This is a genomic window from Streptomyces sp. NPDC048643, from assembly GCF_040650615.1.
In the GTDB taxonomy this organism is placed as follows: Bacteria; Actinomycetota; Actinomycetes; order Streptomycetales; family Streptomycetaceae; genus Streptomyces.
In genome coordinates this window covers 1-56,740 of sequence record NZ_JBEZHO010000048.1, presented here as the reverse complement: position 1 = coordinate 56,740, position 56,740 = coordinate 1, and the positions used below count along the sequence as shown (strand labels likewise).

General features: G+C 71.4%; 50 protein-coding genes and 1 pseudogene (1 of these 51 cut by a window edge). 24 read left to right on the top strand and 27 right to left on the bottom strand.

Annotated features, from left to right (window positions below):
* The 4 genes from AB0C62_RS33455 to AB0C62_RS33440 form a co-directional block, all read left to right on the top strand.
* Positions 1–212, top strand: partial view of a hypothetical protein gene (locus AB0C62_RS33455; RefSeq protein WP_362979653.1) — the 3' portion only. The gene continues 670 nt to the left of window position 1, outside the view; only the last 212 of its 882 coding nucleotides appear in the window; the start codon falls outside the window, past its left edge; the stop codon is at positions 210–212.
* A gap of 130 nt (positions 213–342) precedes the next feature.
* Positions 343–594, top strand: coding sequence for a hypothetical protein (locus AB0C62_RS33450; protein ID WP_362979651.1), 252 nt, complete (start codon positions 343–345; stop codon positions 592–594).
* A gap of 11 nt (positions 595–605) precedes the next feature.
* Positions 606–1,784, top strand: a complete 1,179-nt coding sequence (locus AB0C62_RS33445) for an SPFH domain-containing protein (RefSeq protein WP_362979649.1) — start codon at positions 606–608, stop codon at positions 1,782–1,784.
* A gap of 324 nt (positions 1,785–2,108) precedes the next feature.
* Complete coding sequence (locus tag AB0C62_RS33440) at positions 2,109–3,575, top strand: FAD-binding protein (protein ID WP_362979647.1); 1,467 nt, start codon at positions 2,109–2,111, stop codon at positions 3,573–3,575.
* Positions 3,576–3,603: 28 nt separating this feature from the next.
* On the opposite strand, the gene AB0C62_RS33435 is transcribed toward AB0C62_RS33440, so the two are convergent.
* From AB0C62_RS33435 to AB0C62_RS33425, 3 genes are all read right to left on the bottom strand, one after another.
* Positions 3,604–4,551, bottom strand: a complete 948-nt coding sequence (locus AB0C62_RS33435) for a TauD/TfdA family dioxygenase (protein WP_362979645.1) — start codon at positions 4,549–4,551, stop codon at positions 3,604–3,606.
* A 321-nt stretch (positions 4,552–4,872) separates the two neighbouring features.
* Positions 4,873–5,340, bottom strand: coding sequence for a peroxiredoxin (locus AB0C62_RS33430; protein ID WP_358820677.1), 468 nt, complete (start codon positions 5,338–5,340; stop codon positions 4,873–4,875).
* Positions 5,337–5,717: a hypothetical protein gene (locus tag AB0C62_RS33425; RefSeq protein WP_081222665.1), complete on the bottom strand. Its 381-nt coding sequence runs from the start codon at positions 5,715–5,717 to the stop codon at positions 5,337–5,339. Before AB0C62_RS33425 ends, AB0C62_RS33430 begins: the two co-directional genes overlap by 4 nt.
* 275 nt (positions 5,718–5,992) lie before the next feature.
* Here AB0C62_RS33425 and AB0C62_RS33420 point away from each other — a divergent pair, with 275 nt between their 5' ends.
* A complete protein-coding gene (locus AB0C62_RS33420) occupies positions 5,993–6,166 on the top strand; it encodes a CsbD family protein (protein ID WP_362979642.1) in 174 nt (57 codons plus the stop codon).
* Between the two features lie 133 nt (positions 6,167–6,299).
* Positions 6,300–6,704: an ATP-binding protein gene (locus AB0C62_RS33415; protein ID WP_362979640.1), complete on the top strand. Its 405-nt coding sequence runs from the start codon at positions 6,300–6,302 to the stop codon at positions 6,702–6,704.
* 51 nt (positions 6,705–6,755) lie between these two features.
* Here AB0C62_RS33415 and AB0C62_RS33410 read toward each other — a convergent pair whose 3' ends face one another.
* From AB0C62_RS33410 to AB0C62_RS33395, 4 genes are all read right to left on the bottom strand, one after another.
* Complete coding sequence (locus AB0C62_RS33410) at positions 6,756–7,109, bottom strand: hypothetical protein (protein WP_362979638.1); 354 nt, start codon at positions 7,107–7,109, stop codon at positions 6,756–6,758.
* Between the two features lie 169 nt (positions 7,110–7,278).
* A complete protein-coding gene (locus AB0C62_RS33405; RefSeq protein ID WP_362979636.1) occupies positions 7,279–7,584 on the bottom strand; it encodes a hypothetical protein in 306 nt (101 codons plus the stop codon).
* Between the two features lie 109 nt (positions 7,585–7,693).
* Positions 7,694–8,128: an ATP-binding protein gene (locus AB0C62_RS33400; protein ID WP_362979634.1), complete on the bottom strand. Its 435-nt coding sequence runs from the start codon at positions 8,126–8,128 to the stop codon at positions 7,694–7,696.
* 114 nt (positions 8,129–8,242) lie between these two features.
* Positions 8,243–8,503, bottom strand: a complete 261-nt coding sequence (locus AB0C62_RS33395) for a WhiB family transcriptional regulator (protein ID WP_081222660.1) — start codon at positions 8,501–8,503, stop codon at positions 8,243–8,245.
* Between the two features lie 250 nt (positions 8,504–8,753).
* On the opposite strand from AB0C62_RS33395, the gene AB0C62_RS33390 reads away from it, so the two are divergent.
* Complete coding sequence (locus AB0C62_RS33390) at positions 8,754–9,473, top strand: GAF and ANTAR domain-containing protein (protein ID WP_362979632.1); 720 nt, start codon at positions 8,754–8,756, stop codon at positions 9,471–9,473.
* A 96-nt stretch (positions 9,474–9,569) separates the two neighbouring features.
* Here the strand turns inward: AB0C62_RS33390 and AB0C62_RS33385 are convergent, their stop codons facing one another.
* Positions 9,570–10,784 (bottom strand): phospholipase D-like domain-containing protein, encoded by a 1,215-nt coding sequence (locus AB0C62_RS33385; RefSeq protein ID WP_362979630.1) that lies wholly within the window; start codon positions 10,782–10,784, stop codon positions 9,570–9,572.
* Positions 10,785–11,232: 448 nt separating this feature from the next.
* On the opposite strand from AB0C62_RS33385, the gene AB0C62_RS33380 reads away from it, so the two are divergent.
* Positions 11,233–11,643 carry an ATP-binding protein gene (locus AB0C62_RS33380; protein WP_362979628.1) on the top strand — a complete coding sequence of 137 codons (411 nt, stop codon included), beginning with the start codon at positions 11,233–11,235 and terminating at the stop codon, positions 11,641–11,643.
* A 180-nt stretch (positions 11,644–11,823) separates the two neighbouring features.
* Positions 11,824–12,318 (top strand): MarR family transcriptional regulator, encoded by a 495-nt coding sequence (locus AB0C62_RS33375; protein ID WP_362979626.1) that lies wholly within the window; start codon positions 11,824–11,826, stop codon positions 12,316–12,318.
* Positions 12,319–12,365: 47 nt separating this feature from the next.
* On the opposite strand, the gene AB0C62_RS33370 is transcribed toward AB0C62_RS33375, so the two are convergent.
* The 6 genes from AB0C62_RS33370 to AB0C62_RS33345 form a co-directional block, all read right to left on the bottom strand.
* Positions 12,366–14,123, bottom strand: a complete 1,758-nt coding sequence (locus AB0C62_RS33370; RefSeq protein WP_362979624.1) for a SpoIIE family protein phosphatase — start codon at positions 14,121–14,123, stop codon at positions 12,366–12,368.
* Positions 14,123–15,193 (bottom strand): ATP-binding SpoIIE family protein phosphatase, encoded by a 1,071-nt coding sequence (locus tag AB0C62_RS33365; protein ID WP_362979622.1) that lies wholly within the window; start codon positions 15,191–15,193, stop codon positions 14,123–14,125. Before AB0C62_RS33365 ends, AB0C62_RS33370 begins: the two co-directional genes overlap by 1 nt.
* Positions 15,190–15,585: an anti-sigma regulatory factor gene (locus AB0C62_RS33360; protein WP_362979683.1), complete on the bottom strand. Its 396-nt coding sequence runs from the start codon at positions 15,583–15,585 to the stop codon at positions 15,190–15,192. Before AB0C62_RS33360 ends, AB0C62_RS33365 begins: the two co-directional genes overlap by 4 nt.
* 47 nt (positions 15,586–15,632) lie before the next feature.
* A complete protein-coding gene (locus AB0C62_RS33355; RefSeq protein ID WP_362979620.1) occupies positions 15,633–16,052 on the bottom strand; it encodes an STAS domain-containing protein in 420 nt (139 codons plus the stop codon).
* Positions 16,049–16,936, bottom strand: a complete 888-nt coding sequence (locus AB0C62_RS33350) for an STAS domain-containing protein (RefSeq protein ID WP_362979681.1) — start codon at positions 16,934–16,936, stop codon at positions 16,049–16,051. The genes AB0C62_RS33355 and AB0C62_RS33350 overlap by 4 nt, the downstream gene beginning before the upstream one ends.
* A gap of 186 nt (positions 16,937–17,122) precedes the next feature.
* The gene (locus AB0C62_RS33345; RefSeq protein ID WP_362979618.1) at positions 17,123–18,295 is read right to left on the bottom strand and encodes a PP2C family protein-serine/threonine phosphatase; all 1,173 of its coding nucleotides are present in this window, start codon (positions 18,293–18,295) and stop codon (positions 17,123–17,125) included.
* Between the two features lie 228 nt (positions 18,296–18,523).
* On the opposite strand from AB0C62_RS33345, the gene AB0C62_RS33340 reads away from it, so the two are divergent.
* Positions 18,524–18,955, top strand: a complete 432-nt coding sequence (locus AB0C62_RS33340) for a MarR family transcriptional regulator (RefSeq protein ID WP_362979617.1) — start codon at positions 18,524–18,526, stop codon at positions 18,953–18,955.
* Between the two features lie 267 nt (positions 18,956–19,222).
* Here the strand turns inward: AB0C62_RS33340 and AB0C62_RS33335 are convergent, their stop codons facing one another.
* Positions 19,223–19,600 carry an STAS domain-containing protein gene (locus tag AB0C62_RS33335; protein WP_362979615.1) on the bottom strand — a complete coding sequence of 126 codons (378 nt, stop codon included), beginning with the start codon at positions 19,598–19,600 and terminating at the stop codon, positions 19,223–19,225.
* Between the two features lie 269 nt (positions 19,601–19,869).
* On the opposite strand from AB0C62_RS33335, the gene AB0C62_RS33330 reads away from it, so the two are divergent.
* The 4 genes from AB0C62_RS33330 (at position 19,870) to AB0C62_RS33315 (ending at position 23,847) form a co-directional block, all read left to right on the top strand.
* Complete coding sequence (locus AB0C62_RS33330; protein WP_362979613.1) at positions 19,870–20,331, top strand: helix-turn-helix domain-containing protein; 462 nt, start codon at positions 19,870–19,872, stop codon at positions 20,329–20,331.
* Entirely contained in the window at positions 20,328–21,284 is a 957-nt protein-coding gene (locus AB0C62_RS33325; protein ID WP_362979611.1) for an ATP-binding cassette domain-containing protein, read from the top strand. The genes AB0C62_RS33330 and AB0C62_RS33325 overlap by 4 nt, the downstream gene beginning before the upstream one ends.
* Complete coding sequence (locus tag AB0C62_RS33320; protein WP_362979609.1) at positions 21,244–22,104, top strand: ABC transporter permease; 861 nt, start codon at positions 21,244–21,246, stop codon at positions 22,102–22,104. Before AB0C62_RS33325 ends, AB0C62_RS33320 begins: the two co-directional genes overlap by 41 nt.
* Positions 22,105–22,218: 114 nt before the next feature.
* Entirely contained in the window at positions 22,219–23,847 is a 1,629-nt protein-coding gene (locus AB0C62_RS33315; protein ID WP_362979607.1) for an MFS transporter, read from the top strand.
* 99 nt (positions 23,848–23,946) lie between these two features.
* Here the strand turns inward: AB0C62_RS33315 and AB0C62_RS33310 are convergent, their stop codons facing one another.
* Complete coding sequence (locus AB0C62_RS33310; protein WP_362979605.1) at positions 23,947–26,679, bottom strand: SpoIIE family protein phosphatase; 2,733 nt, start codon at positions 26,677–26,679, stop codon at positions 23,947–23,949.
* Between the two features lie 187 nt (positions 26,680–26,866).
* Here AB0C62_RS33310 and AB0C62_RS33305 point away from each other — a divergent pair, with 187 nt between their 5' ends.
* On the top strand, positions 26,867–27,103 hold the full coding sequence (locus AB0C62_RS33305; protein ID WP_362979603.1) for a DUF6296 family protein: 237 nt from the start codon (positions 26,867–26,869) through the stop codon (positions 27,101–27,103).
* On the opposite strand, the gene AB0C62_RS33300 is transcribed toward AB0C62_RS33305, so the two are convergent.
* From AB0C62_RS33300 to AB0C62_RS33290, 3 genes are all read right to left on the bottom strand, one after another.
* Entirely contained in the window at positions 27,075–27,617 is a 543-nt protein-coding gene (locus AB0C62_RS33300) for a GNAT family N-acetyltransferase (protein ID WP_362979601.1), read from the bottom strand. The genes AB0C62_RS33305 and AB0C62_RS33300 overlap by 29 nt on opposite strands.
* A 108-nt stretch (positions 27,618–27,725) precedes the next feature.
* The gene (locus tag AB0C62_RS33295) at positions 27,726–28,457 is read right to left on the bottom strand and encodes an AAA family ATPase (protein WP_362979599.1); all 732 of its coding nucleotides are present in this window, start codon (positions 28,455–28,457) and stop codon (positions 27,726–27,728) included.
* Between the two features lie 10 nt (positions 28,458–28,467).
* Positions 28,468–30,747 (bottom strand): MMPL family transporter, encoded by a 2,280-nt coding sequence (locus AB0C62_RS33290; RefSeq protein WP_362979597.1) that lies wholly within the window; start codon positions 30,745–30,747, stop codon positions 28,468–28,470.
* Between the two features lie 346 nt (positions 30,748–31,093).
* On the opposite strand from AB0C62_RS33290, the gene AB0C62_RS33285 reads away from it, so the two are divergent.
* Positions 31,094–33,487: a M4 family metallopeptidase gene (locus tag AB0C62_RS33285; RefSeq protein WP_362979595.1), complete on the top strand. Its 2,394-nt coding sequence runs from the start codon at positions 31,094–31,096 to the stop codon at positions 33,485–33,487.
* Between the two features lie 87 nt (positions 33,488–33,574).
* On the opposite strand, the gene AB0C62_RS33280 is transcribed toward AB0C62_RS33285, so the two are convergent.
* Complete coding sequence (locus AB0C62_RS33280) at positions 33,575–34,195, bottom strand: L-threonylcarbamoyladenylate synthase (RefSeq protein ID WP_362979593.1); 621 nt, start codon at positions 34,193–34,195, stop codon at positions 33,575–33,577.
* Between the two features lie 159 nt (positions 34,196–34,354).
* Here AB0C62_RS33280 and AB0C62_RS33275 point away from each other — a divergent pair, with 159 nt between their 5' ends.
* Together AB0C62_RS33275 and AB0C62_RS33270 are read left to right on the top strand one after the other, a co-directional pair.
* Positions 34,355–35,428: a dihydrodipicolinate reductase gene (locus AB0C62_RS33275; protein WP_362979591.1), complete on the top strand. Its 1,074-nt coding sequence runs from the start codon at positions 34,355–34,357 to the stop codon at positions 35,426–35,428.
* Positions 35,429–35,440: 12 nt separating this feature from the next.
* Complete coding sequence (locus AB0C62_RS33270; RefSeq protein ID WP_362979679.1) at positions 35,441–35,920, top strand: carboxymuconolactone decarboxylase family protein; 480 nt, start codon at positions 35,441–35,443, stop codon at positions 35,918–35,920.
* Positions 35,921–36,008: 88 nt separating this feature from the next.
* Here the strand turns inward: AB0C62_RS33270 and AB0C62_RS33265 are convergent, their stop codons facing one another.
* The gene (locus AB0C62_RS33265) at positions 36,009–37,649 is read right to left on the bottom strand and encodes a GMC oxidoreductase (protein ID WP_362979589.1); all 1,641 of its coding nucleotides are present in this window, start codon (positions 37,647–37,649) and stop codon (positions 36,009–36,011) included.
* A gap of 252 nt (positions 37,650–37,901) precedes the next feature.
* On the opposite strand from AB0C62_RS33265, the gene kstD reads away from it, so the two are divergent.
* Positions 37,902–39,710 carry a 3-oxosteroid 1-dehydrogenase gene (kstD, locus tag AB0C62_RS33260; protein ID WP_362979587.1) on the top strand — a complete coding sequence of 603 codons (1,809 nt, stop codon included), beginning with the start codon at positions 37,902–37,904 and terminating at the stop codon, positions 39,708–39,710.
* A gap of 35 nt (positions 39,711–39,745) precedes the next feature.
* Here the strand turns inward: kstD and AB0C62_RS33255 are convergent, their stop codons facing one another.
* Positions 39,746–40,852: a PP2C family protein-serine/threonine phosphatase gene (locus tag AB0C62_RS33255; protein WP_362979585.1), complete on the bottom strand. Its 1,107-nt coding sequence runs from the start codon at positions 40,850–40,852 to the stop codon at positions 39,746–39,748.
* A gap of 355 nt (positions 40,853–41,207) precedes the next feature.
* Here AB0C62_RS33255 and AB0C62_RS33250 point away from each other — a divergent pair, with 355 nt between their 5' ends.
* From AB0C62_RS33250 to AB0C62_RS33240, 3 genes are all read left to right on the top strand, one after another.
* Entirely contained in the window at positions 41,208–41,945 is a 738-nt protein-coding gene (locus AB0C62_RS33250) for an anti-sigma factor (protein WP_362979583.1), read from the top strand.
* Positions 41,946–42,074: 129 nt separating this feature from the next.
* The gene (locus AB0C62_RS33245; RefSeq protein ID WP_362979581.1) at positions 42,075–43,730 is read left to right on the top strand and encodes a sulfite oxidase; all 1,656 of its coding nucleotides are present in this window, start codon (positions 42,075–42,077) and stop codon (positions 43,728–43,730) included.
* A gap of 475 nt (positions 43,731–44,205) precedes the next feature.
* Positions 44,206–45,063: a DMT family transporter gene (locus tag AB0C62_RS33240; RefSeq protein WP_362979677.1), complete on the top strand. Its 858-nt coding sequence runs from the start codon at positions 44,206–44,208 to the stop codon at positions 45,061–45,063.
* A 90-nt stretch (positions 45,064–45,153) separates the two neighbouring features.
* Here AB0C62_RS33240 and AB0C62_RS33235 read toward each other — a convergent pair whose 3' ends face one another.
* From AB0C62_RS33235 to AB0C62_RS33220, 4 genes are all read right to left on the bottom strand, one after another.
* Entirely contained in the window at positions 45,154–45,579 is a 426-nt protein-coding gene (locus AB0C62_RS33235) for an SsgA family sporulation/cell division regulator (RefSeq protein ID WP_362979579.1), read from the bottom strand.
* Positions 45,580–45,831: 252 nt separating this feature from the next.
* Positions 45,832–48,258, bottom strand: a complete 2,427-nt coding sequence (locus AB0C62_RS33230) for a SpoIIE family protein phosphatase (RefSeq protein WP_362979675.1) — start codon at positions 48,256–48,258, stop codon at positions 45,832–45,834.
* A gap of 162 nt (positions 48,259–48,420) precedes the next feature.
* Entirely contained in the window at positions 48,421–52,692 is a 4,272-nt protein-coding gene (locus tag AB0C62_RS33225; protein WP_362979577.1) for a HAMP domain-containing protein, read from the bottom strand.
* 357 nt (positions 52,693–53,049) lie between these two features.
* The gene (locus tag AB0C62_RS33220) at positions 53,050–53,931 is read right to left on the bottom strand and encodes an RNA polymerase sigma factor SigF (RefSeq protein WP_362979575.1); all 882 of its coding nucleotides are present in this window, start codon (positions 53,929–53,931) and stop codon (positions 53,050–53,052) included.
* A gap of 425 nt (positions 53,932–54,356) precedes the next feature.
* On the opposite strand from AB0C62_RS33220, the gene AB0C62_RS33215 reads away from it, so the two are divergent.
* A complete protein-coding gene (locus AB0C62_RS33215) occupies positions 54,357–55,292 on the top strand; it encodes a sensor histidine kinase (RefSeq protein WP_362979673.1) in 936 nt (311 codons plus the stop codon).
* A 121-nt stretch (positions 55,293–55,413) separates the two neighbouring features.
* Here the strand turns inward: AB0C62_RS33215 and AB0C62_RS33210 are convergent, their stop codons facing one another.
* Positions 55,414–55,971, bottom strand: coding sequence for a DNA starvation/stationary phase protection protein (locus AB0C62_RS33210; RefSeq protein WP_362979573.1), 558 nt, complete (start codon positions 55,969–55,971; stop codon positions 55,414–55,416).
* 311 nt (positions 55,972–56,282) lie between these two features.
* On the opposite strand from AB0C62_RS33210, the pseudogene AB0C62_RS33205 reads away from it, so the two are divergent.
* Positions 56,283–56,474: pseudogene (locus AB0C62_RS33205) on the top strand (DUF5133 domain-containing protein); the annotation flags it as partial.
* Positions 56,475–56,740 lie beyond the last annotated feature (266 nt).

Here is a 56,740-nt window from a genome sequence, read left to right as displayed (position 1 = left end):
TCGACCTCACCGCCGAGCCGAACGGCACGGCGGACGTCTCCGGGCATGTCACCGCCCTGCGTCAACTGCCGCTGCGCAGCTCCTGCTCGGGCACCTTCGAGGCCGAGGGCATCGACTACGACCGGCGGACCGGCACCCTGCGCGTGGTCGTCGTGTCACCGGGCTTCTGTGTTCTGACCGACAGCAAGACCTACCGCTTCACCCGGAGTTGAGCCCACACTTCGATGACGGAGCGGGCGCGTACCCCCTCGGACGGCCTCCGGGGCGAAGGGGGGCGTACGCGCCCGAACGGGGTAGGTCTATCGTCAGAGGCAGATTCAGAGTGATGGGGGGTGGCCGGCTGTGGTGGAGGACGAAGCCGTGATCGGCTGCACGGGGGAACTGCTCATCGGCACACGTGGATCCGCCGGTCCCGGCGAGATCCTGGTGCGAGTGAGAGGCGGATCCGAGACCTTCCTCGCCTGGTCTCGGGAGCCCCTTCCGATCGGGGCGACCGTGCTTGTGATCGAGTCCCGTGGATGCCGCGAGGTCGGCGTCATCCGGTGGACGGATCCGCTGGACGCGCTCGACGGCGACGCCGTCGGCGCAGGCTGAGGAGGAGAAGTATGTTCGGTTACCGCGTTCCCGCCCCCGATGAGGCGATGTTGATCTCGGGTGGCAGGCGGGGACTGGGGGGCGCGCCGTTCCGCGTGGTGACGGGGCACGGCAAGTTCGTGTTGCCGGTCTTCCGCAAGACCCGCTTCCTGACCCTGTCGATGTGCGAGGCCGAGGTCACCGAGACCTGTGTGACCAGGCAGGGCATCTCGCTGCACGTCCGTGCCGTGATCGCGTTCAAGGTCGGCAACGACACCGAGAGCATCATCAACGCCGGGCAGCGCTTCCTGTCGGACCAGGACCAGATGTCGATCCTGACGGGCCGCATCTTCGCGGGCCATCTGCGGTCCATCATCGGCTCGATGACGGTCGAGGAGATCGTCACCGAGCGGCAGAAGCTCGCCGCCGAGGTCCTGGACACCTCGAAGCTGGAGATGGCGAAGATCGGCCTGATCGTCGACTCGCTCCAGATCCAGTCCATCGACGACGGTGACACCGGCTACATCGACGCGATGTCCGCGCCGCACAAGGCCGCCATCCAGCGCCAGGCCCAGATCGCCCAGGCGCAGGCCACGCAGGCCTCCGTCGAGGCGGAGCAGGTCGCGGCGCGCAACCAGGCCGAGTACGCCCGGCAGACCGCGATCGTCCGGGCGGAGTACTCGGCGGAGGTGGACCGCGCGCAGGCGCAGGCCGCCCAGGCCGGCCCGCTCGCCCAGGCCCACGCCCAGCAGGAGGTGCTCGCGGCGCAGACCGAACTGGCCGAACGCGCCGCCCAGTTGCGCCAGCAGCAGCTGGTCGCCGAGATCGTCCGGCCGGCCGAGGCCGAGGCCGAGCGGATCAAGGTGCTCGCCATCGCCGACGCCGAGCGGATGAAGATCCAGGCCGAGGCGGCCGCCTCGCACGACCGGGTCGCGCTCGACCGGATGCTGATCGACCAGCTCCCCCTCATCGTGAAGGAGGCGGCGGGCGGCCTCGCCGGAGCGAACGTCAACGTCCTCAACGGCGCCGACGGCCTCGGCGAGATAGCGGCCGGCCTGGTCGCGCAGGGCCTGACGATCCTCGACTCGGTCCGCCAGAACCTGAGCGGCCAGAACGGCCAGAGTGCCGAGCAGCCGAGCGGCCGGCTCGAACTCCCGGGCTCCTCCCGCCCGGAGAAGGGCGCCGGCGCGGAGGGCGGTTCGTCCTCCTGACCTGAGGTCCGCGTTCCGCCACGGCGGCCACCGCCGTGTCACGGCCCTCCGAGCGTTGCCCGGACGACCGCGACTCCCGCTTCGACGGGGACGGTCGTGATCGGCGCGTCGGACGTGATCCGCGGGCCCACCGCCTGACATCGGCCGCCGTCCCTCCCGGGGCGGCGGCCGCGTAGTTCCCCGCCCGGTACGCGCGCACCCCACGCACCTCGCCGTACCCGGCAGCCCAAGGACCTCGATCGAAACAACAGGCTCCTGAGTCGCCCAAGTCCCTTACACTCTGCGCAAGTTGATCGTCAGACGCGGCCGCCCCAGGAGGAGCGCATGCCCCGGAAACCCTCGCGACGTACCGCACTGCAGGGCCTCGCCGCCACCGGCGCCGCCGTCATCGGGTTCGATCCCTTCACCCGGAGCTGGGCGGCCACCGACACCGGCCGGCCGCTCGCCCGCCTGCCCCGGCTCGACGGGAGCGTGCGCACCGACGACGCGTCCCTCACCTCCGCCTCCGACGACTTCGGCCACATCGTCCACCGGCGCCCGCGCGCGGTGCTCCGGCCGGGCTCGGTCCGTGACATCGTCGCGATGGTCCGCTTCTGCAACCAGCACAAGCTGTCCGTCGCCCCGCGCGGCCAGGGTCACGCCACGCAGGGCCAGGCCCAGGTAGACGGTGGTCTGGTCATCGAGACGAGCCCGCTCGCGGCCATCGGCCCGGTCGGGCGCGGCAGCAGGACCGTGACCGTCGGCGCGGGCGCCAAGTGGAGCGACGTCGTCAAGGCCACGCTCGCCCACGGGCTGACCCCGCCCACTTTCACCGACTACCTCGAACTGTCCGTCGGCGGAACCCTGTCGGTCGGCGGCGTCGGCGGCCAGACCCACCAGCAGGGCGCCCAGGTCGACAACGTGCGCGAACTCCAGGTCGTCACCGGCGCCGGAGACCTCGTCCGCTGCTCACCCACCGAACACCGGGACCTGTTCCTCGCGGTGCTCGGCGGACTCGGCCAGTGCGCGATCATCGTCGGCGCCACGCTGCGCCTGGTGCCCGCACCCGGAGCCGTACGCCACTACCTCCTCCCGTACACGGACCTGCGCACCTTCCTCGACGACCAGCGGCTGTTGGTCCAGGAGGGCCGGTTCGACTACGTCGAGGGCCAGGTGACGCCCGACGCCGACGGCGCCTTCAACGGCTACCTCATCGAGGCCGTCGCCTACGGGCCGCCCGTCGGACCCGCCCCCGACGACGCTGCGCTGCTGCGCGGACTGCGCCACGACCCGGCGGGGGTCCAGACGAGCGACCTCGCCTACTACGACTTCCTCGACCGGCTCGCGGCGAGCGTCGCCGCGCTCAAGGAAGCCGGCCTCTGGGCGTTCGCCCACCCCTGGCTGAACCTGTGGCTGCCGGGCCGCTCGGCCACCACGCTCACCGCGTCGCTGCTGGAGGACCTCACCCCGGCCGACCTCGGACCCGGCGTCGTCCTGCTGTACCCGGTGCTGCGGAAGAGCCTGCACACCCCGCTGCTGCGCACGCCCGACGACCCGGTGCCCTATCTGCTGGCCGTGCTGCGCACCACCCCGCCGGACGACACCGCGACGGTCGACCGGCTCCTCGCCGCGAACCGCGCCGCGTACGAGACGGTCCACGCGGCCGGCGGCACCCACTACCCGGTCGGTTCCGTCCCCTTCGGCGCGGCGGACTGGCGCGAGCACTTCGGCCCCGAATGGCGCCGGCTCGCCACGGCCCGCCACACCTACGACCCGCGCGGAGTCCTGGTCCCCGGACAGGGCATCTTCTGACGCTCGGCCGTCGCAGCCCGGCCCGGGCTCACCAGCGCCCGGGCTCGCTGCCCACGATCGGCGCCGACGGCTTCCCGTCGACCCCCTCCGGAACGTCACCGGCCAGCATCACCCGGTGCATGACCCGGGGGTGGTCGACGTGCGCGGTGTCGCTCGGCGCCAGATGGATGGTCGCCCGGTTGTCCCAGAAGGCCACACTCCCCGGCTCCCACCGGAAGCGCACCGTGTACTCGGGCCGGACCGCCTGCTCCAGCAGCATGTCCAGGATCGCCAGGCTCTCCGGCCGGGACACGTCGAGGATCTGCTCGACGTAGTAGCCGTTCACGAACAGGACCCGCTCACCCGTCTCCGGGTGCACCCGCACCAGCGGATGCTCGGTGGCGACCTGCCGGTCGAGCAGATGACGGGCGTACGCGTCCTCGCCGGGGCGCGTCTGGTACCCGACGCCCAGCCGGTGCTCGGCGCGCAGCCCGTCCACGAAGGCACGGACGGGAGCGGAGAGGCCCGCGTAGGCGACGGCCAGGTTCGACCAGGTCGTGTCACCGCCGTACGGGGGCACGGTCTCGGCCCGCAGGATCGTCGCGGCCGGCGGGTCGACCCGGGCGCCGTGGTCGCAGTGCCAGCCGCGCAGCAGGGAGTGGCGGCGCCGGCGCAGCCACTCCTCGTGGTCCATGCCGTACCGGCCGCCCAGTTCGAGGCGGTCGGCCGTCGTCTCGACCTCCGGGAAGTCCTTCGGCGAGGCGCTGCCGCGGGAGCGGAGGCGGACCGGCTCGCCGAAGCGGCGGGCGAAGGCGACATGGGTGGTGTGGTCGAGCCGCTGGCCGCGGAAGAACACCACCTTCCAGCGCAGCACGGCCGCCCGGATCGTGGCGACCACCTCGTCCGGCAACTCCTCCGCCAGGTCGACTCCCGTGATCTCGGCGCCGATGTGTCCCGCCGCCGGCTTCACTTCGAGACGTGTGACCTGGTCCGTCATGGTGGCTCCGTTGATCGTCCTGTCCGTGTCGGGTCCAGCATGACCGCTGGGCCGGACACCCGACAGGGCGCCTCGTACGGAAGGCGCTCGGCGCACACGGGAGGCGCGCCGCACACACGGGGTGTGCGCCGCGTCGCGCAGCCGACCCGTCGCACTCCCTGGTGGCGGAGCGTGCCGGGTGTCGAGAATGAGGCGCAGTGAACGGGCCCCACCCTCCATCCGCATAGGGGCGGGGTCCGTTCACACGTCACGTCATGTCACAACACGCCAGGCACGGAACGGCCGTACGGCGGCTCGCCGACCGGCGCCGCGGACCCCCGCTCAGCCCTTGTGGTCGCGCAGTGCGGCGAGAGCGCGGTCGGCGTGGGCGCTCATGCGCAGTTCGCTGCGGACCACCTCCAGGACGGTGCGGTCCTGAGCGATGACGAAGGTGACCCGCTTCGTCGGGGCCAGCGAGAAGCCGCGCTTCACCCCGAACCGCTCCCGTACGGTGCCGTCGACGTCGGACAGCAACGGGAAACCGAGCGTGTGGCGGTCGGTGAACTCCTTCTGCCGGTCCACCGCGTCACCGCTGATGCCGACCGGCCTGGCGCCCGCGCCGGTGAACTCGGTGGCCAGGTCGCGGAAATGGCAGGCCTCGGCGGTGCAGCCGCTGGTGAGGGCGGCCGGGTAGAAGAACAGCACCACGGGGCCCTCGCCCAGCAGTTCGGACAGGCTCCGGCTCGTGCCGGTCTCGTCCGGCAGCGTGAAGTCCTCGACGGTGTCGCCCACGTTCACCCGTGTCGTCATGACCGTCCCTCCCCGGCACGCGCGACGCCGCGTGCCCACATCACCAGCGGCACCTGGAGCGGGAGTCGCGCGAGGGCGGCCGCCTTGAGCGGCGCCGGGCGGTTCCGCCAGTCCACGGCCATCTGGACGTTCGCGGGAAACACCCCGACGAAGAAGGCGGCGGTGGCCAGGGCCGCGACCCGGCGGGTGCGGGGCAGCGCCACCCCGGCCGCGAGGGCGAACTCGACGACTCCGCTCGCCCGCGTCCAGGTCCGCGCGGCTCCCGGCAGAACGCGCGGGACGGTGGCGTCGAACTGCCGTGGTACGGCGAAGTGGGCGACGCCCGCGGAGGCCAAGAGGCCTGCGAGCAACAAGGGTGAGCGTTCGGACCGTGGCACGGTTCCTCCTCAGGGGGCCTGTCGCGCGATATTACTGGAGGGTAAGTGCCCGTGGTGCGCACGGGAAGCGTCGATTGCGTGCCACATGGCCACCGGTGGCCGCTCGGTGCCACCGCTCAGGGTGCCGTGGGGAGTGGAGCCGGGCCCGCTGCGGCGACGCTATTCGGCCCGTCGCGCGAAGTCCGCGGAATGCGGGGTCTCCGGGTTTGGGCGATCGATTCACGGTCAGCCGTAGTAATGAATGGCATTGTCGAGCAGTGAGGACGTGAACTGCGATGGCCGAGAACGACAAGACCCGAGCCATGATCGAAAAGGCGAAGGGCAAGGCCAAGGAGACCGTCGGACGTGCGGTCGGCAATGAGCGCATGGCGGCCGAGGGCAAGATCGAACAGTCCAAGGGCGATGCCCGGCAGGCCAAGGAAAAGGCCAAGGACGCATTTCGGCACTGATGGTGGCCCATTCGCCAGGGCCCGTCGTGTGTATTCCGCGACGGGCCCTGTGACATTCCGGGCAGGAGAGGCGGAGCGAACAATGTGCGGGGAGTACCAGAGGTCGTCCACCGGCACGGTGGCCGTGGCGCGTATGACCTCGACGGGGCCCGAAAGCCCGGCCGACGCGCGGCAGGAGGTCAGGCGCGCCCTCGCGGCGCGGTCCGGGAGTCACTCGTGGGCCGATGAGGACGCCGTCGGTGACGCGCTGCTCGTCGCCTCGGAACTGGTCAGCAACGCGATGCTGCACGGCGGCGGTGTCACGCGGTTCGAGGTGACGCCGACCGAGCGGGAGGTACGGCTGTCGGTGAGCGACCGCAGCGATCAACGCCCCGCGTCCGCCGGACGGTTCGACGACACGGGACGTCTGCGGGTGGGCGGGCACGGTTGGATGATCGTCTGCACCCTCGCCAGCGACGTCGCCATCGCGCCTCTGCGGACGGGAGGCAAGCGGATCACCGCCGTGGTGCCGCTCTCACCGTCCGCCGCGAGGGTCTGAACTCGCGCACACCGCAGGAGTGTCGGCCGTGTCGGCCTCCGTGTCGACGGCTCAGGCCGTCAGGGCGTGGGAGGACGCGGAGGACCTCCGCGACGCGCTCGTGTCCATGGCCGAGGAACGGGCCGCGGCCTGGACCTGGTACGTGGTCTTCGCGGGGTCGACCAGCGCGTCCCCCAGCACGATCCGGCCCGCCGCGTGCAGCGCGTCGCACTCGCCCGTGGGCAGGGCGACATAGCAGCCCCCGCGCCCCGTGGTGGGATCGAGGGGCATCCAATAGCCGTACCGGCGACGGCCGTTCGCGTGCACGGTGAGGCGGACGGCGAAACGCCGCTGGGTTATCAGACGCAGCACTTCGGCCCCGCCGGCGCTGAGCGGGGTGTGGGTCCGGGGGAGCGGCCGCAGCATGGTCACCATCCTCCGATCGGGCCTCGCGGCGCGGTACGGGGCTGCGGGGTGAGCGTCATGAACATGCGGCCTTTCGACGGACGGGTCGGATCACGCATCGCCCGGGGCGGTGACGTTCTCGCTGCTCGGCATTGTTCCGCAGCGCACTGACAACGCGGGCGGAGCGGTTTCAGCGGCGTCGCACGGACGCCTGCGCACGGTTGGCCCGCGCGGTGAGCTGCCCCTGCACGAAGGGGTCCGTGGCGGGGTCGTACGAGCCGGCGTGGTCGGCGAGCGTGTCGGTGATCCGCTCCCACTCGTCCAGTTCCGCCCGCGTCCCGACCGACTGCCGCCCGTCGGCCGCACCGTCCTCGGCCGCCCGCTCGGCCTCTTCGAAGGCCGCCTTCGCCTGGTGGTGATTCATCCCGGTGGCGGCGTCGCGGACCCGCTCCCAGGCGGCGTGCTCCTGTCCGGACGGCTCGTGTTCCGTGCTCAATGCGTCACCTTGATCGTGTGGGGGAACCGGTTCCTTCATCGGACCCGTGTGCCCTGTTCGAAGGAAAGGACACCTGGGAGTCCGCCGGCGGTTCCCTCCACGGCCTTTCTCACCAGGGCAGGAAGGCGTGGATGTCCTTGCCGTCCGACCGCACGATCACGCTGACCTGGTCGCACAGGGCGTTGACGAGATGCCACCCGATGCCGCCCCCACCCTCCGAGGGGCGGAAGCGGCGCGGGGCGGGCCGGGTGGTGCTGCCGTCGCGCACGGTCACGTGCACACCGTCGAAGGTGGGACGCATGAGCAGCTCGAAGGGGCCGGGAGCGTACTGGATCGTGTTGGCGGCCAGCTCGGTGACCACCAGCAGGATGTCGTCCCAGTGCTCCTCCGCGGAGGGTGGCGTCGTCCGGGCCAGGGCGCGCAGATAGCCGTCCGCGGCCAGCCGCGCGTCGGTCACGTTGCGCAGCTCTCCACCGAACGCGCTGGTGAGCGTCCCGAACTCCTCGTATGACGGTTTCTTGTTTCCGCTCGGATCGATTTCCATCGCGCCCTTCGTTCGGATCTCGTCGGCGGTACGTCTTGCGCTCTGTCGCGACCAGGCCACCTGGATCCGTACCCGGTCCTGCTTTGAGGACCCGGCCTCTCCCCGCTGTTCCGGCTAGGCCGAGGCGTCCTGTGTACGGCGGCGGGCCCGGCGGCGGGCCAGCGAACGACGCTCGGTCTCGCTCGTACCGCCCCAGACACCTACGCTCTGGCCCGATTCCAGCGCCCAGTCCAGGCACGCCTCGCGAACCGGGCAGCCTTCGCACACGGCCTTCGCCTCCTGGATCTGCAGCACGGCAGGACCGGTGTTGCCGATCGGGAAGAACAGGTCGGGGTCGACGCTGCGGCAAGCCGCGGAATCACGCCAGTTGTCCATTACGGGCCTCCTGTGAGCGAAGCGGATGCGTTCTGCGGTGTTCGGTCCTCTCTCGGGTCACCAGTGATCGCCCCTGTGAAACGGGCCGGGCGTGCAAAGATCCCGTGGATACCGAAAAAGGCCGCCCCGGCGCCGGGCCGGTCCGGGGGAAAACCGCGGGCGGCCCCGTCCCCTCGCACCCGATCGGCGCGGGGGGCGCGCCGGGGTGGCAAGATGGAACCCCGGGTGAACGGCGGTTGCGATTCGACGAATGAGCAGGTGGCCCATGGTGCAGGAGTCCGGCGACGTCTGGGAGAAGTTTGCCCTCGCCCTGGCGGACATGGCACGTGACCTGCTCGCACAGGACTCCGTCAAGGACACCCTGGACCGGATCGTGGAGCACGCGAGCGTGCTGATCAACGGCTGCGACGAGGCCGGCATCCTCACCGTGCGCCGCGGCGAGGTCAGCGCGCTGGCCGCCACCAGCGACGTCGTCCGCGTGGCGGACCGGATCCAGCAGGACCTGCGGGAGGGTCCGTGCTTCGACGCGGTCACCGAGCGGCAGCAGCTGTACGCCATCGAGGACCTGCGGCGACCCCACGAGAAGTGGTCCCGCTTCGCCCCCGAGCTGAGGAAGCTCGGCATGGGCAGCATGATGGGCTTCCTGCTGTTCACCGAGGACGACGAACTCGGCGCCCTCAACGTGTACTCGCACCGGCCGAACATGTTCGACGAGACGGCCCAGCGCGCCGGCTGGATCCTCGCCTCGCACGCGGCGGTGGCCCTCTCGGCCGCCCGGACGCACCAGCAGCTCGCGCACGCCCTGGAGACCCGTCACGAGATCGGTGAGGCGATGGGCATCCTCATGGAGCGCCACGGCCTCAGCGAGGACAACGCCTTCAACGTCCTGAAGAAGGCGTCCCAGGACCACAACATCAAGCTGCGGGAGATCGCCCGCAAGGTCTGCGAGACCGGCGAGCGTCCCAGCTGACACCGACGGCCCGGCAGCACTGCCGGGCCGTACGGCTGCGACGACCCCGTGGGCGCCCCTTTCCCCGGGGCGACGTGGCTCCACGACGGAGAACGGCTAGAGGAAGCGGCGCAAGGGGGCGACCGCCAGCTCCTTGGCCCGCTGGAGCGGCGACCGGCGCCGCCAGCGGCGCGGCTCGATGGCCACGGCCTGCTCCCGGTCCTCGTCGAAGTCCCCGTCGAGGGCCGCGGTGAACGTCTCGTCCAGCACCGCGAGCATGACCTCCTCGTCGTGCTCCATCGACCGGCGGTTGAAGTTGGTGGAACCGATCAGGGACGCCACCCCGTCCACGGTCATGATCTTGGTGTGCAGCATCGTCGGCTGGTACTGGCGGATCTCCACACCGGCGGCGAGCAGCGCGTCGTAGTAGTGCTGGCCGGCGAGCTGGCAGGCCCGCTGGTCGGTGTGCGGACCCGGCAGCAGGATCTCCACCCGCACCCCGCGGCGCGCGGTCGCGCACAGCAGGTCCACGAAGTACTGGTCGGGCGCGAAGTAGGCCGTCGACAGACGGAACCGCTCCTCGGCGGAGTCGAGCACCACGCGGATGAGGGTCTGCATGTCCTGCCAGCCGAAACTGGCGGACCCGCGCACCACCTGGACCGTCGCGGTGCCCGGCTGGGCCTGCTCGGTGAACCGGTCACGGTCGTCGAACAGCTCGTCGTGGCACTCCGCCCAGTTCTGAGCGAACGCCGCGGCGATGCCGTCCACCGCCGGTCCCCGCACCTGGACGTGCGTGTCCCGCCACTCGGACGGCCCGCGCGCGTCCCCGCACCACTCCTCGGCGATGCCCACGCCCCCGGTGAACGCGACCTGCTCGTCGATCACCAGGGCCTTGCGATGACAGCGGTGGTTCTGCTTGAGGGGCGAGAGCCACAGCGGCTTGCGGAACCACGCCACCTGCACACCGGCGGAGGTCATGGACTCCAGCAGGTCCCCCTCGATCCGCTTCGCCCCGAAGCCGTCCAGCAGCAGCCGTACGCGCAGGCCCGAGCGGGCCCGGTCGGCCAGGGCGGACGCGAAGTCGCGGGCTATCTGCCCGCGCCAGTACACGAAGGTCATCATGTCGATGGTGTGCTCGGCGGACCGCACCGCGTCGAGCATCGCGGCGAAGATCCGGTCGCCGTTGCGCAGCGGCAGGAGCTCGTTCCCCTCGGTCGCGGCGATGCCGATGAGCCGCTCCAGTCGTCTTCGGAGCCGCTGCTTGCGCCGCCCCGCCTCCGCCGGATCCACCGGCCCGTTCCCCTCGACGCGTGCCGTGATGGTCTGGGACATCCACCGTCTCCTGTTGTCGTGCCGTGTGCCGCCTCCTCACCCCGGGCGGTGTGAAGAGGTGTGGGGGAGTGGTGACCCTGTCCGGGACCTGCCCGTACGGGCCACCACCCCTCCCGCTCGACCGTGTCGGTCTTCGGGGTCGCCCGGCCCCTTCGCCCGCCACGGGAGCGACGTCGCGGGACGCCCGTGAGCGTTCGCGACGCGAGCACAGGTGCCCCCGAAACGCCGTGCCACTCCTCGGGCACCCCCGGTGTCCGGTCCGCCACGCCCCGTTCCGACAGTCCGACGCAGTGCTACCTGTGATCGCGTTGTGAAGGTGCGTGAAATCGTGACATGGCCTCGGAGGGTTCGGGAACAAGGGGGACAGCCCGCCCCACACGCCGGTCCGAAACGGAGTGGCGCCGCGTCCTCGGCGTTCGGACGGGAAGCACGGCAAGGGAGGTGAAGGATGACCACCGTAGAACAGCCCTCCGACGTCTGTTCCGCGTCCGGTGCGAGCCTGGAGCGAAGCCCGGAGGCGGCTGTGCACGCCAGGGGGATGGCCCGCGCGTTTCTGGGCAGTCTGCCCCGGCAGGTGCCGCGCGAGGCAGCCGAGGCCGTCAGCCTCGTGGTCTCGGAACTGGTGACGAACGTGGTGCGCCACGCGCGCGGCCGGCGCTGCAGCGTGGATCTGCGGGACATGGGGCACGGCGTCGGGATCTCCGTCTCCGACGACGACCCCGAGCCGCCGCGCCAACGCCGGCTCGACCTGACCGGAAAGGGCGGCTTCGGCTGGCCGCTGGTGCGCCGCCTCTGCTCCGAACTGACCGTTCTCTCCCGCCCGGACGGCAAGACCGTGCACGCCGTCGTGCAATTCTGACGACTCCGAGGAACGAGCATCATCCGCGATCCAGCTCCGACCGCCGACCGCGACCGAGTACCCTCTCCCCGCGGCAGGGCTCCCCACCCATGGGGTGATCGACCCCGTGCCTACCGGACGGGCGCCCGTCCGCGCGGCGGACCGGCCGCGCGCGGGTCCGCGGGGAGCGCGTGATGACCCGTGGCGGATGACGGGGACCTGAACCGCGCCGCGGCGCCCGGCAGCCGTCCCGAGGCGGTCGCCGGACGGACGGCCGACGCCGTCGAGGAACTGGTGGAACTGTGGATCTCGACCGGTCAGACGGTCGTCCCCCGCCTCTCCGCCCACCAGCTGAAGGCGCTCAGGACCGTGGGGCAGCGGCCCGAACTCACCCTCACCGGCCTGGCCGAACGCGTCGGCATCGCGCTTCCCGCCGCCAGCCGCCTCTGCGACCGGCTGGAGGCCGCGGGCCTGCTGCGACGCGTTCCGCATCCCGGTAACCGGCGCGCCCTGCACCTGCTGCTCACCCCGCTGGGCACCGGGGTCCTTCGGGAGATCGCCGAGCGGCGGGCCCAGATCCTCGCGGCCGTCCTCGCGGGCATGACGCCGCTCCAGCGGAGGTCGTTCGAGGAGGGGCTGCGGGCCTTCCAGGGCGCGCGCCGCCCCTCCTCCGCCGAGTTCCCGCCCGGCGCGTAGGGCGCGCGAACGCGCCGCGCGCCCCGGTGCTCGGCCGTGGCGGCGCCTCAGCTCAGGGCGGTCGTCCGCCCGGGATCGGGAAGCGCCCCGGTGTCACCGACGTGGCACAGCAGCAGACAGACGTCGTCGTCCCGCTGCGAGTCACGGAGCATCGGGTCCAGGATCCGGTCGGCGGCGCCCCCCAGATCGAGGTCCAGGTCCGCCGCGCGCTGCGCGCCGAGCGCCTCGGCCAGCCGCCGGATGCCCGGGTCGATGCCCTCGGCCCGCCGCTCCACCAGACCGTCGGTGTAGAGCGCGAGGGTGGAGCCCGGCGGGAGTTCGGCCGTGTGGTCGCGGATCTCCTGATGCAGCGGAATGCCGAGCATGGCGCCGGGTTTGGCGTCCAGGACGCGCACGCCCCCGCCCGGGGTGCGCAGCACGGGTGGCGGGTGCCCCGCGGCGGCCCAGGTGACCGTGGACTCGTCCGGGTGGAAGCGGGCGATGGCCGCCGTGGCGTACAGGTCGGGCTGGAGATGGTGCAGGAACACGTGCAACCGGGTGAGGAGCTGGCCGGGCGTGCCGCCGTCCACCGCGTACGCCCGCAGGGCGGTGCGCAGTTGGCTCATCATGACGGCGGCCCGCAGCCCGTGGCCCGTCACGTCGCCCATGACGGCGACCAGGCCCCCGTCCGGCTGCTTGAACGCGTCGTACCAGTCGCCGCCGATGTTCAGCCCGTACGTGGCCGGGAGGTAGCGGGCGGCCAGGCTGAGCCCCGGCGTCGTGGGCAGGTCGGTGAGCAGCGCGCGCTGCAGGGTCTCGGCGATGTCACGGTTGTGCTCGAACCGCTGGGCGTGGTCGATGGCGATGCCGGCCCTGCGGGCGAATTCGATGAGCATGACGGCGTCGTCCGGGCCCCACGGATCCTCGGGCGGTGTCAGCGTCACCACTCCCAGCGGGGCGTGCCGGGTCGGCAGCGGGATGCACAGCAGCGGCTGGTCGGGGTGGAGCGCCGAGGGCGGCAGGTTGTCGACCCCGGGCAGACCGCCCGCGTGATCGGCGGCGTACTGCGGGCGGCCGGTGCGGGCCGCGGCCACGGCGGCGGCCGGGTGGGGGGACCGCCTGCGGGTGTCGTCGTCGGCGAAGAGCCATACCTCGACGCTCCGGGCGTAGGCCGGGACGAGCAGCTGCGGCAGCCTGCTGAGGATCTCCTCGTGGTTGAGCGAGGCCGTCAGGACCGCGCTGGCGTCGGCGAGGAACGTCAGCCGCCGCCGGGCGCTCTCGGCCTCCGTGCGGGCCTTGCGCTCGGCGGCGAACAGCTCACGCTGTACCCGCCCGGCCGCGTCGAGTTCCGCGTGCAGCGCGAGGACACCCTGGTTGGTCTGGTGCAGTTCCTCCCGGTGGAAGGAGACCAGCTGCTCCTGCTCGCCGAGTCGGTCCAGGACGCGGGAGGTGTCCTCGTCCGCGCTGAGCAGGGCGTCGGCGAACGCCTTGCGGTCGCGCGGCACCCGAGCCGCTCCCTCGCCGCGCCCCGGCTCCTCGACGGCGACGCTCGCCTGCCAACTCGGCTTGCCGGCCGACCCGTTGGACTCCGCGCCGAGGGCGACGGTGATCCTGCCGGGACCGCCGGCCTCCGGGGGCGGCGTGCTGTGCAGGGTCATGACCCAGCTGCCGCCCTTGACCAGGGACTGCCGCAGCCGGGCGCTGAGGGCGGTGACCAGACGGGTGCGCTCCACCGTGGACACGCCGTGCGCCGCGACGAGCCGGGCGGCGGCGATACGGGCACGCGCGGCGTCGTCGACCGTGGTGATCTGCCAGGTGTCGGTCATCAGCGGCGATCCTGCGGGGTGGGGGTCAGCACGGCCACGGTGGTGTCGTCCCGCACCGGACGGGCGGCACTGCTGGAATCCCGCACGATCACCGCGGCGGTGACCGCGGGGTCCCAGGCGGTCGGGGGAGCGACGGCCGGCGGAGCCCAGCGGCTGGGCAGACCGTCGCTGTGCAGTACGAGGAGGCTGTCGGGCGTCCACGGCACCCGGCACTGCGGCAGCCGCGCGAGCCGGTGCGCGCCCACTGTCCCCGGGTGCGACGGCAGCGGCCGCCAGGTGTCCCCGGACAGCAGCCGGGCGCCGATGTTGCCGATCCCCGCGAAGTCGAGGTGGTCGGAGACCAGGTCGAGCCGGGCCACCGCGATCGCCGCACCCCGGGTGTCGCGCAGCGCCGTGTGCAGCTGCCCGAGCAGCTCCGCGGGAGGCAGGTGCGCGAACAGGTGCAGTTGTTCCACGGCCGCCCCGGACGCCTTCGCCGCTGCCTCGCCGTGCCCGAGCCCGTCCGAGAGGAGCAGCGTGACGTGCTCCCCGGCCCGGACGCAGGCCCAGGCGTCGCCCGAGTGCTCGGCGGCCGCCAGCGGGATGTTGATCCCCCCGGCGCGCACCGCGGCACCGGTGTCGGGGGCGCGGTGTCCGGGCCGGTCCCCGTGTGCGGCGTGGACCCGCGCCAGGGCGACGGTCCCCTTCCCGGGCACGGAGTGCACCTCGAAGTGGTCGGCGATACGGCGGCAGGTGCCGAGCCCCGCGCCGAGCGAGGCCGTCGTCGAGAAACCGTCGTGCGACGCGGAGGCGAGGTCGGCGATGCCCGGCCCGTGGTCGATCGCGGCGATCTGGAGGGCCGGCCCGCGGCCGGTTCCGGGAAGCGCGAGGTCGGCGTCCACGATGTCGATCAGTATCTGTCCGCCGCCCCCGTGCTTGAGCAGGTTGGTCGCCAGCTCCGTCGCGACGAGCGCGGCGACGGCCGTGCGGTCCCGGCTGAGCCCGGTGTGGTCGGCGACCGCCTCGGCGGCCACCCGGACGTCCCGGACCCGGGTCGAGTCGTGGACGGGTACGTCCCAGACACGCGTCATCGGCTCTCCCGGCGGGGCGGCGGGGGACCGGCGGTCCAGCAGATCACGGTCACCGTGGTGCCCTCGCCCGGACGGCTGTCGATGGAGAACTCGTGCACCAGCCGGCGTGCTCCGCCCAGGCCGAGGCCGAGGCCGCCGCCCGAGGTGTAGCCGTCGGCGAGAGCACGCTCGATGTCGGTGATGCCGGGCCCCTGGTCGGCGAAGGTCAGGCGCAGCCCCCGCGCCGCCCCGGTCCGCAGGACGGTGGACTCGACCTGGCCGCCTCCGCCGTGCACCAGCGTGTTGCGGGCGAGTTCACTGGCGGCGGTGACGAGTTTGGTCTGGTCCACGAGTCCGAAACCGAGTTCTGCGGCCGCCTGGCGCACGTGCTGGCGCACCCACGCGAGATCCATGTCGGTACGGATCGGCAGGCAGGCGGTGACGCGCCCGGAAGTCTCCGTCACGGGCGCTCCTGGCGTGCTGGACCGTGGTGAAGGGCCGTCGGTGCCGCGGTGAGCAGGCGCATGGCCTCCTCGGCGTCGAGCGCGGTGCGCAACCCGGGCAGGGTGAGGCCCAGTTCGACCAGGGTGATGGCGACGGCGGGCCGCATGCCGGCGACGACGGTCCGCGCCGCGAGCAGCTTGGCGTGCGCCGCGACCTCCGCGAACACCCGCCCCAGGAAGGAGTCGACGATCTCCACTCCGGAGATGTCGATGACGACACCGGTGACCGAACTGGCGGCGATGGCCTCACCTATGTCCCGCTGCAGCCGCTCGGCGGCCTCGTCGTGCAGATCGCCCTGCAACGTGACCAGGAGGACGTCGCCGAGCTTCAGTACGGGGACGTGGGCGCCCGTGAGCCCGGCGATCGGGGCGTTCACCGCGCGCTCTGGCCGGTGCGGTCCTGGTCGACGATCGCGATGCCCTGGCGGTTCAGGGCGTACGCGAGAGCGTCGGCGAGGCTGGCGCGGGTGACCACTTCCCCGAGGTCGATGCCGAGGTGGACGATGGTCTGCGCGATCGCGGGCCGGATGCCCGAGACGATGCACTCGGCGCCCATCAGACGGGCGGCCGCGACGGTCTTCATGAGGTGCTGGGCGACCAGCGAGTCGACGGTCGGCACGCCCGTGATGTCCAGGATCGCGAAGCGTGCCTGCTGGGCGACGACGGCGTCGAGCAGGCTCTCCATCACGACCTGGCTGCGGGCACTGTCGAGGGTGCCGATGAGGGGGACCGCGACCACGCCGGTCCACAGCTTGATCACGGGTGTGGCCACCTCCAGCAACTGGAGGCGCTGGCGGTCGATGAGTTCCTGTCCCACGCTGAGCGTGGTCTCCAGCACGACCAGGCGGAGGGTGCCGAGGAGCGCGGTGAGGGTGACCGCGCACACCTCGGCCCGCTCGCGGGAGCCGTCGGCGAACTCCGCGCTCAGCAGCTCGGAGGCGGCGGGACGCAGCGCCGCCACCTCGTCGGCGATCTGCGCGGACGTCGCGCCGGTCCGCGCCCGGGAGGCGGCCATGCGGCCCAACTGGTCGCGCACGGTGGCGAACCCGGCAGCCCCGAGGTCTTCGACACGGCCCGCGGCGGCGACGGCCGCGAGTGCCTCTACGACGGACCGGCCGGCCTCCACCGCCTCGTCCCGCGAGACGGTGAAGACGGTGCGGAACAGCGCCTCGTCGGCCCAGCGGTGGGCGATCTGCTCGCGGCGCCCGCGCAGGAACTCACCCACCTCCTGAGCCGCCGACTCGTGCTGCACCGCCGCCAGATGGTCCGCCACGTGTTCTTCTCCTTCGTCCGTGCGCCGCGCCGACGAGCGTGTTCCCGTCCGGGCATGATCTCTTGTCGTACGGCAACTGTAGCCATGGCCCGATCACGTCCGACACCCGCTCGCGGACAGGGCCTGCGGCACGGGTGCCGGCCCGGTTCGCCGAGCGCGAAGCCCGAGGGCCCGCTACTCCGCCGCCGGCGGCCCGTGCCAGTCGAGGCACACCACGAGCGCGTCGTCCTCCGGCTTGGGCCTTCCCCGATGTCCGGTGAGCTCGCGGAGCACGGCACGGGGCACCTCGGTCGCGGGCAGCAGCTGCGTGGAGGTGATCGCCATCGCGAGGGCCCTCTCCCCGTACTCCTCCCCGCCCGGTCCGGCGACGGCGTGCACACCGTCACTGACGAACAGGAGCCGGTCGCCGGGCTCGACCTGGAACTCCTGCACGAAGTAGTCGGTCTCCTCGAACATCCCGAGGGGCAGCTGGGCCTCGAAGCCGACGCGCTCGACGGACCTGCCCCGCAGCCGCAGCATCTGGGGCGAACCCGCGTCGATCACCCGCAGCCGGCCCGTCGACAGCTCGAAGTCGAGCATCAGCACGGACAGGTGCGAGGTGCCCCGGTACTGGGCGTAGATCGCTTGATCGGCGAGGGCCGCCTGGTCCTGAAGGGAGATCCCCGCACGGCGCGCGTTGCGCAGCGCGTTGATGCCGAGGTTCGTGAGCAGCGAGGCCTCGATCCCCTCGCCCATGCCGTTGGTGATGTACAGCAGCAGCCGGTCGGCGCTCGCCGACCAGTCGAAGTTGTCGCCGAAGATCGCGTAGGCGGGCTCCAGCTGCGCGCCGAGCTCGTACTCGGGGCGGGAGCAGGAGCGGCCCGGCAGCAGCTGCCACTGCATCTCGGCGGCCAGCGTCAGCCGGTCCTTGCGGCGCGCCTGGAGGTACAGGTCGGTGTCCCGCTCGGCCACGAGCACCTCGTGAGCGAGGACCTCCCCGACCTCGGACAGCTCGGAGAGCGTCTCCTCGTCGCACGCCTCGGAGGGCAGGGTGACGGACAGGACGCCGAGCCGGTCGCCGCGCACCGTCACCGGGAGGTGCGCCCGTACCCGCCGGCCGGTGCGCTCCTCGACGAAGGGTTCCTGGGCCCCGAAGGCCCGCCCCTCGGGGCTGCTGTGCACCGGGATCGGTTCCAGGGTGTGCGGAAGCACCGACACGGGCTGGAGCACGGTCAGACCGTAGTCGGCCATGAAGAGCTCGACGGACTCCGCCGTGTACCGATCACACAGCACGGTACGGACGGCGTCGAGCAGTTGGTGGGGTGCCGCGGTGCGCAAGGCCCGCTCTGCGGCGACGAATCTGTTCACGATGTCGGATACGCCATTCTTCGACTAGTACGATGCCGGGTCCGAGCTCCGGGAAGCCGGACCGGCAGAGGTGGGACTCGGTATCTACCGCTTTGTTCCTGTCCCAGCCCCTGACAGGTGTTTTGCTCCGGTCCTTGCCCCCGACGGGCTGACAGTGCCCGAGAAGACTGGGAGAGTGAAACCGTGACTTCCTCCGGCCCGCGTCCACAGCCCAGTGAGGTGGCTCGTGTGACCTCCGAGGCCGCCGAGCTGCTGGAGATTCTGTGGGGGAGGGCCTCGACGGCTCCTGTCTCCGCTTCCCAGCTGCGCGTGCTCTTCATCCTGGAGCACGACGAAGGCATCAACCTGCGCACGCTCGCCGACGCGCTCGGCTCCACGCCGCCTTCGACGAGCAGACTCTGCGACCGCCTCCAGGCCGTGGGGTACATCGAGCGGGCGCCGAGCGTCACCAGCCGGCGGGAGCTGCGTCTGTTCCTGAGCGCGCGCGGCCGGATCTTCCTCGCGGAACTGCGCGCACGGCGCGAGCACGCCGTGGAAGCGGTGCTCGCCCAGATGCCCGCGGCGCAGCGGACCGCGCTCGCGGAGGGCCTCGCGGCCTTCTGTGCGACGGCGGCCGCGCAGCTGCACGAGGACGACGCGCCGGCCGTCCGTACGGCCTGAGCCGCGGGGCGGCGCGGGGGGAACCGTCGGCCGCGGGGCCGTGCGGTGCGTGAGCCGCGCGGACTCCGCCTCCCTCACCCACTGCACCATCTCGGGTCCTCTCCGCTCCTCGGGGCCGATCACTTTGTTGCCTCACGTCCATAGTTGTCAAATGGCAACTATTACTCGCATGATCTTGGTCTCACGCCTTTCTTCGCAGGTGGACAGGGCCGGCCGGAGGGGTCCGAGGTCCGCGCCGGGACCGCCGGGCGTTCGGGACGGACCGGCCTAGTGCCGCGAGGTCCCCTCGACCACGTACGCGAGCGCCGCTTCGACGCCGTCCAGCGACGCGATCGTGAGACTGACGCCGGTGAGATCCAGGACGCGTCGGACCATCGGGGCGGGCGACACGAGGCACACGCTCCCGCCGGCGCGGCCGGCCTCGTCGTGCGCCTTCAGGAGGGCGTTGATGCCGGAGGAGTCCATGAAGGGGACCTCGGACAGGTCGAGCAGCAGATGCCGACGGCCGGCGCGTATCTGGTCGGCCAGCCGGTTCCGCAGTTCGGGAGCCGTCTCGACGTCCAGCTCCCCGCTGACGGTGACCAGGGCGATGCCGTCGCCGTACGGGGTCACCTCGATGGACACAGGAGCTGGTTCGGCCGGCACGCTTACCTCCAAAGGACACTGATCCGTCGGGAACCGTCCGGCGTCGGTGACGCCGGTGAGCAGGTCAACGGTTACCCCCCGAATCGGGCTGCACACCTTCGGCTTCGGCGTGCAGGGCCCTTCCGGACGCAGTGTTCCGGGTCACGCGGCGCGCGCTCCGGGGTGCGGCGCCCGCTCCGGCGCACGGGACGGCGGGGGTCCTCACCGCTTGCCACCTCTTGACCCTCCCTTTCCCGAAATACCTCTGACACAGAGCTAATCTCGAAGACGTGGAATCGGAGTCGGAGAGTTTCCCCGAGGCGCTGTCGGACGCCCTGGCCGGACTGCAGCGGCTGATCAGACGGCGGCTGCGCGGCGGCACGGACGGGCCGCGGCTGCGCGGTGCCGAGGTCGACCTGCTGCGGCTGGTCGCGGAGCGGCCCGGTCTCGGAGTGTCCGAGGCCGCCAAGGAGCTGTACCTGGCGGGCAACTCGGTCTCGACGCTGGTCAACCGGCTGGTCCGGGACGGCTATCTGGTCCGTGAGACGGACCCGGCCGACCGGCGGGCCGCCCGGCTGCTGACCACACCCGCCGCCGACACCCGGCTGCGCGACTGGCGGCAGCGGCGTGCCGTGCTGGTGCGCCGCCAGGTCGACCGGCTCGACCCCGCCGAGCGCGCGGCCCTGGAAGCCGCCCTGCCGGCCCTGCACAAGCTGGCGGCGAACCTGCACGAGGAGGCCGAGGAGTCATGACACGGTACGAGAGCGGACCGGAGGAGCCCGCACGGCGCGACGGCCCGGTGGCCGCCGGGGGAGAGGTGCCCGCCGAGGCCGTCGGCACCGCGGGCGCGACCGGGGCCACTGACGCGACGGCCGCCGCGCCGAACGCCGTGTCGTGCTCCGGGCTCGTCTACACCTTCGGCGAGACCACCGCGGTCGACGGCCTCGACCTCGACGTGCGCGACGGCGAGGTCTTCGGACTGCTCGGCCCCAACGGCGCCGGCAAGACGACGGCCATCCGCTGCATCACCACCCTGCTGCCCGTTCCGGCCGGCAAGGTCCATGTCTTCGGGCACGACGCCACCCGGGAACAGATGTCCGTACGCCGCCTGTTGGGCTACGTCCCGCAGCAACTGTCCGCCGACTCCGGGCTCACCGGCCGGGAGAACGTCGAACTGTTCGCCCGCGTCTTCGACGTGGCCCGCCGCGAGCGTGCCGCCCGGGTCGAGCAGGCGCTCACCGCGGTCGACCTGACCGACGCGGCCGACCGGCTCGCCAAGACGTACTCCGGAGGCATGGTCCGCCGCCTGGAGCTCGCCCAGGCGCTGGTCAGCGCACCCCGGCTGCTGATCCTCGACGAGCCGACCATCGGCCTCGACCCGATCGCCCGCACCAGCGTTTGGGAGCACATCAACGCCGTGCGCGCCGCCACCGGCATGACCGTCCTGGTGACGACCCACTACATGGACGAGGCCGACCAGTACTGCGACCGGGTCGCGCTGATGCACCACGGACGCGTCCGCGCCCTCGGCACACCGGAGCAGCTCAGGCAGGGCCTCGGCGAGCGCCGCGGAACCACCGGCGACGGTGGACTGCCCACGCTGGAGGACGTGTTCCGGGACATCGCCGGCAGTGGACTCGACGACCGATCAGGAGAATTCAGGGATGTCCGAAGCACCCGCCGCACCGCTTCCCGTGTCGGCTGAAGCGACCCCGCTCACGAGCCTCGACCTGCTCGTGGTCCCGCCCCGGGCCCGTACGGGCTGGCGGGTGCTGCCCGCCCGGGTCGCCGCGATGTGCGCCGTCGAACTCCAGAAGCTCCGGCACGACCGCACCGAGCTGTACACGCGGGCGATCCAGCCCGCCCTGTGGCTGCTCATCTTCGGGGAGACCTTCACCCGTATCCGCGCCATCCCCACCGGCGGCATCCCGTACCTCGACTACCTGGCGCCCGGGATCATCGCCCAGTCCGCGATGTTCATCGCCATCTTCTACGGCATCATGATCATCTGGGAGCGGGACGCCGGCATCCTCACCAAACTCCTCGTCACGCCGACACCCCGCTCCGCGCTCATCACCGGCAAGGCGTTCGCGGCCGGGGTGAAGGCGCTCATCCAGGCCGTGGTGGTCGTGGTGATCGCGGCACTGCTCGGTGTGGCCATGACCTGGAACCCGCTCCGGCTGCTCGGGGTGGCGGTGGCCGTCATCCTCGGCTCGGCGTTCTTCTCGTGCCTCTCGATGACGATCGCGGGCATCGTTCTCACCCGCGACCGGCTGATGGGCATCGGCCAGGCCATCACGATGCCGCTGTTCTTCGGCTCCAACGCGCTCTATCCGGTGGCGGTCATGCCGGGCTGGCTCCAGGCCATCAGCAAGGTCAACCCGCTCAGCTACCAGGTCGACGCCCTGCGCGGACTGCTGCTCGGCACCCCCGCGCACCTGGCCCTCGACTACGGCGTCCTCGTCCTGGCCGCGGCCCTCGGGATCTTGTCCGCTTCCTCGCTTCTGGGGCGACTGGCCAGGTGAGACGGGGTGTCCGAGCGGGGATGATGATCGATTGGTGAGGTCGGGCGGTCGGGCTTAACGTCGGTTGGGTGAACATCCACGATCTTCGCCGACCCTAGATGCGGGGACCTCCCCATGACGGCCGATCACGTGACATCCTCCGAGTCCGCCGACTCTCCGCAGCGGGGCAGAGGAAACGGCATCGCCCTCCTCGTCATCGCCTCGTGTCAGCTGATGGTGGTTCTCGACATCACCATCGTGAACATCGCGCTACCGCACATCCAGACGGCCCTCGGGTTCTCTACCGAGAACCTCTCCTGGGTCATCAACGCCTACACGCTGACGTTCGGCGGTCTGCTGCTGCTCGGCGGGCGGTCCGGGGACATCCTCGGACGCCGCCGCATGTTCATGGTGGGCGTGCTGCTCTTCGTGTTCGCGTCCCTGCTCGGCGGACTCTCGCAGGATTCCTGGCAGTTGCTCGCCGCGCGTTCACTGCAGGGCGTCGGAGGAGCGATCGCGTCGCCGACCGCGCTGTCCCTCATCACCACGACCTTCCGCGAAGGGCCCGAACGCAACCGGGCGTTCGGGGTGTTCGCCGCCGTGTCCGCGGGCGGCAGCGCGATCGGACTGCTCGCGGGCGGCATTCTCGTCGAATGGCTCGACTGGCGATGGGTGTTCTTCGTCAACATCCCCATCGGCCTGCTGATCGTGCTCGCCACCCCCCGCTTCATCAAGGAGTCCGAGCGTCACCCGGGCCACTTCGACCTCCTCGGCGCCCTCACCTCCACGCTGGGCATGGTGCTGCTCGTCTACGGATTCATCCGGGCCTCGGAAGAGGGCTGGAGCGACCCCATCACGCTCGGCGCCTTCGGCGCGGCGGTGGTGTTCCTGATCGCGTTCATCGCCGTCGAACGCCGGTCGAGACAGCCCATCACGCCGCTGTGGATGTTCCGCGACCGCAACCGCGCGGGTGTCTACGCGATGATGCTGAGCCTCTCCGCGGCCATCTTCGGGATGTTCTTCTTCCTGACCCTCTTCGTGCAGAACATCCTCGGATTCAGCCCGCTCAAGGCCGGTTTCGCCTTCCTGCCGGTGAGCGTGGTCATCGCGATCGGCGCCGGCTTCGCCTCGAACCTGCTGCCCCGCTGGGGACCCAAACCCTTCATGGCCGTGGGCGCGATCCTGGCCGCCGCGGGCCTCGGCTGGCTGACGCTGACCGACGTCAACAGCACCTATCTCGGCAGCATCCTCGGCCCCACGATCGTCTTCGGCTTCGGCATGGGCCTCCAGTTCGTGTCGCTGACCCTGATGGCGGTGTCCGGCGTGGCACCGAAGGACGCGGGCGCCGCCTCCGGCATCCTCAACGCCACCCAGCAGGTGGGCGGCTCCCTCGGCCTGTCGGTGCTGGTCACCGTGTTCGGCACGGCGAGCCGCAACGAGGCCACGGACCAGGTCAAGAAGTTCCTGTCGACCGCCACCCCGGCGCAGCGGCTGGAGTTCCGCAGATCCGGACAGCTTCCCAAGCCCTTCAGCGAGCAGGTGCTGACGTCCGGTATCTCGGGCTCCTTCGTCGCCGCGGCCATCTTCGCCGTCTTCGCGGCCCTGGTCGCCCTGATCGTCATCCAGGTGCGCCCCTCCGACCTGGAGCGCCTCCAGGGCGGCGCGGCCTCGCTCGTCCCGGCGGAGGGCTCCGGTGCCGGCGAGGGCGTGAGCGGCTCGGCGCACACCCGGGACTCCGGCGAGGGGCCGGCGCCACCCGGTTGACGCGGAGCGGTTCCCGGCCGGGCTCGGTCACCCGAGCCCGGCCTTCTCGCGCGCCGTCCGGGTCACCGCCCGCCCTGATCGAGGCCCCGTCGGCCGCGGTCAGGGCAGGGGCTGTTCCGCCCAGATCACCTTGCCCTCGGGGGTGTAGCGGGTGCCCCAGCGGTCGGCCATCTGGGAGACCAGGAACAGGCCGCGCCCGCCCTCGTCCGTCGACGCCGCGTACCGCAGGTGCGGTGAGGTGCTGCTGCCGTCGAGGACCTCGCAGATCAGGGTGCGGTCGTACAGCACGCGCACCCGGATGTGACCGTTGCCGTAGCGGATCGCGTTGGTCACCAGCTCGCTCAGGACCAGCTCCGTGGTGAACGCCATCTCGTCCAAGCCCCACTCCGCAAGCCGCCGGGTGACCGCGGCACGCACCTCACCGACGGCGGCCGGCTCGGACGGCACGTTCCACTCCGCGATCCGGTCGGGACCCAGCGCGTGGGTACGGGCGACGATCACGGCGATGTCGTCGCTCGGACGGGCCGGCAGCATGGCCTCCAGCACGGCCTGGCAGGTGTCCTCCGGGGAACGGTCGGCGCCGGTCAGCGCGGTGCGCAGCATTTCGAGACCGACGTCGATGTCCCGCTCCCGGTCCTCGACCAGGCCGTCCGTGTAGAGCACCAGTCGGCTGCCCTCCGCCAGTTCCAGCTCCGCCGTCTCGAACGGCAGGCCGCCGAGACCGAGCGGTGGTCCCGCGGGCACGTCGGCGAACTCCACACTGCCGTCGGGGTGGACCACCGCGGGCGGCGGATGTCCGGCCCGGGCGAAGGTGCAGCGCCGGGTCGTCGGGTCGTAGACGGCGTAGAGACAGGTGGCCCCGGTGACGGCGGCCGTGCCGCCCTCGGGCAGCTCGTCCTGGTCGATACGGCCGACCAGCTCGTCCAGGAGGCCCAGCAGCTCGTCCGGCGGCAGGTCGAGGGAGGAGAAGTTGTGGACGGCCGTGCGCAGCCGCCCCATCGTCGCCGCGGCGAGCAGCCCGTGCCCGACGACGTCACCCACGACCAGGGCGACCCGCGCGCCGGGCAGCGGCAGTACGTCGAACCAGTCGCCGCCGACGCCCGCCTGCGCCGGCAGATAGCGGTAGGCGAGGTCGAGGGCGCTCTGTTCGGGCAGGCTGCGCGGCAGCAGACTGCGCTGGAGCGTCACGGCCATGGTGTGTTCGCGGGTGTAGCGGCGTGCGTTGTCGATGGACACCGCGGCGCGGGCCACCAGCTCCTCGGCGAGGGTCACGTCCTCGGAGTCGAAGGGCTCCGGCTTCTCGGAACGCCAGAAGTTCACCACGCCCATGACCATCGGCCCCACCCGCAGCGGGACGGTGATCAGTGAGTGGATCCCGTACTCCAGGATCTGTGCCGTACGCGGGCGGTCCTGGTCCAGCCACCCCGGGGCGCCCCCGAGGTCGGGCTCGACGACCGCCTCGCCGGTGCGCAGGCTGTGGGCCTGCGGCGAGGAGGGGATGAACCCGATGTGCTCGCCGACCGGGTACAGCGGGGCGTCCTTGCGGATGCCGCCGGAGGCGGTACGGCGCAGACCGGTGCCCGTGTCCGGGTCCTGTCCGCTCAGCACCGCGTCGGCCAGGTCCACGGTGACGAAGTCCGCGAACCGCGGGACGGCGACCTCCGCCAGTTCCTCGGCCGTGCGCGTGACGTCCAGACCGGTCCCGATGCCGACCCCGGCGTCGTAGAGGAGTTTGAGGCGTTCGCGGGCGGTCTCGGCGCGGCCGGAGAGCGCGCGCAGTTCGGTCGAGTCGCGCAGCGTGGCGACGCTGCCCGCGGGGCCGCCCCGCAGGTCCGTCGGCCGCTGGTTGATGGCCAGCAGACGGTCGCCGACCAGATGCACCTCGTCGGTGGCGACGCGTCCGGAGGCGAGCAGCTCGGCGGTGCCCGCGTCGAGGCCGAGTTCCTCGACGGAGCGCGCCTCGGCGTCGGGGGGCAGGTCGAGCAGGCGGTTCGCCTCGTCGTTGGCGAGCAGCAGCTGCCCCTCCCCGCCGACGATGATCACCCCCTCCCGGACGGAGTGCAGCACCGCGTCGTGGTGTTCGTACATCCGGGTCATCTCGTACGGGCCGAGGCCGTGGGTCTGGCGCAGCAGACGCCGGGTCACGAGCGCCGTGCTCGCGGTGGCCAGCGCGAGCGCCACGCCGGCCGCGCCCAGCACGAGGGGCAGCTGGCGGTCGGCGGCGCCGCCGACGTTCTCCGTGGTGATGCCCGCCGACACCATGCCGACGACCTTGCCGTCGGGTGCCTTGATGGGGACGGTGGCCTGGACGAGCGGTCCGATGGTCCCGTTGACCTGCTCGGTGATGGAGTGCCCGGCGAGGACGGGCGCGGTCGTCCCGACGAACCTCTTCCCGATCCGGTCCGGCCTGGGATGGGTGTAGCGGATCGCGTCGGTGTTCAGGACGACGATGAAGTCCACCTTCGACGCCTTGCGGGCCGCCTCAGCGCTGGGCTGCAGCACCGCGGTCGGGTCCGGGGCGCTGAGCGCCGCCCGGGTGCCCGGCGCGTTGGCGAAGGTCTCGGCCACGGCCAGCGACCGGTTGCGGGCCTCCTGGGTGCTGTCGTGCCGCACCTGGAGCACGAGGGCGACCACCGCGGCGACGACCAGGAGCAGCACGATGACGACTTGCAGCACGAAGACCTGTCCGGCGACGCTGCGCACGCCGAGTGCGGAGCGAAGCCCGCTGGACGGGCCGCGTCGGTGCTTGCCCTCGTGTGACCCACGCTGTTGGTGCGCTGTGCTGTGGCGGCGGGTCGACTGAGCCCGGGTTCGACCCAATAGTCCGACCATGTGCTATGTCTACACTGCCCGGCGGCTGGTGGCGAGGGGCGTCACCCACAGTGAGTGCCGGAAGTTCCGGCCGGGCGACCCTCCTGGGCGGGGCCTGCCGGGGCGGCGCTGCTCTCGCGGACAACTGGCGGCATCATGGATGCGTACCCCTTTTGTCTACTTTGTCGCTTCGGCGCGGGAGGCCTGCATGAAGACCGTGGACCGCTACCGGCTGACCTTCACCCATCCCGGACCCGACGCGCGCATGGTCGCGGACGAGGTGATCGTCGAACGGACGGAGGCCAAGGGTCCGGGCGGCCACCCCGTGTACAGCGATCCCACCGGCATCCTGCGCGCCGAGATCAGCCCGGCGGGCGAGGTGCGCATGCTGGCCAGCGGCGCCTACCAGACGCCGATCAATCCGGCCGCCGAACCGATCGCCTGATCCCGTCTCCCGTGGAGGCCGCACGGCCCGCCGACGGGAGGTCCAGCTCGAAGCGGAGCGCCGCACGGCCGTTGAGGACGAGGTCACCGGTGGGCAGGAAGCCCGTGCGTGCCAGCACGGCGCGGGAGGCCGCGTTGTCGAGGGTCGCGGCGGCCCGCAGGGTGCGCAGTCCGTACGCGGTCGCGGCCAGGCGGCAGACCTCCCGTACGGCGGCCGTGGCGAGTCCGCGCCCCGCCGCCCGCTCGGCGATCCGGTATCCGAGGTCCGCCGTGCCCTCCGTCGCGTCGACCAGGTTCACGCGGCCCAGCACCGCGCCGGCGTCGTCCACCACGAGGTGGAAGAAGCACACGCCGGCCGTCTGTTCGGCCAGTCGTTCGCGATGGAGGGCGTCGAAGCCCGTGAAGTAGGCGTCGCCCCGGTCGGGGATCGACGCGGCGAAGTACGCGCGGTTCTCCCGCTCGAACGCGAGCAGCGCGGCGGCGTGGTCCAGGCGGAGCGGTTCGAGGTGGGGCACCGGCCCATGCTAGGGATCCGTCCGGTGCGCGGCACCGGGTTTTTCTCGCCCGGCCCCGGCCCCTGCCTCGGCGTCGCGGTGGACGGGGCGGTCGGGCCGCGGCCGGCGTCAGGGTTCGACGATGTGCCGCAGATAGGCCCGCGGGTCGGCCAGGTAGTGGCGCCAGTGGTTCACGAGGTCCAGGTCCGCCCAGGCGGCTCTGCGCATGCCGTGGTCGCCGACCTCGACGATGTCCGCGCCCGGCAGTGCCGTCAGGAGAGGGGAGTGGGTGGCGCAGACGACCTGGCCGCCCTCCTTGGCCAGCCGGTCGACGTGGCCGATGAGTTCGAGGCACGAGGAGAAGGAGAGCGCGGCCTCCGGCTCGTCCAGGACGTAGAGGCCCGGCTGCGTGAACTTCCCCCGGAACGCGGCGAGGAAGCCCTCTCCGTGACTGACCGACTCGGGCGCGAATCCTTCCCTGCCGAGGGCGTCCAGCGCGGTCTCGGCCCGTAGGAAGAAGCCCTTGCGGGCCGCCCAACTGGCGGCCATGCGCCGTCCGCGGGGCGCCGCGTCGAACCGGATGCGCTCGCCGAGCACCGACTTCTCGCGCGCGGAGGCGTAGCGCCAGTCGTGCGAACCGCCGTAGGAGTCGAGGCCGAACCCCTCCGCGAGCGCTTCTACCAGCGTCGACTTCCCGGACCCGTTCTCCCCGACCAGGAAGGTCACCGGCGCCGTGAACCGCAGGCCCTCGTCGAGCAGTTGCCGGACACAGGGCACCGACCAGGGCCAGGCGGCCGGGTCGACGCAGTCGCGGGGGCCGTGCGCGGCGGGGAGATGGGCATACGCGCGTTCGACGATCACGAGACCGGTGTCACCCGTCGGCCGGCGGCCGTACGGGATCCACGGCGCGCGGGGCCGGCTCGCCCTCCGTGTCGATGTGCGGCAGGATCCGGTCGAGCCACCTCGGGGTCCACCAGGCGTGGGCGCCGAGCAGGGTCATCACGGCCGGAACGAGCAGCAGCCGCACCACGGTCGCGTCGATCAGCACGCTCACGGCGAGCCCGAGCCCGAGCATCTTGACGACGATGTTGTCGCTCAGGATGAAGGCGGCGAAGACGCTCACCATGATGAGGGCGGCACAGGTGATCACCCGGGCGGTGATCTCCAGGGCGTGCGCGACGCTCGCCTTGGCGTCGCCGGTGCGCAGCCAGGCCTCGTGGACCCGTGACAGCAGGAAGATCTCGTAGTCCATGCTGAGCCCGAAGATGATCGCGAACATCATCATCGGCACGTAGCTCTCGATGGGCACCTTGCCCGCCACCCCGAGCGAGGGTCCGCCCCAGCCCCACTGGAAGACGGCGACGACGACACCGTAGGAGGCGGCGATGGACAGGACGTTGAGGACCGCCGCCTTGAGCGCGACGAGCAGTCCGCGGAAGACGATCAGGATGATGATGAACGCGAGCGCGACGACCACGGCGATGATCAGCGGCAGCCGGCTCGCGACGATGTCACGGAAGTCGACCTGGGCCGCCGTGGTCCCGGTGACGTAGCCCTTGGCGGCGGTGCCGGACACGGCCTGCGGGAGCGTGTCGTCGACCAGGTGGTTCGTCAGGTCGGTGGTCACCTCGTTCTGCGGGGACTGCTGGGAGAAGACGGTGCCCACCAGCACGTCTCCGTCCTTCGTGGCGGTGAGCGGGGTGACGGTGGCCGCGCCGGGTACGCCGGTGAGGGCCTTCTTCGCGTTCGACGCCAGCGCCGAACGCTGGTCGGACGGCACGTCCGTCTGGTCGATGACCACGGTCAGCGGACCGTTGGAGCCGGGCCCGAAGGCGTCCGACATGATGTCGAACGCCCGTCGGTCCGTGAAGGACGTCGGGTCCGCGCCGTCCCCGATGTGGCCGAGCTGGATGGAGAACAGCGGGATGGCCAGCACCACCACCGTGACCAGGCCGCCGGTGAGGAACCACCAGGGGCGTCGCTCCACCCGCAGGGCGTAACGGTGCCAGGTGCCGTGCGCGGGCTGCCCGGGTTCGGCGTCCGTCTCCGCGACGGGCCTGCGCAGGTGGTAGCGGTCGATGTGCCGGCCGACGAGCCCGAGCAGGGCCGGGACGATGGTGAGGGCGCCGGCGACCGCCGAGACGACCGTGACGGCCGCCGCGAGGCCCAGCTTGCTGATGAAGGAGACGCCGGAGACGGACAGCCCCGCCAGGGCGATGATGACGGTGCAGCCCGAGACGAGGACGGCCCGACCGCTGGTCGCGGTCGCCCGTCCCGCCGCGTGGACCGGATCGGTGCCGTCGATGAGGTTCTGCCGGTGACGTGTGGTCAGGAACAGGGCGTAGTCGATGCCGACGCCGAGTCCGATCATGGTGGCGAGCGTCGGTGACACGGTCGCGAAGGTGAACGCGGCGGCCAGCAGCCCCAGACAGGCCAGGCCGCCGACCACGCTGATCAGCGCGGTCACCAGCGGCAGGCCCGCCGCGATCACACTGCCGAAGCCGACGAGAAGGACGACGATCGCCACCGCGAAGCCGATCGCCTCACTGAGCCGGTCGTTGGCCGCGGGGCGGGCCAGCTCACCCAACGGGCCGCCGTACTCGACGTCGACGCCGGCGGATCTCAGCGGCTTCACGGCGCTGTCGACCCCGTGGAGGTAGTCGTCGCCGAGGGTCGAGGGCTGCACGTCGAAGCGGACGGTGATGTACGCCGTCTTCCCGTCGTCGGACAGCGGCCCGACGTTCGGCTGCTGGGACTGGCCCGAGGACTGCGAACCCGGCGGCGGGAGCGGGTTCTGCGCCGACAGCACGTGCGGCAGCTTCTGCAGGTCGCCGACCGTCTGGCTCATCTGGGAACTCAGCGACGTCAGCGGCTTCTGCGTGTCCCGCAGGACGACCTGGCTGCTGTAGCCACCGGCCGCCGGGTCGTGCTCCTCGAGGACGTCCACGCCCTTCGTGGACTGCACTCCGGGAAGCGTGAAGTTGTCCGAGTACTCTCCGCCGAACGAGCGGTTCAGCACCTGCAGCGCGGCCAGGACCACCAGCCAGGCCACGATCACGATCACGAAGTGCCGGGCACACCACTCGCCCAGCCGCCGTAGCAGTCCGGGCCTGTTCCGCCCGCCCCCTGAAGTGGCCTGCGTCGCCGCCATGCGTTGCTCCCGGGGGAAGACGACCCTCCGACGCCCTCATTAAACGACGGGACGATCATCGCGGCCCGGCGAGAAGCGGGGCGTGGGGACGCCGTCGACGGGCGGCGGCACGCCGGGCGACAGGGTGTTCCCTCACCGCGGCGTAGGGATAACCCTCGATCGGCGGCGAGGCAATGTCATGCATCGGTCAACAGTGCAATCCTTCCCCCACCTGTACGGCGGGTCGCGTCCGACCTGCCCACGGTCGCGTTCCCGCACGCCCCTGCTCAGCTCGTCCCGGACAGCACATCCCGTCTGCCCGGTCTGTCACCGGCCGCCGACCGCGGCCGAAGCAGTAGGAGTACGAGTGAGACGTATCCCCCGTCAGGCGACCGCGGCCGGAGCCCTGGTGGCCACCGCCGCGTTCCTGGCCGTCGGCATACAGACGGTCCCGGCAGCCGCCAAGCCCGCCCCCCACACCAGCACCCTGCGCACCGGGGGACTGGAAACGAAGCTTTCCCCCGCCCAGCACACGGCCCTGCTGAAGAAGGCGTCTCAGCGGACGACGGACACCGCCGGTCTCCTCGGCCTCGGCCCGAAGGAGAAGCTGGTCGTCAAGGACGTCGTCAAGGACAACGACGGCACCCTGCACACCCGTTACGAGCGCACCTACGCCGGACTCCCCGTGCTCGGCGGCGACGTGGTCGTCCACACCCCGCCCGCCTCCCGGGCCACCGGAACGGTCGGCACGACCTTCAACAACAAGCACACCATCAAGGTCGCCACCACCACCGCGTCGTTCACCAAGGCCGCCGCAGGGGCCAAGGCACTGAAGGCGGCCAAGGCGCTCCAGGCGCAGAAGCCCGCCGCCGACAGCGCCCGCAAGGTCATCTGGGCCGGCACCGGCACCCCGCGTCTCGCCTGGGAGACCGTGGTCAGCGGCCTCCAGGACGACGGCACGCCGAGCAGGCTGCACGTCGTCACGGACGCGACCACCGGCAAGGAACTCAGCCGGTACGAGGGCGTCCAGACCGGCACCGGCAACACCCAGTACAGCGGCACCGTGACGCTGAACACCACGCTGTCCGGCTCGACGTACCAGCTGACCGACAGCACGCGCGGCGGCCACAAGACGTACAGCCTGAACAACGCCACGTCCGGGACCGGCACCCTGATGACGGACGCCGACGACACCTGGGGGACCGGGGCCGGCTCCAACACCCAGACCGCCGGCGCCGACGCGGCCTACGGCGCCCAGATGACCTGGGACTTCTACAAGAACACCTTCGGGCGCAGCGGCATCAAGAACAACGGCGTCGCGGCCTACTCCCGCGTCCACTACAGCTCGGCGTACGTCAACGCCTTCTGGGACGACAGCTGCTTCTGCATGACCTACGGCGACGGCTCCGGCGGCACCCACGCGCTGACCTCGCTGGACGTGGCGGGTCACGAGATGAGCCACGGTGTCACCTCCAACACCGCGGGCCTCGAGTACTCCGGGGAGTCCGGCGGTCTCAACGAGGCGACCTCCGACATCTTCGGCACCGGCGTCGAGTTCTACGCCGCGAACTCCTCCGACGTTGGCGACTACCTCATCGGCGAGAAGATCAACATCAACGGCGACGGCACGCCGCTGCGCTACATGGACAAGCCCAGCAAGGACGGCGGCTCAGCGGACAGCTGGTACTCCGGCGTCGGCAACCTGGACGTCCACTACTCCTCGGGCCCCGCGAACCACATGTTCTACCTGCTCTCCGAGGGCAGCGGCACCAAGGTCATCAACGGTGTCACCTACAACAGCCCGACCTCCGACGGTGTCGCCGTCGCCGGCATCGGCCGGGCCGCGGCCCTGCAGATCTGGTACAAGGCGCTGACGACGTACATGACGTCCAGCACCAACTACGCCAGTGCCCGCACCGCCGCGCTGAACGCCGCGACCGCGCTGTACGGCTCGGGCTCGGCCCAGTACGCCGGGGTGGCCAACGCCTTCGCCGGCATCAACGTCGGCAGCCACGTCACCCCGCCGACGAGCGGCGTGACCGTCACCAACCCGGGCAGCCAGTCGGCCACCGTCGGAACCGCGGTGAGCCTGCAGATCGCGGCGAGCAGCACCAACAGCGGCTCCCTCGGCTACGCCGCCTCCGGTCTGCCGGCCGGTCTGTCGATCAACAGCTCGACGGGCGCCGTCACCGGCACGCCGACGACCGCGGGGACGTACAGCACGACCGTCACCGTCACGGACAGCACCGGTGCCACCGGTACCGCGACGTTCACCTGGACGGTCAGCTCCTCGGGCGGCGGAGGCACCTGCACCGCCAAGCAGTTGCTCGGCAACCCGGGCTTCGAGTCCGGCAACACCACCTGGACCGCCAGCAGCGGCGTCATCACGACCGACACCGGCCAGGCGGCACACGGCGGCTCCTACAAGGCCTGGCTGGACGGCTACGGCTCGACCCACACCGACACGCTGTCCCAGTCGGTGGCCGTGCCGAGCGGCTGCAAGGCCACGCTGACGTTCTACCTGCACATCGACACGGCCGAGACGACCACCAGCACCGCGTACGACAAGCTCACGGTCACGGCCGGATCGACCACGCTGGCGACCTACTCGAACCTCAACAAGGCCACCGGCTACGTCCAGAAGACCTTCGACCTGTCCTCCTTCGCCGGCTCCACCGTCGCGCTGAAGTTCAGCGGCGTCGAGGACTCCTCGCTCCAGACCAGCTTCGTCGTCGACGACACCGCCCTGACGACCAGCTGACCGGCACCAACGGCACAGCCTGAACGACGGTGACCGCGCCGTGGGCCCTCCGCGAGGACGACCCACGGCGCGGTTCCCTGTCCCGCCCTACTCGAACCGTGACGGGTCGCCCGCCCCGAGCCGTACGATCTCGGGCTCCCCGGAGGAGAAGTCGACGACGGTCGTCGGCTCCGTACCGCAGTCGCCGGAGTCGATCACGGCGTCCACCACGTGATCGAGCCGGTCCTTGATCTCCCAGCCCTGGGTGAGCGGCTTGTCCTCCTCCGGCAGGAGCAGCGTGCTCGACAGCAGCGGTTCACCGAGCTCGGCGAGGATCGCCTGCGCGACGACGTGGTCGGGGATGCGCACGCCGACCGTCTTCTTCTTCGGGTGCAGCAGCCGGCGCGGGGCCTCCTTCGTCGCGGGCAGGATGAAGGTGTAGCTGCCCGGCGTCGCCGCCTTGACCGAGCGGAAGACCGCGTTGTCGATCCGTACGAAGGTTCCGAGCTGCGCGAAGTCCTCGCACATCAGGGTGAAGTGGTGCCGCTCGTCGAGCTGGCGGATCGAGCGGATGCGGTCGATGCCGTCCTTGTTGCCGAGCGCGCAGCCGAGCGCGAAGCAGGAGTCCGTCGGGTAGACGATCAGTCCACCGCTGCGGACGATCTCCACCGCCTGGCTGATGACGCGGCGCTGCGGGTTCTCGGGATGCACGTCGAAGTACTTGGCCATGCCTCCGAGCCTACGGGCTGTCCTGTCCTTGGCCGGGAGTCCCGCACCCCGCCCTCTCGCCGCACCCCTGCGCGGTCCGGTGCGGTCCGGTGCGGAACCGGTTTCTTTTCCCCGGTCACGGCTATGGGAACCTCGCGGTCGGCTCGCTACCCTCCGCGCATGATTTCCACGGTGGTCTGGGGTACCGGCAATGTCGGCCGCGCGGCCATCCGCGCTGTCGAAGCCCACCCGAAGCTGAAACTCGCGGCCGTGCTCGTCCACGCTCCCGGGAAGGTCGGCCGCGACGCGGGCGAACTCGCCGGGCTCGACCACGGCCTCGGCCTCGCCGCGACCGACGACATCGAGGCCGTCCTGGCTCAGGGCCCGGGGGCCGTGGTCTACGCGGCCTCGGGCGACATCCGGCCCGACGAGGCCCTCGCCGACATCGCCCGGGCGATCCGGGCCGGAGCCGTCGTCGTCACGCCCGCTCTCTATCCGCTCTACGACCAGCGCAACGCGCCGCCGGAGTTCCGGGAGCCGATGCTCGCCGCCATCGCGGACGGCGGCGGCTCCCTGTTCGTCTCCGGTGTCGACCCCGGCTGGGGCAACGACGTGCTGCCCCTGCTGATCAGCGGTCTCGGCACGACGGTCGACGCCATCCGCTGCCAGGAGATCTTCGACTACTCCACCTACGAACAGGAGGAGTCCGTCCGCCACCTGGTCGGCATGGGACAGCCGATGGACTACGAGCCGCTGATGCTCGCCCCGTCGATCCCGACGATGGTGTGGGGCGGCCAGATACGGCTGATGGCGCGCGCCCTCGGCGTCGAACTCGACGACATCCGCGAGACGTTGGAACGGCGTCCGCTCGCGACGACGGTGAGCACCCGCACGATGGGGGAGTTCGCGGCCGGCACGCAGGGCGCCGTGCGCTTCGAGGTGCAGGGGATCGTCGACGGCGAGGCCGTCATCGTCATCGAGCACGTCACCCGCATCCACGCGTCCTGCGCACCGGACTGGCCGACGCCGCCCGACGGCGACGGCGCCCATCGCGTGATCATCGAGGGCCGCCCGCGGATCGAGGTCACCGTCGAGGCGACGGACGAGGGCGAGAACCGGTCCGCGGGCGGCAACGCCACCGCGGTCGGCCGGCTGGTCGGCGCCGTCGACTGGCTGGTGGAAGCGGAGCCGGGCCTCTACGACGCACTCGACGTCCCGCTGCGTCCGGCAGTCGGCCGACTCGGAAGGAAGTGACGACCCATGACCATGCACATCGACATCCCCGAGGGCCAGGAGCCGATCGGGTACGTGTGGGGGGACATGGTCCCCGGCATCGGGATGGCGGCGGCGAACTTCTCGCTGTCGGTGTACGCCCACACGACGCTGGGGCTGCGCGAGTTCGAGGCGGCACGGCTGCGCGTCGCGCAGATCAACGGCTGCATGTTCTGCCTCGACTGGCGCACCGAGCGCGACGGTCTGAAGGTCGAGGAGGAGTTCGCGGACGCGGTGACCCGGTGGCGTACCACCGACGCGTTCGACGAGCGGACCAGACTGGCCGCCGAGTACGCCGAGCGGTACGCCCTGGACCACCACGGTCTGGACGATGAGTTCTGGGGCCGGATGACCGCCTGCTACAGCCAGCGGGAGATCGTGGAACTGAGCATGAGCATCGGCTCGTGGCTGGCGTTCGGCCGGCTCAACCACGTGCTGGGCCTCGACAGCGTGTGTGTGCTGCCGACGCACTGAGGCGACCACCGCACGGAGGAGACCCGGGCCGCTCGGGCGGCCCGGACCATCTCGGGCGGACGTCGGCCGATCCCAGGGGCGTGGCCGCCTAGAGGTCGGTGGCGATGATCTTCTCGATGTTCCGTTCGGCGAGCGCCGTGATGGTGACGAACGGGTTGACGCTGGTGTTGCCCGGGATGAGCGAGCCGTCGATGACGTACAGGCCCGAATATCCCGCCAGGCGGCCGTAGTTGTCGGTCGCCTTGTTGAGGACGGCGCCTCCGAGCGGGTGGTACGTGAGGTGGTCGCCCCAGATCTTGTACGTGCCGAAGAGGTCGGTCCGGTAGATCGTCCCCTCCTTCTTGTTGATCTTGTCGAAGATGGACTTCGCCATGTCGATGGCGGGCTGCTTCCAGGCCGTCTGCCAGTCCAGGTCCACGTTGCCGGTGGCCGCGTTCCAGCTGAACCGGGCGCGGTTGGGGTTCTTGGTGATGGACAGGTAGAACGACGCGAAGGTCTCGATGCCGGTGGGCAGGGGCGCGACCTCGGCGAACGCCCCGCCCGCGGCCCAGTTGTCGATGCCGCCGCAGGGGATGCTGGACTGGAGCGAACCGGTCGGGTCCCAGATGTGGTTGGCCCGGCCGCACATGACGTTGCCGTTGTCGCCCCAGCCCTGGCCGATCTCGCCGTTGAGGGAGGGCAGCGCGCCGGTCGCCTTCAGCTTGACCAGGAGCTTGCTGGTGCCGACGCTTCCGGCGGCGAAGAACACGCGGTCCGCGGTCACCGTCTTGGAGGCCGTCGCGTCGCCGTTGGTGTTGAGCTCGTCGATCAGCACGGTGTAGCCGCCGCCCGCTGCGGGGGAGACCGAAGTGACCTTGTGCAGCGGGGAGATGGTGACCCGTCCGGTCGCCCTGGCCTGGGCGAGGTAGGTCTTCTGCAGTGACTTCTTGCCGTAGTTGTTGCCGTAGAGGATCTCCGCGGCGAGTGCCGACTTGGGCGCGGTGCCGGCGGCCTCCTGCTTCATGTAGTCCCAGTCGTACACGTCGGGCACGAACACGAACGGGAAGCCGGAACGCTGGGCCTGTTTACGGCCGACCCGGGCGTACTGGTAGCAGTCGGTGGTGTCGAACCACGCCGGGTCCACCAGTCCCACGCCGAGATTCGTGTTGGCGCGCGGGTAGTACGTCGAGTACATCTCGTCGGCGTTCACGGACGGGAGGATGGCGCCGAAGTTCTCCCGCTTGGGGGTGACGGCCATGCCGCCGTTGACCAGGGAGCCGCCACCCACGCCGCGGCCCTGGTACACGATGATCTGCCCCATCTCCTCGGCGTCCAGGATCCCCGTGTAGCGCGGGATGGACCGGTCGATGGGGAAGCCGAGGAAGTTGCTCAGGGGCTGTTTGGTCTTGGTGCGCAGCCAGTACGAACGGTAGTCCGGGCTGGTCGTGTTGGCGAAGATCTTGCCGTCCGAGCCGGGGGTGTCCCAGGCCATGCCCATCTCGACCATCTGTACGTCGACGCCCGCCTGGGCGAGTCTCAGGGCGGCGACCGAGCCGCCGTATCCGGTGCCGATCACCAGGACGGGGACGTGTGCTCCGGAGGGGATGGCGGCGGCCGTGACGGTCGGCGCCGGGGCCGCTGCGGCGCGTCCGGCGAGACTCACGGCCCCAAGAATAGAACCTGTTCCAGCAATGAATCGTCGACGCGAGACACCTCTGGAATCCTGGCTGGACTGGTTGATGTCACTCATGTGACGCTCCTCACTCTGGGATGAGTGGGAACACGTTCTACTGTTACTGGCTTGTTAAGTCACTACATACCGGTTGGTAACTTGTGTCCGATCTTGGGTGGTCCGCCGGGGCCCGGTCCGTTCGCTCTTGACTTCACAAGACCCTTGCGCGAAATTTCTGACGCTGCATCAGAACCGGTACGGCGGGGGCCTGTCGGCCTCCGGAGCACGGAACGCCCCCACCTTCCCCCCGCCCTGCTGGAGCGATCTGCCATGTCCTCGAACACCGACCCCGCCAGACCTGCCGACTCCGCCCCCGCGCCCCGCCCGTCACGGCGCCGCGTGCTCGGCGCGGCCACGGGAACCGGACTCGCGCTCGCCACCGGACTCGCCACGGCCACCGGTGCCACGGCGGCGGACCTGCCCGCACTGGGCACGTACGACGTCGTCGTGGTCGGCTCCGGAGCGGCGGGCATGACCGCCGCCCTGACCGCCGCGAAACAGGGACTGACCTGCGTCGTCGTGGAGAAGGCTGCCACCTTCGGAGGTTCGGCCGCGCGCTCCGGCGCGGGTATCTGGATCCCCAACAACGAGGTGATCCTCGCCGCCGGGGTGCCTGACAACCCGGCGAAGGCCGCCGCCTACCTCGCGGCCGTCGTCGGCCCGGACGTCTCCGCCGACCGGCAGGCGGCCTTCCTCGGCCACGGGCCCGCGATGATCTCCTTCGTCCTGGCCAACAGCCCGCTGCGCTTCCGCTGGATGGAGGGGTACAGCGACTACTACCCCGAGCTGCCCGGCGGCCTTCCGGGCGGCCGCTCCATGGAGCCCGACCAGCTCGACGGGAACATCCTCGGCGCCGAACTCGCCCGGCTGAACCCGGCGTACATGGCCGTCCCGGCCGGCATGGTCGTCTTCAGCGCCGACTACAAGTGGCTCACCCTCGCCGCCGTGAGCGCGAAGGGCGCGGCTGTCGCCACGGCGTGCCTGGCCCGCGGGACCAAGGCCGCGCTGCTCGGGCAGAAACCGCTCACGATGGGCCAGTCCCTGGCGGCGGGCCTGCGTGCGGGACTGCTCGCCGCCCAGGTCCCGGTGTGGCTGAACACCCCGCTGTCCGACCTGTTCGTCGAGAACGGCGCCGTCACCGGCGCCGTCGTCACCCGGGACGGCGCGGCCGGCCTCGTACGGGCCAGGCGCGCCGTCGTCGTCGGCTCGGGCGGCTTCGAGCACAACGCCGCGATGCGCGCGCAGTACCAGCGGCAGCCCATCGGGACCGACTGGACGGTGGGGGCCAAGGAGAACACCGGTGACGGCATCCAGGCGGGGCGGCGAGCCGGAGCCGCGCTCGACCTCATGGACGACGCGTGGTGGGGCCCCGCGATCCCGCTCCCCGAGGAGCCCTACTTCTGCCTCGCCGAACGCACCCTGCCCGGCGGTCTGCTGGTGAACGCCGCCGGAGCGCGCTTCGTCAACGAGGCCGGGCCCTACAGCGACGTCGTACACACCATGTACGAGCGGAACGCGAACGCGCCGGACATCCCGGCCTGGCTGGTCGTCGACCAGAACTACCGCAACCGCTACCTGTTCAAGGACGTCGCGCCCACGTTCCCGTTCCCCGACTCCTGGTACACCTCCGGCGCCGCGTACAAGGAGTGGACCCTCGACGCCCTCGCCGGCCGGATCGGTGTCCCGGCCGCCGCCCTCCGCGCCACGGTCAACCGCTTCAACAGCCAGGCCCTGAACGGCAGGGACCCCGACTTCCACCGGGGTGACAGCACCTACGACCACTACTACACCGACCCCGCCGTCCGTCCCAACTCCTGTCTGGCCCCGCTGTGGCTGCCCCCGTTCCACGCCTTCAGGATCGTCCCGGGCGACCTCGGCACCAAGGGCGGCCTGCGCACGGACGCCCGCGCCCGCGTCCTGCGCCCCGACGGCACACCGATCCCCGGCCTGTACGCGGCGGGCAACGCCAGCGCGGCCGTCATGGGCCACAGCTACGCGGGCGCCGGCTCGACGATCGGCCCGGCGATGACGTTCGGCTACATCGCGGCACGGGACATCGCGGCGAACGCGGCACGCTGAGAGGGAACGGTATGGGCCGGCCGGTCCGGGGCCGGTCACGTCCGGTCGGGCGGCAGCGGTTCCAGTGCCAGCATCGTCACGTCGTCGCGGATCGAGGGACAGAAAGTGGTGAGGTCCTTCCAGACGCGTTCGGGGAGGGCGTTCGTGGGTTCGTCGGCGAGTGTGGTGAGGCGGTCCGGCAAGGGGTAGAAGGCGCCGGACGGGTCGCGGCTCTCGCTCACGCCGTCCGACGCCAGGAACAGCCGGTCGCCGGGCTCCAGTTCGACGGTGCGGCACTCGGGAGGGGCCAGATCGAAGAACCCCGTGCCGACAGGGGGCCCCGGCTCGCTGTCGAGTTCGAGGGCCTTCGTGCCGCGCAGCAGCAGCGGACGCGGATGTCCGCAGGACACCAGCCGCACGGCGTCCGCCGCGGGTGAGAACTCCAGCAGCAGCACGGTCGCGAACATCTCCGCGTGCTCGGCCCCCGACGAGTCCACGACCAGCCTGCGGTCGAGTCGCGCCGCGGCGTCGACGAGGTCGCGCTGGTCGAGGACGGTCTCCCGGAACGCCCCGAGGAGCGACGCGACCGTCCCCACCGCCGACAGTCCGTGTCCCTGTACGTCACCCATCACGGCCCGGACACCGAAGGGACCGTCGCGCACGTCGAAGAAGTCGCCGCCGACCAGCGTCTCCCGCTGCGCGGGGCGGTACAGACCCACGCAGCGCACCGGCCCGACCCGGTCGGGCAGCGGGGGCAGCACGGCGAGCTGGGCGGCCTCCGCCACCGACCGCACGGTGACCAGATGCTGTTCCCTGCGGCTGCGGACCAGGGACACCAGAACGCTGAGCAGGGCGATGAAGATGATGGTGAGGAGGTCGGCGTCGCCCGGCCGGTTGAGCTGAATGGCGGGGATGTTCAACAGGATCACGGTGACCAGCCCGAACGCCGCCGTCCCCACCGGCCCGTAGGACAGGACGGCGAGCGAGGGGATGGCGCCCAGCAGGAACCCGATGTCCAGCGCGTGACCGGTCGCGAGCTCGGCGACGCAGACGCCCACCAGCAGGGCGATCGGAAGCAGTCGTACCCAGCGCGGAGGGGGCGAGCCGCGCAGCCAGCCCCGGTCCGTACCGTCCCGCTCGCCGGGCGCGGCCTTCGTGGCCATGGCACTCCTCCTTATGCCACCACGCTCCTCCATTCCGGACGGCCGCGCATTCCGTCGGCCGGCCCGGGTGGGCAGTGCCGCCGGGCCGACGCGAAGCCCCGCCACCACGGGGATAGGGGGCGACGGGGCTCCACCCCTCGGGTGCCCGGCGTGGGGTGCTTCACCCGGGCGGTGCGGAATCGCACACCAATCCGCGGCCCCTTCGGCTGCGGATTACCGGTGATGGGCTGTGTGCCGGGAAAGGACTCCGAATGTCGCGTGGAATTCTCGCAGGTGCATTCCCGGCCGGGACGGAGCCCGGTCGCCCCGCGTTCATCGGTCGCTTCTCTTTCGCGTCCGTCTCCGGGGCGTCGTCATGAGAGACGACCCGCATCTGCTGATGGGTGCCTACGCGCTCGACGCGCTGGACCCCGCCGAACGAGCAGAGTTCGAGCGGCACCTGGGCTCCTGCCCGGTCTGCGCGACCGAGGCGGAGGAACTCCGAGAGACCGCGGCCCGCCTCGCCGCGGCCGCGACGGTGCGCCCGCGCGGGGAGTTCAGGCAGGACGTGCTGACGCGCGTCGAGGGAACACGACAGGTCCCGGCCCATGTGCTCCGGACGAGGATCCCGGCCCTCACCGGACGCTCGCACCGCGCCGCGCGATGGACCCTTGCGGCCTGCGTCGCCGCCGCCCTCGCGTTCGGCGGCGCGAGCGTCCTGCAGAACCAGCGGGCCGGTGCCGAACAGGCCCGGGCCGAACACCGACTGGCCCTCGTCACCGCACTGTTGGCCGCCCCGGACACACAGACCCAGTCCCTGCCGCTGTCCGGGGACGCCACCGCCCGTCTGGTCGTCTCGCACCAGGTGGACCGTGCCCTGTTCACCGCCGACACCGTTCCCTCACCGGGGCGGGGCCGCGTGTACGAACTCTGGTTCAACGACGCCGGGGTGATGCGGCCCGCCGGACTCGTCCGCGCCTCCGGCGACCCCGTCACCGTGGTCCTCGACGGCGACATCGGCGCGGCCTCGGGACTGGGCGTCACCGTCGAACCCGAACGAGGTTCGGCCCATCCCACGTCGACCCCCGTGGCGCTGCTCGGCTTCCGCGCGTGAGGGGCCGGCCCGGGACGACACGGTCGGTCGGACGGGCCCCACTGACGCGGCCGGGCGGAATTGGTCGTACGAGGTGAATTTCCCGTCCGGACCAATCCGCCGGGCCGTCGGAATCGGATTCCCCTCGTGATGACAGGACAGAAGGACCGGAATGCGCGGAAGAATTGGGTGCGCTACCCGCTCGGTGCGCTGAGCGGATTTCTCGCCGGATTCGCCGCCCTCGCCATGGCCGAACTGGTTTCCGCGCTCGTACGCCCCGAGGCGGGCCCGATCGTCGCCGTCGGGGGCGCCGCCATCGACCGCACGCCGCCCGCCGTGAAGGACTGGGCGATCCGGCATTTCGGTACGAACGACAAGCTCGTCCTCCAGCTGGGCATCCTGGTCGTCCTCGCCCTGTTCGCCGGCGTGCTCGGCGCGTTCGCCGTCCGCCACCGCCGTGCCGGGGCGGCGGGCGTGCTCCTCTTCGGTGTCATCGGCGGTGCCGCCGCGCTCAGCCGCCCCGACTCCACGAGCTGGACCGACGCCCTGCCGTCGGTGGTCGGAGCACTGTGCGGCGCGGCCCTCCTGTACGTGCTGGTCGGACGGCTCACCGTCACCCGACCAGCACCCTCCGCGCCGGACCCCCAGCCGGACGAGAACCACTCCACGGCGACCGGCGGAGCTGCCGCCCCGGCCGTCGCGTCGAGGGAGTCCGGCTGGGACCGGCGCGGATTCATCATCGCGGCCACCGCGGCGGCCGCTGCTTCGGCCGGAGCGGGAGCCCTGGGCCGTTCGCTGAACGGCGACCGTGGCCAGGACGCGGTCGCCTCACGCGACAAACTGGTGCTGCCGACCGCGTCCTCCCGGGCCAGGCCCATCCCGAGGGGGGCGCAGCTCCGCATCCCCGGGATCAGCCCCTTCGTGACACCGAACGGCGACTTCTACCGTGTCGACACGGCCCTGGTGGTCCCCAAGGTGGACGCGACCGCCTGGCGGCTGAAGATCCACGGCAAGGGCGTGACCCGCCCGATGACGTTCACGTTCGACGACCTGCTCCGGCGCGAGCTCATCGAGCGGAACGTCACGCTGACCTGCGTGTCCAACGAGGTCGGCGGGCCCTACGTCGGAAACGCCCGCTGGATCGGCGTGCGGCTCGCCGACCTCCTCGCCGAATGTGGTGTACGGCCGCCGTCCAAGGGCGGACCGGCCGATCAGCTGGTGGCCCGCTCGGTCGACGGCATGACGATCGGCAGTCCCGTGGACGACGTGATGGACGGCCGGGACGCGATGCTCGCCGTGGGCATGAACGGGCAGCCGCTGCCCTTCGAGCACGGCTTCCCGGTGCGGATGCTCGTCCCGGGCCTCTACGGCTACGTGTCGGCGTGCAAGTGGATCAAGGACATCGAGCTGACCACCTTCGACGCCTACGACCCGTACTGGGTGAAGCGGAAGTGGGCGCGCAGGGCGCCCATCAAGACCGAGTCCCGCATCGACACCCCGAAGCCCTTCGCGCGACCGAAGGCGGGCACCGTCATGGTCGCCGGTGTCGCCTGGGCCCAGCACCGGGGGATCGACAAGGTCGAGGTGCGGGTCGACGACGGCGCCTGGCAGGAGGCGCGTCTGGCCTCCGAGGACACCGTCGACACCTGGCGGCAGTGGTCCTTCCCCTGGCAGGCCACGAGCGGCGGGCACACCCTCACGGTCCGGGCCACCGACCGCACGGGCCGGGTGCAGACGGCCAAGCGCACCCAGACGATTCCGGACGGTGCCAGCGGCCGGCACTCCGTGGTCGTCACCGTCGACTGACCCACTCGACGTCCTGGTGGACCGCGGGGGCTCCGGGCGGCTACTGCGGACGGGTGTATTCGCGAACGGACAGTCACATGACCTGGAGTGCGGTTGTCCTACGGTCATGACGATCGGCCTCCTCCCGTACCAGTCGCTGACCGTGCCGTCCCATCCGCGCCGTCGCGACGGGAAGCCCCCTCTCCCGGCGCCCGAAGCACGGGCCCGGCTGCGCCGCCCCTGGCATCTGTCCGAACAGCAGGTCGCGACCGCGTTCGGGGTGACCCCGGCGACGGTCCGTTTCCTGGTTCAGGGCGGCACTCGGCACCTCACCCTGGTGTGTGCGGCCCGCCGCGATCCGCAGCCCCCGCAGCGAGGGCGCGTACCCCCGGGCCGCGTCGGCTCCGCACGAGGTCCCGGAGCGCCCGGCGAGCGCCCCGCCCGACCGGGTGGGCCCGGGATGCCACGGCCCGCCGTCCCGGGGCATGGTGGAGGGGTGATAGCGCTGGCCGTACTGTTCGCCCTGCTGGGAGCCGCCAGCAACGCCATGGGGACGGCGTTCCAGCGCAAGGCGGCCGCCCGCGTCCCCGAGGGCGGCGGACTGCGGCTCATCCTGGAGCTCGCGCACCAGCCCGCGTGGCTGATCGGCATCGCCGGCGTGGCCGGAGCGGCGCTCTTCCAGGCCCTCGCCCTGGTGAACGGACCCCTGTCCCTGGTCCAGCCCCTGTTCATCCTGGAGCTGCCGTTCGCCCTGATGATCGCCATTCCGCTGCTGCACCGCAGCCTCCCGGGCGCGGGATGGTGGGCCGTCGCGGGAGTGGTGGCCGGCCTCGGTCTGGTCCTCGTCGCCGCCGACCCGTCGGGAGCGGACACGTCCGCCCCCATGGCCCGCTGGATCCCGATGCTGATCCTGTGCCTCTCGGCGGTCGCCGTCGCCGTCGCGGTCTCGCGCCCCGGACGTCCGCCGCTGTTCCGCGCGGCCGTGCTGGGATCGGCCTCGGCCATCAGCAACGCCCTCACCGCCGCGCTCCTGAAGTCGGCCATGGGCACCCTCGAGGACGACGGCTTCGGCGCCTTCCTGAGCGTGTGGCAGACGTACGGATTCGTCGTGACCGGCATCGGCGCCGTCCTGCTGCTGGAGAACGCCCTCCAGGCGGGCCCGTTGGCCGCCTCGCAGCCCGCCCTCACGATCGGCGACGCCACGGTGAGCCTGTTCCTCGGCGTCTTCCTCTTCGGCGAGACGATCCGCACGGGCTGGTGGCTGCTCCCGGAACTGGCCGGGGCCGGCCTCGTCCTGTGGGGCGTCCTGCGGCTGACCCGCGTGGTGCCGCACGTGGGGGAACTCGCCCACTGACCAGCCACCGCGCGGTATGCGAGGCGCTCTCACGGTCAGGGCGCCCCGGAGATCGACGCGACGGCGTTCCGGCGGGCGGTTCCGGTCGCGTCAGCCGCCTGCGATGACCTCCGCGAGGAACCCGTCGAGGGAGACCCGCTCCTCCCCGGGAGCGACGATCCGGTGCGTCTCGTCCAGGAACGACAGGACCGCGGGAGCCCACCCGACGACCACCGCGTGCTGCCGCCCGCCGTCCGAGTGCGGGCGGCCGAAGAACTCCAGCCGCACCTCCCGCCAGCTGCCGGTGGCCCGCGGACCGATACGCACGTCGCCCTCACCCACCGGACGCTCGATCCCCTCGGCCAGCATCTCGCGGTCGAGCCGCCACCGGGCGAGCACCAGACCGTCGTGGCTGAAGGTCATGGTGACGGCGAACGGGTCGTCGGCGCGATACGCGAGATGAGCCATGACCGGGGAACGGCCCGTCGTCTCGGTGACGAGCTGCATGACGAGCGTTCGGCGCACGGATGTGATCAAGACGGGCCCCTGGGGAAGGACGGACGGAGACCTCCCTAGTACCCGCACCGGCCGCGCCATGCTGCTCCATCCGGGGGAAAGAAGCGCGGAAACTCGTGTGCATGCATCGCGGAGAGCGGGGCACCAGCATCCTGAGACAGCTTGAGGACGCCATCCCCCCTGGCGGACCCGAGCTTCGCGGCCCCGCAGGCAGTCACCCCCCCCGGCTGTCGGCGGGGCCGCCTCACTCTCCCGGTCCCGGACCGGCGCCCGTCAGCCGACGGAGTCCCCGGCCCCGTCGACTTCGTCCCCCGCCTGCTCCGCCCCGCCCCGGGGCCCTGCCTCCTCCACCTGGATACCGACGATGCAGGTGTCGTCGTCCGTGTCGGACCTGCTGTACGTCAGCAGCCGGTCGAGCTGGTGGTCCAGGGTCCGGGAGGTCGTACGCGCCGCCTGGAGCAGCTGGCGCAGCGACACCTCCACCGAGCGGTCGCGCCGCTCGATCAGACCGTCCGTGAACATCAACAGGGTGTCGTGGACGGCCAGTTGCACCTCGTCCTCTTCGAACGTCGCCTCGGGCACGGCGCCGAGCAGGATGCCCTTGATCAGAGGGAGCGGGGTGGCGTCCGCGTCACGGACCAGCACGGGCGGCAGATGCCCCGCCCGTGCCCAGCGGAGCACGCGGCGGCGCGGATCGTAGATCCCGCAGACGGCGGTGGCGGTGACCCCGCCGGTCAGATGGTGCGCCACGGCGTTGAGCCACGACAGCAGCTGACCCGGTCCGGCACCCGTCACGGCCAGTCCGCGCAGTGCGTTGCGCAGGACCACCATGCTGGTCGCGGCCTCTATGCCGTGCCCCGCCACGTCCCCGACACACAGCAGGACCAGACCGGAGGGCAGTACGACGGCGTCGTACCAGTCGCCGCCGACCAGTTGCTCGGTCTCCGCCGGCCGGTAGCGGACCGCCACGCCGAGCCCCGGCGCCCGCAGCGGAGCCTGGGTGGGCGGCATGATCGCGTGCTGCAGCTGGAGGGTCAGCCGGTTGCGTTCGTGGGCCTGCTGCTCGGTGTGCGCGAGCTGGTCGCGGGTGACGGCCAGCGCGACCTCGGTCCAGTGCTGGGCCGAGATGTCCTGGTAGGCGCCGCGGACCACGAACAGCCGGTCCTCGGCGTCGAGCACCGGCTCGGCCACCATCCGGATGTGCCGGGTGACCCCGTCGGGCCGCTGCAGGCGGAACGCGGCCGACGCGGGCCGCCGATGGTGCAGGACCGTACGCAGGAAGCGGCCGATGGTCACGGCGTCGTCCGGATGCGTGTGCGTGGACAGTTCCTCCAGCGGCACCGGGCCGACCGAGGGGGAGCGGCCGTACAGGTCGAAGAGCGTGTCGTTCCAGATGATCTCGCCGGTCAGCAGGTTCTCCTCGAACCCGCCGATCCTGCCGAGCCGTTGGGCGTGCTGGAGCAGACTCGCCAGCCGCGCGGTCTCGTCCTCGATGCGCCAGATGAACAGCAGCGCCCCGCCGTGCCGGCTGACGCTGATGTCGGCCACCGACGACAGCGGCACCTGGTCGACCAGCGCCGTCAGGTCCATCCGGCGAGCCCGGAACGGCTCCCCGGTCGCGTACACCCGCTCGATGCACTGGAACAGCTCGCTGTCCCCGGCGGCCATCGGGTAGGCCTCCAGCAGCAGCGCGCCCTGGACGGTTCCCCGGGGCCGCCCCGCCGGGTCGAGGAACCGGCTGTTCACATGGCGGATGCGGAAGTCCGCCAGTCGCCCCCGACCGTCCAGGTGCGGCACGAGCACGAGAGCGGGATCGTGCAACCCGTCGACCAGGTCGACCAGTTCGGCGACCTCGGTGGAGCCGCGCGCCTCCCGGTCCTCGCCCGGCGGCACGTGCGTCTCCAGCGTGTGCGAGCACAGCTCCGCCAGCGCCTCGACCTGACGCACGACCTGCGGGGGCTGGGGCGCCAGCGGGGACGGCCAGGCGATCTCGAGCACGCCGTGCACACGGCCCCCGGAACCGGCCGGGACGGCCACCCGTCCGCCGTCCGGCCGGTCCGCGTGCCCGATGGAAGGCAGCCCGGTGCCGGACAGCGAGGCGGCCCACTGGGTCGACCCCTCGGTCAGCGCGCGGCGCGCCATCGTCGCCACGCCCGGTGGCACGTAGCGCCAGCGTCTCGCCTCGTCGGCAGGGAACCCGGCGCTGCCCGCCAGCGACAGCGAACCGTCCGCGCCGGCCGCCCAGATGGCCACGGCGACGGCCCCGAGCGGCGACAGCGCGTGCTGGAGCAGGGAGTCGGCGACCGCCTGGGTGTCGTTCGCGGCCAGGGCGCCGCTCTCCGCGGCGCGCAGCCGCACGGCGGGGCTGTCGTCCTCGGAGGCGCGAGCCGCCGTGACGGCGAGGAAGGTGCTGGTCACCTCCGAAAGCCGGTCGTGCGCGGCCTGGTTGATGATCTCGACCGCGAGCTGCAGCCGCGGCACCCTCGCCTGCGCGGCCAACTCGGCCAGCTGACGGTCCGCTTGGGCGGGACCGCAGCTCAACCGCTCGACCAGGATGCCCTTGGCCAGCTCGATCAGCGCGCGCCCGTCGGCCTCCAGATGGGCCGCCCGTACCTCACGGCGCAGCCGCTCGACCGTGGCCGCCAGCCGGCCGACCGGAGACGGCCGGCCCGTGCCTGCGGATCCCACGGCCCGTTCCACCTGCGACGTCCCGGACACGTCGTCGCCGTCGGCGCCGGTTGACTCAGGACTGTTCACCGTGCGACTGCTCCTCGGCGGGGACGCCCGAAGGCGCGGGGGAGGGGCGCCGGAGCGGAGGGTTCCCCCGCCGCCCGGCCGCACCGGTCGGTGCCGAACGCCATGTCACTCTCCGAGCCAGCGGTGGACACAGGCGATCAGGTCGTTGGTGTCGACCGGCTTGGTGACATGGTCGCTGGCCCCCGACAGGAGGCTCTTCTCCCGGTCTCCCGGCATGGCCTTCGCGGTCACCGCGATGATCGGCAGGTCCGCGTACCGCGGCATCTTCCGGATCTCGGCCGTCGCCGCGTACCCGTCCATCTCGGGCATCATCACGTCCATCAGGATCAACGCGATCTCCGGCCGGGCCAGCAGTGTCTCGATGCCCTTCCTGCCGTTCTCCGCGTGCAGCACCTGGAAGCCGTGCAGTTCCAGAATGCCGCTGAGCGCGAAGAGGTTGCGGGCGTCGTCGTCGACGACCAGCACCGTACGGCCCCTGAACGCGTCGTCGATCGGCTGCGCGGGCTGCCGCCTCGCCTCCTCGGCGCGCACCAGCGGGACCACGTCGCCCGGCTGTTCCGCGGACAGGTGCAGGGCGATGCGCTCGCGCAACTCGTCCAGACTGGACAGGAACTCCAGGGAGCGGGCGCCGGAGCGGGACTGCAGCGCCTGTTCCTGAGCGAGGTCCACGCGGCTGCCGTTGTGGACGAGGACCGGCACGGTGGCGAGAGCCGAGTCGCCCTCGACGGCTTCGAGGAACCGGGCCGTCTCCCCACCCGGCGGGCCGAGTTCGAGGACGACGCAGTGCCAGGGCTCGGCGGCCAGCGCGCTCGCGGCCTCCTGCGCCCCGACGACGGTGACGACGTCGACGGACGCCCGCGCGTCGCCCTCGTCACGGCTGCGCGCCACGTCCCCGACCGCGCTCTCCGCGACCAGCGTCAGCAGACCCCGCGGCCGGTCCTCGACGACCAGCAGTCGGCGCCGGTGCGAACGGGCCGGACCGGCCGAACCGGCGATCGCGTGCCGGGGCTCCGCGGGCGCCAACGCGTCCGGGCCCCCCTCCGGCTTCCGGCCGCCCGCCAGCAGTGCTTCGAACTCGGGGCGGGCGACCGGCAGGAAGAGTGTGAACGTACTGCCCTGGCCCGGCACGCTGTCGACGGTGACCGCGCCGCCGAGCAGGTGGGCGATCTCCCGGGTGATGGAAAGACCGAGCCCGGTCCCGCCGTACTTGCGGCTCGTCGTGCCGTCCGCCTGCTGGAAGGCGCCGAAGATCGTCTCCAACTGCTGCTCGGGGATGCCGATGCCGGTGTCCTTGACCCGGAAGGCCGCCACGGTACCGCCGCGCCGGACGCCCGGCGGGATCTCCTGGTCCGCCGCGGGTTCGATCCGCAGCTCGACGCGCCCGCGTTCGGTGAACTTCACCGCGTTCGACAGCAGGTTGCGCAGCACCTGACGCAGCCGGGAGTCGTCGGTGAGGAGGTCGACGGGGGCGCCGGGAGCGGTGCTGACCGTGAAGTCCAGGCTCTTCTGCGACGTCATGGGGCGGAAGGTGGCCTCGACGTACTCCAGGAGCTGGCGCAGCGGCACCCGCTCCGGGGTGACGTCCATCTTGCCGGCCTCGACCTTGGACAGGTCGAGGATGTCGTTGATCAGCTGCAGCAGGTCGGAGCCCGCCGAGTGGATGATCCCGGCGTACTCGACCTGCTTCGGCGTGAGGTTGCGCGAAGGGTTCTGCGCCAGCAACTGGGCCAGGATGAGCAGGCTGTTGAGCGGGGTCCGCAGCTCGTGGCTCATGTTCGCGAGGAACTCGGACTTGTACTTCGAGGCCAGGGACAGCTGCTGCGCCCGCGCCTCCAGTTCCTGGCGGGCCTGCTCGATCTGCAGGTTCTTCGCCTCGATGTCCCGGTTCTGGGTCGCCAGCAGCGAGGCCTTGTCCTCCAGCTCCGCGTTGGACCGCTGGAGTTCGTCCTGCTGGACCTGCAACTCCTCCGAGCGTGCCTGGAGTTCGGCGGTCAGCCGCTGCGACTCGCCCAGCAGCTCGTCGGTGCGGGCGTTGGCGACGATGGTGCTGACGTTGACGCCGATGGTCTCCATCAGCTGTTCCAGGAAGGTCCGGTGGCCCTGCGTGAAGCGGGTCACCGAGGCCAGCTCGATGACGCCGAGCACCTGCTCCTCGACGACGATGGGGAGCACCACGAGAGCGGTCGGCGCCGTCCGTCCGAGGCCGGAGGAGATCGTGACGTAACCCGGGGGCACGTCGTCGACGGTGATGGCGCGGCGGCTGCGCGCGGCCTGACCGACGAGGGAACGGCCCAGCGGGATCCGGGTGGGGCGCCCGTCCTCGTCGGGGTAACCGTACGAGCCGACGAGGCGCAGCTCCGTCCCCTTCGCGGTCTCCTCGGCCAGGTAGAACGCGCCGTACTGCGCGGCGACCAGCGGGGTGAGTTCGTCCATGATGAGGTCGGCGACGACGTCCAGGTCGCGATAGCCCTGCATCAGGCCGGAGATCCGCGCCAGGTTCGTCTTGAGCCAGTCCTGCTCCTGGTTGGCGCGCGTGGTCTCACGCAGCGACTCCACCATGGAGTTGATGTTGTCCTTCAGGTCGGCGACCTCGCCCGAGGCCTCCACGGTGATGGAGCGGGTCAGGTCGCCCTCGGCGACGGCACTGGTGACCTCCGCGATGGCACGGACCTGGCGCGTGAGGTTGCCGGCGAGTTCGTTCACGTTCTCGGTCAGCCGCTTCCACGTGCCCGAGACGCCCTCCACCTCGGCCTGGCCGCCGAGCCGGCCCTCGCTGCCGACCTCACGGGCCACCCGGGTGACCTCCGCCGCGAACGCGGAGAGCTGGTCGACCATCGTGTTGATGGTCGTCTTGAGTTCGAGGATCTCGCCGCGCGCGTCGACGTCGATCTTCTTGGACAGGTCGCCCTTGGCCACGGCCGTCGTCACCAGGGCGATGTTGCGCACCTGTCCGGTGAGGTTGTTGGCCATCGAGTTGACGTTGTCGGTGAGGTCCTTCCAGGTGCCCGCCACGTTCGGCACGTGCGCCTGGCCGCCGAGACGCCCCTCGGTGCCGACCTCGCGGGCTACGCGGGTGACCTCGTCGGCGAACGCGGACAGCGTGTCGACCATTGTGTTGATGACGTCGGCCAGGGCGGCGACCTCGCCCTTCGCCTCCACGGTGATCTTCTGCGACAGGTCGCCGCGGGCCACGGCGGTGGCCACCTGCGCGATGGAGCGGACCTGGCCGGTCAGGTTCGACGCCATCACGTTGACGTTGTCGGTGAGGTCCTTCCAGGTGCCGGAGACGCCCCGCACGGTGGCCTGGCCGCCCAGGTTGCCGGCCGTGCCGACCTCGCGGGCCACCCGGGTCACCTCGTCGGCGAACGCGGACAACTGCTCGACCATCGTGTTGATGGTCTCCTTGAGTTCGAGGATCTCGCCGCGGGCGTCGACGGTGATCTTCTGCGACAGGTCGCCCTTCGCCACGGCGGTGGCCACCTGGGCGATCGAGCGGACCTGGGCGGTGAGGTTGCCCGCCATGAAGTTGACGGAGTCGGTCAGGTCCCGCCAGGTGCCCTTGACCCCCTTGACGTCGGCCTGACCGCCGAGGCGTCCGTCGGTGCCGACCTCGCGGGCCACGCGGGTGACCTCGTCGGCGAACGCGGACAGCTGGTCGACCATCGTGTTGATGGTGTTCTTGAGTTCGAGGATCTCGCCGCGGGCGTCGACGGTGATCTTCTGGGACAGGTCGCCCTGGGCCACCGCCGTCGTGACCTGGGCGACATTGCGCACCTGGGCGGTGAGGTTGCCGGCCATGAAGTTGACGGAGTCGGTGAGGTCGCGCCAGACACCTCCGACGCCGGGCACCTGGGCCTGGCCGCCGAGGCGTCCGTCGGTGCCGACCTCGCGGGCCACGCGGGTGACCTCGTCGGCGAACGCGGACAGCTGGTCGACCATCGTGTTGACGGTCTCCTTCAGCTGGAGGATCTCGCCGCGCGCGGGAACATCGATCTTCTGCGACAGATCGCCCTTGGCGACCGCCGTGGCCACCTGCGCGATGTCACGGACCTGGGTGGTGAGGTTGCCGGCCATGGCGTTGACGGAGTCGGTGAGGTCGGCCCACGTACCGGAGACGCCCGGCACCTCGGCCTGCCCGCCGAGCGTGCCCTCGGTGCCCACCTCCCGGGCCACCCGGGTGACTTCGCTGGTGAACACCGACAGCTGGTCGACCATGCCGTTGAACACGGTCGCGATGTCGCCGAGGAGACCGCCGGCCTCGTCGGGGAGCCGGGTGCCGAAGTCGCCGTCGCGGACGGCGGTGAGGCCGGCCAGCAACTGGCGCAACTCCTGTTCGCCCGGGGTCCGTACGGACGTCCCGCTCGCTGCCCTGGTCATGCCCACCCTCGTTCCGCTCCCCTGGAGTCCCGTGACACGGAACTCGGAACCACGCCGGGCCCACGGCGGCCCCCACACCTGTCCGTGGAAATTCCGGCGGATCGCGGGTCGTCCCGCCAAGAAAATACGCCGCAGGCTAACCCAGAACGCGGGTGGTGAACAAAGCGTGAGAGATAACTCTTCGGCAGCCGGAAAATGTTGCCGAGGACAGGAATAGGAGCGTGCGAAGGGGATACACAGGACCCTCTGCGTCCGCGGAGAGGGACCCGCACACGGCGAGGTCCCGCCGTCCACGCCGGACCGGAGTCCTGGCGCGGAACGACGGGACCGTCGAACCGGGTGTGAAGAGCGGGCGGGTCAGGCGACCGACGGGTCCAGCAGGCCCGTGCGCAGCCGCTTGATGATGCGGGTGATCAGCCGGGAGACGTGCATCTGCGAGATGCCGAGCTCCTCACCGATCTGGGCCTGGGTGCGCTCCTCGACGAAACGCATGTGGATGATGCGGCGCTGGCGGTCGTCCAGCTCGGCGATGAGCGGGGCCAGCGAGTTGAAGTCCTCGACCAGCTCCAGCGACGGGTCGTCCTCACCGAGGAAGTCCGCGAGCACGGCCTCGCCGTCGGCGCCGCCGTCGGCGGTGAGCGCGGCGTCGAGGGAGGAGGAGTTGTAGCCGTTCGACGCCTTGCGGGCCTCGATGACCTCTTCCTCGGAAAGGGACATCAGCTCGGAGAGCTCGCGCGTGGTCGGCGTGCGGCCGAGGCGGGTGCGCAGCTCCTCCGTCGCCTTGGCGAGCTCGACACGGGCCTCCTGCAGACGGCGCGGCACGTGCACGGCCCAGCTGGTGTCACGGAAGAAGCGCTTGATCTCACCGACGATGTAGGGCACGGCGAAGGAGGTGAACTCGACCTCGCGGGTCAGCTCGAAACGGTCGATGGCCTTGATCAGCCCGATCGTGCCGACCTGGACGATGTCCTCCATCTCGCCCTGGCTGCGGCTGCGGAAGCGCGCCGCCGCGTACCGGACGAGGGAGAGGTTCATCTCGATGAGGGTGTTGCGCGCGTACTGGTATTCGTGCGTGCCCTCTTCGAGCACCGTGAGGCGGTCGAAGAACTGCCGGGACAGTTCCCGCGCGTCCTTCGGGCTGACCTTCAGCGGCTCGGCGATCTGCGGGAGAGTGCTCTCCACCGTCGTCGCTGCCAGCTGCGCCGTGTGCGTTGCCTTCGCTGCCGTCACGGCTGTCATGCCGCCCACCCCAAATCGTCCGAAGGAATTGATGCCAGGGCCCGTCTGCCCCGCATCACACCAGTCATGCCACCCGACTCGAAACTTTCTTCAGATCCGTGTCCGGGGCGCCCCGACCGGCTCCGGGCCGGCGGACGTTCCGGCCGGTGGAACCGTTCGGATGCACTCCGACGGTATCAACGCTCGAACGGAGACCCGGACGGTTCCGGCGGGCAAAGCGGGGCAAGTGAGGACCAGGCACGGCCGATACGGCGCGGGCCACGCGGCGGGACCGGGTCGGCCGGGCCCCTGCCACGCAGAACGGTCGGCGAGGTGAGTCGGTGGAGATCGGGTGGGAGGAGGACGGCGCACGGACGGGACACCGCGGCGCACCGAAGGACCGGACCGGCCGTGCGAGCCACCTCCGGGAACCCGGGGGCCGGGTCGTGACGCCGACGGCACCGTGCGACGAACCCTTCGTCCACCCGGCGCTCCTCTATCGCGGCGACCGTGAGTACGTGGAGGCGACGACGCGCTTCGTCGCGGAGGGCGTAGCGGCGGCGGAACCGGTGGCGGTGGCCGTGCCGGGCCGCCGTCTGGACCTGATCCGACGCGAACTCGGGCCGCTCGGCGACGGCGTCCGCTGGATCGACATGACCCGGGACGGCAGGAACCCGGGCCGCATCATCCCCTCCGTGCTGCGGCGGTTCACCGACACCCACCGGGGGAGGCGGGTCCGGATCATCGGCGAACCCGTGTGGCACGGGCGTACGGCCGCGGAGTACCCGGCCTGCCTCCAGCACGAGGCCTTGATCAACCGGGCGTTCGACGGACATGACGTAACGATTCTCTGCCCGTACGACACGCGAGCCCTCTCCGACGAGGTGATCGCCGACGCGCACGCCACGCACCCCGTCGTCATCAGCGAGGGCCGGGAGCGTGTCAGCCCCGCCTTCGATCCGGACGCGGTGCTGGAGCGCTGCAACGAGACGCTGCGCCACCCGCCCGGAGCGGCCACCGTCCGCTTCGACGCGGAACGCCTGCCGGCCGCCCGCGACTTCGCGACGAGCGAGGCCCGGGAGCGCGGAATGACACCGGCCCGCCTCCAGGACCTGGCCCTTGTCGTCGCGGAACTCACGACCAACAGCGTCGTGCACGGCGGTGGCTCGGGGACCCTGCGGATCTGGGCCGAGAGCGAGCAGATCGTGTGCGAGGTACAGGACGGGGGACGGCTGAGCGATCCGCTGGCCGGCCGCCGCCCGCTGCGCCCCGAGCAGATCGGCGGCCGCGGCCTGTTCCTCGTGCACGTCGTCTCGGACCTCGTCCGCGTCCACACGGGGACCTCCGGTACGACCGTACGAAGCTGCATCGCGCGCGGCTGAGCCGAGGAAACCAGGACGGCCCGAGACACAGGAGGGCCTGGGACATGGGGACGCCAGGAGGCCCGGACCGTTTCCGGTCCGGGCCTCCTGGCGTCGACTGCGCGCGCGCTCGCTCCCGTCGCTACCGGGCGGCCGAGCGCGCGGCGTCCTGCTCCGTGTGGGCGTCGCCCTGCGACAGGGAACCGCCTGAGCTCTCCAGGTGCGCGCGGACGAACCACTGGAACTGTTCGAGCGAGCGCAGCTGCTCGATGAGCAGGTCCTCGGTGACCGGGTCGATCTTGCCGACCTCGGAGACGGCCGCGCGGTGGTCCTCGACGACGCCCGTGTAGACCAGGTCGAGGGCGCCGAGGTGGGCGATGGCGTCGGCGCGGCCGATGCTGTAGTCGTCCCAGGTCCGCTCCGCGACGAGGGCGCCCGGCGTACCGTGCGGCACGCCGCCCAGCGCCGAGATCCGCTCGGCGGCGTCGTCGGCCATCTCACGGACGCGGTCCACCTGGGGATCGAGCATTTCGTGGACGGCGATGAAATGCGGGCCCACCACATTCCAGTGAATGTGCTTCAGCGTCAGGGAAAGATCGTTGAGAGCGTGCAGGCGCTTGCCCAGCACGTCGATGATCCGGCCGCCGTCGTGCGTGCTGATGCCGGGGACGGTGTACTTCGGTGTCGTGGAAGTCGCCATGTTCCATTCCTTCCGCACAGGTTTCTCGCGGTTTTCTACAGAAGTTGTCAGGGGATTCGCAGACGTCCGCCGTCCTGGCGGTTCCGGTGCGACAGCCTGCGGTACCAGCGGCCACGAGGGCCACGGGACGTGCCCGGAGTTTCGAGTGCCCGAGTTCCTCCAGGGCACACCTGTGCCGTACACCGATCCGGTGCGACGGGACACCGCCACGGAGAAAGTGTTGAGCCAAAGAGGTTGTGTGGGGCCGCTGTTGTGAATGAATCGGCCGCCACCGGGCACACGGTCGGAAAATAGAGAGAGGAACCCTCGCCGTGCTCGTGCCCGACCCGAAGGTTGTCCGGAGACTGCTGACGCGTTACGCGTCTCTGAAGATCGCCTATGCCGAGAAGGAGACGCTGGAGACGGCGCGTCGGCTGGAGGACGTCACGTACACCCTGTGCGTGATGACGGGGAAGACCGGTGTCCACGACGCCGTCGTCGCGGCCGACGCCATGCTCGCGGCCGGCGGCAACGGGCGCGAGACCGGCAAGAGCGCGCTGGTGGGGAACGGTGGACCGACCGCCGCCGCGGCGAAGGGCCTGACGACCGTCCCCGCGCCGATGGCGCGGACGCACACGGAGGCCGGGGCGTTGACCGGCCAGGGCGTGGGCGTTCCCGCCCCGCGCGTTTGATGATCGCCTGACACGAGGTGGGGCGGACCCCAGGCCGCGTCGACCACCGACACCAACCAGGACGGCCAAGGCGACGACGTAGCCGACCCGTACTTCGC

What these genes read in the sequence shown, in the direction of transcription:
- AB0C62_RS33445 (WP_362979649.1), top strand. Translation starts at nt 606, where the DNA reads ATGTTCGGTTACCGCGTTCCCGCCCCCGATGAGGCGATGTTGATCTCG.
- AB0C62_RS33440 (WP_362979647.1), top strand. Translation starts at nt 2,109, where the DNA reads ATGCCCCGGAAACCCTCGCGACGTACCGCACTGCAGGGCCTCGCCGCC.
- AB0C62_RS33435 (WP_362979645.1), bottom strand. Translation starts at nt 4,551, where the DNA reads ATGACGGACCAGGTCACACGTCTCGAAGTGAAGCCGGCGGCGGGACAC.
- AB0C62_RS33430 (WP_358820677.1), bottom strand. Translation starts at nt 5,340, where the DNA reads ATGACGACACGGGTGAACGTGGGCGACACCGTCGAGGACTTCACGCTG.
- AB0C62_RS33420 (WP_362979642.1), top strand. Translation starts at nt 5,993, where the DNA reads ATGGCCGAGAACGACAAGACCCGAGCCATGATCGAAAAGGCGAAGGGC.
- AB0C62_RS33415 (WP_362979640.1), top strand. Translation starts at nt 6,300, where the DNA reads ATGACCTCGACGGGGCCCGAAAGCCCGGCCGACGCGCGGCAGGAGGTC.
- AB0C62_RS33410 (WP_362979638.1), bottom strand. Translation starts at nt 7,109, where the DNA reads ATGCTGCGGCCGCTCCCCCGGACCCACACCCCGCTCAGCGCCGGCGGG.
- AB0C62_RS33400 (WP_362979634.1), bottom strand. Translation starts at nt 8,128, where the DNA reads ATGGAAATCGATCCGAGCGGAAACAAGAAACCGTCATACGAGGAGTTC.
- AB0C62_RS33395 (WP_081222660.1), bottom strand. Translation starts at nt 8,503, where the DNA reads ATGGACAACTGGCGTGATTCCGCGGCTTGCCGCAGCGTCGACCCCGAC.
- AB0C62_RS33390 (WP_362979632.1), top strand. Translation starts at nt 8,754, where the DNA reads ATGAGCAGGTGGCCCATGGTGCAGGAGTCCGGCGACGTCTGGGAGAAG.
- AB0C62_RS33385 (WP_362979630.1), bottom strand. Translation starts at nt 10,784, where the DNA reads ATGTCCCAGACCATCACGGCACGCGTCGAGGGGAACGGGCCGGTGGAT.
- AB0C62_RS33380 (WP_362979628.1), top strand. Translation starts at nt 11,233, where the DNA reads ATGACCACCGTAGAACAGCCCTCCGACGTCTGTTCCGCGTCCGGTGCG.
- AB0C62_RS33370 (WP_362979624.1), bottom strand. Translation starts at nt 14,123, where the DNA reads ATGACCGACACCTGGCAGATCACCACGGTCGACGACGCCGCGCGTGCC.
- AB0C62_RS33365 (WP_362979622.1), bottom strand. Translation starts at nt 15,193, where the DNA reads ATGACGCGTGTCTGGGACGTACCCGTCCACGACTCGACCCGGGTCCGG.
- AB0C62_RS33360 (WP_362979683.1), bottom strand. Translation starts at nt 15,585, where the DNA reads ATGGATCTCGCGTGGGTGCGCCAGCACGTGCGCCAGGCGGCCGCAGAA.
- AB0C62_RS33325 (WP_362979611.1), top strand. Translation starts at nt 20,328, where the DNA reads ATGACACGGTACGAGAGCGGACCGGAGGAGCCCGCACGGCGCGACGGC.
- AB0C62_RS33320 (WP_362979609.1), top strand. Translation starts at nt 21,244, where the DNA reads ATGTCCGAAGCACCCGCCGCACCGCTTCCCGTGTCGGCTGAAGCGACC.
- AB0C62_RS33315 (WP_362979607.1), top strand. Translation starts at nt 22,219, where the DNA reads ATGACGGCCGATCACGTGACATCCTCCGAGTCCGCCGACTCTCCGCAG.
- AB0C62_RS33310 (WP_362979605.1), bottom strand. Translation starts at nt 26,679, where the DNA reads ATGGTCGGACTATTGGGTCGAACCCGGGCTCAGTCGACCCGCCGCCAC.
- AB0C62_RS33305 (WP_362979603.1), top strand. Translation starts at nt 26,867, where the DNA reads ATGAAGACCGTGGACCGCTACCGGCTGACCTTCACCCATCCCGGACCC.
- AB0C62_RS33290 (WP_362979597.1), bottom strand. Translation starts at nt 30,747, where the DNA reads ATGGCGGCGACGCAGGCCACTTCAGGGGGCGGGCGGAACAGGCCCGGA.
- AB0C62_RS33280 (WP_362979593.1), bottom strand. Translation starts at nt 34,195, where the DNA reads ATGGCCAAGTACTTCGACGTGCATCCCGAGAACCCGCAGCGCCGCGTC.
- AB0C62_RS33275 (WP_362979591.1), top strand. Translation starts at nt 34,355, where the DNA reads ATGATTTCCACGGTGGTCTGGGGTACCGGCAATGTCGGCCGCGCGGCC.
- AB0C62_RS33270 (WP_362979679.1), top strand. Translation starts at nt 35,441, where the DNA reads ATGCACATCGACATCCCCGAGGGCCAGGAGCCGATCGGGTACGTGTGG.
- AB0C62_RS33265 (WP_362979589.1), bottom strand. Translation starts at nt 37,649, where the DNA reads ATGAGTGACATCAACCAGTCCAGCCAGGATTCCAGAGGTGTCTCGCGT.
- kstD (WP_362979587.1), top strand. Translation starts at nt 37,902, where the DNA reads ATGTCCTCGAACACCGACCCCGCCAGACCTGCCGACTCCGCCCCCGCG.
- AB0C62_RS33255 (WP_362979585.1), bottom strand. Translation starts at nt 40,852, where the DNA reads ATGGCCACGAAGGCCGCGCCCGGCGAGCGGGACGGTACGGACCGGGGC.
- AB0C62_RS33250 (WP_362979583.1), top strand. Translation starts at nt 41,208, where the DNA reads ATGAGAGACGACCCGCATCTGCTGATGGGTGCCTACGCGCTCGACGCG.
- AB0C62_RS33245 (WP_362979581.1), top strand. Translation starts at nt 42,075, where the DNA reads ATGACAGGACAGAAGGACCGGAATGCGCGGAAGAATTGGGTGCGCTAC.
- AB0C62_RS33225 (WP_362979577.1), bottom strand. Translation starts at nt 52,692, where the DNA reads ATGACCAGGGCAGCGAGCGGGACGTCCGTACGGACCCCGGGCGAACAG.
- AB0C62_RS33220 (WP_362979575.1), bottom strand. Translation starts at nt 53,931, where the DNA reads ATGACAGCCGTGACGGCAGCGAAGGCAACGCACACGGCGCAGCTGGCA.
- AB0C62_RS33210 (WP_362979573.1), bottom strand. Translation starts at nt 55,971, where the DNA reads ATGGCGACTTCCACGACACCGAAGTACACCGTCCCCGGCATCAGCACG.